54 protein-coding genes and 1 riboswitch (1 of these 55 cut by a window edge) are annotated in these 57,671 nt (G+C 34.5%); of the genes, 32 read left to right on the top strand and 22 right to left on the bottom strand.

Annotation, left to right across the window (positions count from 1 at the left end; genetic code table 11):
• The first annotated feature begins 149 nt into the window (after nucleotides 1–149).
• The 9 genes from QL232_RS20840 to QL232_RS20880 all read left to right on the top strand — a co-directional run bounded on the left by QL232_RS20840 (nucleotide 150) and on the right by QL232_RS20880 (nucleotide 8,334).
• Nucleotides 150–344: a hypothetical protein gene (locus QL232_RS20840; RefSeq protein WP_168884899.1), complete on the top strand. Its 195-nt coding sequence runs from the start codon at nucleotides 150–152 to the stop codon at nucleotides 342–344.
• A 154-nt stretch (nucleotides 345–498) separates the two neighbouring features.
• Nucleotides 499–858 carry a hypothetical protein gene (locus tag QL232_RS20845; RefSeq protein WP_281615624.1) on the top strand — a complete coding sequence of 120 codons (360 nt, stop codon included), beginning with the start codon at nucleotides 499–501 and terminating at the stop codon, nucleotides 856–858.
• 43 nt (nucleotides 859–901) lie between these two features.
• A complete protein-coding gene (bioB, locus tag QL232_RS20850) occupies nucleotides 902–1,891 on the top strand; it encodes a biotin synthase BioB (RefSeq protein WP_281615625.1) in 990 nt (329 codons plus the stop codon).
• Between the two features lie 65 nt (nucleotides 1,892–1,956).
• A complete protein-coding gene (locus tag QL232_RS20855) occupies nucleotides 1,957–3,147 on the top strand; it encodes an 8-amino-7-oxononanoate synthase (protein ID WP_281615626.1) in 1,191 nt (396 codons plus the stop codon).
• Complete coding sequence (locus QL232_RS20860) at nucleotides 3,125–3,802, top strand: pimeloyl-ACP methyl esterase BioG family protein (protein ID WP_281615627.1); 678 nt, start codon at nucleotides 3,125–3,127, stop codon at nucleotides 3,800–3,802. The genes QL232_RS20855 and QL232_RS20860 overlap by 23 nt, the downstream gene beginning before the upstream one ends.
• Complete coding sequence (gene bioC / locus QL232_RS20865) at nucleotides 3,792–4,544, top strand: malonyl-ACP O-methyltransferase BioC (RefSeq protein WP_281615628.1); 753 nt, start codon at nucleotides 3,792–3,794, stop codon at nucleotides 4,542–4,544. The genes QL232_RS20860 and bioC overlap by 11 nt, the downstream gene beginning before the upstream one ends.
• Nucleotide 4,545: 1 nt before the next feature.
• Nucleotides 4,546–5,181, top strand: a complete 636-nt coding sequence (gene bioD / locus QL232_RS20870; RefSeq protein ID WP_281615629.1) for a dethiobiotin synthase — start codon at nucleotides 4,546–4,548, stop codon at nucleotides 5,179–5,181.
• On the top strand, nucleotides 5,174–6,484 hold the full coding sequence (gene bioA, locus QL232_RS20875; RefSeq protein ID WP_281615630.1) for an adenosylmethionine--8-amino-7-oxononanoate transaminase: 1,311 nt from the start codon (nucleotides 5,174–5,176) through the stop codon (nucleotides 6,482–6,484). The genes bioD and bioA overlap by 8 nt, the downstream gene beginning before the upstream one ends.
• 641 nt (nucleotides 6,485–7,125) lie before the next feature.
• A complete protein-coding gene (locus QL232_RS20880) occupies nucleotides 7,126–8,334 on the top strand; it encodes a BamA/TamA family outer membrane protein (protein WP_168884907.1) in 1,209 nt (402 codons plus the stop codon).
• 69 nt (nucleotides 8,335–8,403) lie between these two features.
• On the opposite strand, the gene cysQ is transcribed toward QL232_RS20880, so the two are convergent.
• Nucleotides 8,404–9,162, bottom strand: a complete 759-nt coding sequence (gene cysQ / locus QL232_RS20885) for a 3'(2'),5'-bisphosphate nucleotidase CysQ (RefSeq protein WP_281615631.1) — start codon at nucleotides 9,160–9,162, stop codon at nucleotides 8,404–8,406.
• A 62-nt stretch (nucleotides 9,163–9,224) separates the two neighbouring features.
• Nucleotides 9,225–10,127, bottom strand: coding sequence for a bestrophin family ion channel (locus QL232_RS20890; protein WP_168884909.1), 903 nt, complete (start codon nucleotides 10,125–10,127; stop codon nucleotides 9,225–9,227).
• 726 nt (nucleotides 10,128–10,853) lie between these two features.
• Here QL232_RS20890 and QL232_RS20895 point away from each other — a divergent pair.
• The 3 genes from QL232_RS20895 to QL232_RS20905 are packed head-to-tail and all read left to right on the top strand — an operon-like array spanning nucleotide 10,854 to nucleotide 13,619.
• The gene (locus QL232_RS20895; RefSeq protein WP_281615632.1) at nucleotides 10,854–12,014 is read left to right on the top strand and encodes a PatB family C-S lyase; all 1,161 of its coding nucleotides are present in this window, start codon (nucleotides 10,854–10,856) and stop codon (nucleotides 12,012–12,014) included.
• A gap of 47 nt (nucleotides 12,015–12,061) precedes the next feature.
• Nucleotides 12,062–12,853, top strand: a complete 792-nt coding sequence (locus tag QL232_RS20900) for a PCMD domain-containing protein (RefSeq protein WP_281615633.1) — start codon at nucleotides 12,062–12,064, stop codon at nucleotides 12,851–12,853.
• 4 nt (nucleotides 12,854–12,857) lie between these two features.
• Nucleotides 12,858–13,619 (top strand): porin family protein, encoded by a 762-nt coding sequence (locus tag QL232_RS20905; protein WP_281615634.1) that lies wholly within the window; start codon nucleotides 12,858–12,860, stop codon nucleotides 13,617–13,619.
• A 55-nt stretch (nucleotides 13,620–13,674) separates the two neighbouring features.
• Here QL232_RS20905 and QL232_RS20910 read toward each other — a convergent pair whose 3' ends face one another.
• Nucleotides 13,675–15,087 carry a rhodanese-like domain-containing protein gene (locus QL232_RS20910; protein WP_281615635.1) on the bottom strand — a complete coding sequence of 471 codons (1,413 nt, stop codon included), beginning with the start codon at nucleotides 15,085–15,087 and terminating at the stop codon, nucleotides 13,675–13,677.
• A gap of 31 nt (nucleotides 15,088–15,118) precedes the next feature.
• Nucleotides 15,119–16,855 (bottom strand): sulfate permease, encoded by a 1,737-nt coding sequence (gene sulP, locus QL232_RS20915; RefSeq protein ID WP_281615636.1) that lies wholly within the window; start codon nucleotides 16,853–16,855, stop codon nucleotides 15,119–15,121.
• Between the two features lie 366 nt (nucleotides 16,856–17,221).
• On the opposite strand from sulP, the gene QL232_RS20920 reads away from it, so the two are divergent.
• Together QL232_RS20920 and groL are read left to right on the top strand one after the other, a co-directional pair.
• Nucleotides 17,222–17,500, top strand: coding sequence for a co-chaperone GroES (locus QL232_RS20920; protein ID WP_281615637.1), 279 nt, complete (start codon nucleotides 17,222–17,224; stop codon nucleotides 17,498–17,500).
• A 94-nt stretch (nucleotides 17,501–17,594) separates the two neighbouring features.
• Nucleotides 17,595–19,235, top strand: a complete 1,641-nt coding sequence (gene groL, locus QL232_RS20925) for a chaperonin GroEL (protein ID WP_281615638.1) — start codon at nucleotides 17,595–17,597, stop codon at nucleotides 19,233–19,235.
• Nucleotides 19,236–19,296: 61 nt separating this feature from the next.
• Here groL and QL232_RS20930 read toward each other — a convergent pair whose 3' ends face one another.
• The 3 genes from QL232_RS20930 to QL232_RS20940 form a co-directional block, all read right to left on the bottom strand.
• Nucleotides 19,297–19,950: a hypothetical protein gene (locus tag QL232_RS20930; protein WP_281615639.1), complete on the bottom strand. Its 654-nt coding sequence runs from the start codon at nucleotides 19,948–19,950 to the stop codon at nucleotides 19,297–19,299.
• A gap of 158 nt (nucleotides 19,951–20,108) precedes the next feature.
• Entirely contained in the window at nucleotides 20,109–21,095 is a 987-nt protein-coding gene (locus tag QL232_RS20935; RefSeq protein WP_281615640.1) for a YhdH/YhfP family quinone oxidoreductase, read from the bottom strand.
• 123 nt (nucleotides 21,096–21,218) lie between these two features.
• Complete coding sequence (locus QL232_RS20940) at nucleotides 21,219–21,686, bottom strand: histidine phosphatase family protein (protein ID WP_281615641.1); 468 nt, start codon at nucleotides 21,684–21,686, stop codon at nucleotides 21,219–21,221.
• Between the two features lie 190 nt (nucleotides 21,687–21,876).
• Between QL232_RS20940 and QL232_RS20945 the strand changes: the two genes are divergently transcribed.
• The 5 genes from QL232_RS20945 to lpxB all read left to right on the top strand — a co-directional run bounded on the left by QL232_RS20945 (nucleotide 21,877) and on the right by lpxB (nucleotide 27,512).
• Nucleotides 21,877–23,058, top strand: coding sequence for a PorV/PorQ family protein (locus tag QL232_RS20945; protein ID WP_281615642.1), 1,182 nt, complete (start codon nucleotides 21,877–21,879; stop codon nucleotides 23,056–23,058).
• A 139-nt stretch (nucleotides 23,059–23,197) separates the two neighbouring features.
• Nucleotides 23,198–24,241, top strand: coding sequence for a tetratricopeptide repeat protein (locus tag QL232_RS20950; protein ID WP_168884922.1), 1,044 nt, complete (start codon nucleotides 23,198–23,200; stop codon nucleotides 24,239–24,241).
• An 8-nt stretch (nucleotides 24,242–24,249) separates the two neighbouring features.
• Complete coding sequence (locus QL232_RS20955) at nucleotides 24,250–25,770, top strand: hypothetical protein (protein WP_281615643.1); 1,521 nt, start codon at nucleotides 24,250–24,252, stop codon at nucleotides 25,768–25,770.
• Nucleotides 25,771–25,842: 72 nt separating this feature from the next.
• The gene (locus QL232_RS20960) at nucleotides 25,843–26,262 is read left to right on the top strand and encodes a 6-carboxytetrahydropterin synthase (RefSeq protein WP_168884924.1); all 420 of its coding nucleotides are present in this window, start codon (nucleotides 25,843–25,845) and stop codon (nucleotides 26,260–26,262) included.
• A gap of 119 nt (nucleotides 26,263–26,381) precedes the next feature.
• The gene (lpxB, locus tag QL232_RS20965) at nucleotides 26,382–27,512 is read left to right on the top strand and encodes a lipid-A-disaccharide synthase (protein ID WP_281615644.1); all 1,131 of its coding nucleotides are present in this window, start codon (nucleotides 26,382–26,384) and stop codon (nucleotides 27,510–27,512) included.
• 41 nt (nucleotides 27,513–27,553) lie between these two features.
• Here the strand turns inward: lpxB and QL232_RS20970 are convergent, their stop codons facing one another.
• The 3 genes from QL232_RS20970 to QL232_RS20980 all read right to left on the bottom strand — a co-directional run bounded on the left by QL232_RS20970 (nucleotide 27,554) and on the right by QL232_RS20980 (nucleotide 32,296).
• Nucleotides 27,554–28,357 (bottom strand): DUF4292 domain-containing protein, encoded by an 804-nt coding sequence (locus QL232_RS20970; protein WP_281615645.1) that lies wholly within the window; start codon nucleotides 28,355–28,357, stop codon nucleotides 27,554–27,556.
• 129 nt (nucleotides 28,358–28,486) lie between these two features.
• Complete coding sequence (locus QL232_RS20975) at nucleotides 28,487–31,114, bottom strand: valine--tRNA ligase (protein ID WP_281615646.1); 2,628 nt, start codon at nucleotides 31,112–31,114, stop codon at nucleotides 28,487–28,489.
• Between the two features lie 234 nt (nucleotides 31,115–31,348).
• Nucleotides 31,349–32,296: a D-2-hydroxyacid dehydrogenase gene (locus tag QL232_RS20980; protein WP_281615647.1), complete on the bottom strand. Its 948-nt coding sequence runs from the start codon at nucleotides 32,294–32,296 to the stop codon at nucleotides 31,349–31,351.
• Between the two features lie 64 nt (nucleotides 32,297–32,360).
• Between QL232_RS20980 and QL232_RS20985 the strand changes: the two genes are divergently transcribed.
• From QL232_RS20985 to QL232_RS21010, 6 genes are all read left to right on the top strand, one after another.
• Entirely contained in the window at nucleotides 32,361–32,789 is a 429-nt protein-coding gene (locus tag QL232_RS20985) for an SRPBCC domain-containing protein (protein WP_281615648.1), read from the top strand.
• Nucleotides 32,790–32,855: 66 nt separating this feature from the next.
• The gene (locus QL232_RS20990) at nucleotides 32,856–33,356 is read left to right on the top strand and encodes a hypothetical protein (RefSeq protein ID WP_281615649.1); all 501 of its coding nucleotides are present in this window, start codon (nucleotides 32,856–32,858) and stop codon (nucleotides 33,354–33,356) included.
• Between the two features lie 4 nt (nucleotides 33,357–33,360).
• Complete coding sequence (locus QL232_RS20995) at nucleotides 33,361–33,780, top strand: DCC1-like thiol-disulfide oxidoreductase family protein (protein ID WP_281615650.1); 420 nt, start codon at nucleotides 33,361–33,363, stop codon at nucleotides 33,778–33,780.
• Nucleotides 33,781–33,831: 51 nt separating this feature from the next.
• On the top strand, nucleotides 33,832–34,938 hold the full coding sequence (locus QL232_RS21000) for a leucine-rich repeat domain-containing protein (RefSeq protein ID WP_281615651.1): 1,107 nt from the start codon (nucleotides 33,832–33,834) through the stop codon (nucleotides 34,936–34,938).
• Nucleotides 34,939–35,085: 147 nt separating this feature from the next.
• Entirely contained in the window at nucleotides 35,086–36,975 is a 1,890-nt protein-coding gene (locus tag QL232_RS21005) for an amidophosphoribosyltransferase (protein WP_168884988.1), read from the top strand.
• A 76-nt stretch (nucleotides 36,976–37,051) separates the two neighbouring features.
• The gene (locus QL232_RS21010; protein ID WP_281615652.1) at nucleotides 37,052–37,651 is read left to right on the top strand and encodes a hypothetical protein; all 600 of its coding nucleotides are present in this window, start codon (nucleotides 37,052–37,054) and stop codon (nucleotides 37,649–37,651) included.
• Between the two features lie 82 nt (nucleotides 37,652–37,733).
• Here the strand turns inward: QL232_RS21010 and gldC are convergent, their stop codons facing one another.
• Nucleotides 37,734–38,078: a gliding motility protein GldC gene (gene gldC, locus QL232_RS21015; protein WP_168884934.1), complete on the bottom strand. Its 345-nt coding sequence runs from the start codon at nucleotides 38,076–38,078 to the stop codon at nucleotides 37,734–37,736.
• Between the two features lie 97 nt (nucleotides 38,079–38,175).
• Between gldC and QL232_RS21020 the strand changes: the two genes are divergently transcribed.
• Nucleotides 38,176–38,463: an antibiotic biosynthesis monooxygenase family protein gene (locus QL232_RS21020; RefSeq protein ID WP_281615653.1), complete on the top strand. Its 288-nt coding sequence runs from the start codon at nucleotides 38,176–38,178 to the stop codon at nucleotides 38,461–38,463.
• A gap of 56 nt (nucleotides 38,464–38,519) precedes the next feature.
• On the opposite strand, the gene QL232_RS21025 is transcribed toward QL232_RS21020, so the two are convergent.
• The 7 genes from QL232_RS21025 to carB all read right to left on the bottom strand — a co-directional run bounded on the left by QL232_RS21025 (nucleotide 38,520) and on the right by carB (nucleotide 47,785).
• Nucleotides 38,520–38,876 (bottom strand): 6-carboxytetrahydropterin synthase, encoded by a 357-nt coding sequence (locus QL232_RS21025; protein WP_281615654.1) that lies wholly within the window; start codon nucleotides 38,874–38,876, stop codon nucleotides 38,520–38,522.
• Between the two features lie 54 nt (nucleotides 38,877–38,930).
• A complete protein-coding gene (gene holA / locus QL232_RS21030; RefSeq protein ID WP_281615655.1) occupies nucleotides 38,931–39,950 on the bottom strand; it encodes a DNA polymerase III subunit delta in 1,020 nt (339 codons plus the stop codon).
• Nucleotides 39,951–40,071: 121 nt separating this feature from the next.
• Nucleotides 40,072–41,133 (bottom strand): hypothetical protein, encoded by a 1,062-nt coding sequence (locus tag QL232_RS21035; RefSeq protein ID WP_168884938.1) that lies wholly within the window; start codon nucleotides 41,131–41,133, stop codon nucleotides 40,072–40,074.
• A 105-nt stretch (nucleotides 41,134–41,238) separates the two neighbouring features.
• Nucleotides 41,239–43,131, bottom strand: coding sequence for a cbb3-type cytochrome c oxidase subunit I (locus tag QL232_RS21040; protein ID WP_281615656.1), 1,893 nt, complete (start codon nucleotides 43,129–43,131; stop codon nucleotides 41,239–41,241).
• Between the two features lie 38 nt (nucleotides 43,132–43,169).
• Nucleotides 43,170–44,195 (bottom strand): cytochrome c oxidase subunit II, encoded by a 1,026-nt coding sequence (locus QL232_RS21045; protein WP_281615657.1) that lies wholly within the window; start codon nucleotides 44,193–44,195, stop codon nucleotides 43,170–43,172.
• A gap of 219 nt (nucleotides 44,196–44,414) precedes the next feature.
• A complete protein-coding gene (locus tag QL232_RS21050) occupies nucleotides 44,415–44,870 on the bottom strand; it encodes a dCMP deaminase family protein (protein WP_281615658.1) in 456 nt (151 codons plus the stop codon).
• Between the two features lie 98 nt (nucleotides 44,871–44,968).
• Nucleotides 44,969–47,785 (bottom strand): carbamoyl-phosphate synthase large subunit, encoded by a 2,817-nt coding sequence (gene carB / locus QL232_RS21055; protein WP_281615659.1) that lies wholly within the window; start codon nucleotides 47,783–47,785, stop codon nucleotides 44,969–44,971.
• Between the two features lie 172 nt (nucleotides 47,786–47,957).
• On the opposite strand from carB, the gene hisF reads away from it, so the two are divergent.
• The 4 genes from hisF to rfaE2 all read left to right on the top strand — a co-directional run bounded on the left by hisF (nucleotide 47,958) and on the right by rfaE2 (nucleotide 50,934).
• Nucleotides 47,958–48,713 (top strand): imidazole glycerol phosphate synthase subunit HisF, encoded by a 756-nt coding sequence (gene hisF, locus QL232_RS21060; RefSeq protein WP_168884943.1) that lies wholly within the window; start codon nucleotides 47,958–47,960, stop codon nucleotides 48,711–48,713.
• A gap of 248 nt (nucleotides 48,714–48,961) precedes the next feature.
• On the top strand, nucleotides 48,962–49,312 hold the full coding sequence (panD, locus tag QL232_RS21065) for an aspartate 1-decarboxylase (protein ID WP_168884944.1): 351 nt from the start codon (nucleotides 48,962–48,964) through the stop codon (nucleotides 49,310–49,312).
• 127 nt (nucleotides 49,313–49,439) lie between these two features.
• Nucleotides 49,440–50,459: a lysylphosphatidylglycerol synthase transmembrane domain-containing protein gene (locus QL232_RS21070; RefSeq protein ID WP_281615660.1), complete on the top strand. Its 1,020-nt coding sequence runs from the start codon at nucleotides 49,440–49,442 to the stop codon at nucleotides 50,457–50,459.
• Complete coding sequence (rfaE2, locus tag QL232_RS21075) at nucleotides 50,446–50,934, top strand: D-glycero-beta-D-manno-heptose 1-phosphate adenylyltransferase (RefSeq protein WP_168884946.1); 489 nt, start codon at nucleotides 50,446–50,448, stop codon at nucleotides 50,932–50,934. Before QL232_RS21070 ends, rfaE2 begins: the two co-directional genes overlap by 14 nt.
• Nucleotides 50,935–50,980: 46 nt before the next feature.
• On the opposite strand, the gene QL232_RS21080 is transcribed toward rfaE2, so the two are convergent.
• The 4 genes from QL232_RS21080 to QL232_RS21095 form a co-directional block, all read right to left on the bottom strand.
• Complete coding sequence (locus tag QL232_RS21080; RefSeq protein ID WP_168884947.1) at nucleotides 50,981–51,232, bottom strand: acyl-CoA-binding protein; 252 nt, start codon at nucleotides 51,230–51,232, stop codon at nucleotides 50,981–50,983.
• Between the two features lie 37 nt (nucleotides 51,233–51,269).
• The gene (locus QL232_RS21085; RefSeq protein ID WP_168884948.1) at nucleotides 51,270–51,659 is read right to left on the bottom strand and encodes a DUF2147 domain-containing protein; all 390 of its coding nucleotides are present in this window, start codon (nucleotides 51,657–51,659) and stop codon (nucleotides 51,270–51,272) included.
• A gap of 160 nt (nucleotides 51,660–51,819) precedes the next feature.
• Nucleotides 51,820–53,709, bottom strand: a complete 1,890-nt coding sequence (gene serA, locus QL232_RS21090; protein WP_281615661.1) for a phosphoglycerate dehydrogenase — start codon at nucleotides 53,707–53,709, stop codon at nucleotides 51,820–51,822.
• A 138-nt stretch (nucleotides 53,710–53,847) separates the two neighbouring features.
• A complete protein-coding gene (locus tag QL232_RS21095; protein WP_281615662.1) occupies nucleotides 53,848–54,198 on the bottom strand; it encodes an MmcQ/YjbR family DNA-binding protein in 351 nt (116 codons plus the stop codon).
• A 271-nt stretch (nucleotides 54,199–54,469) separates the two neighbouring features.
• Here QL232_RS21095 and QL232_RS21100 point away from each other — a divergent pair, with 271 nt between their 5' ends.
• The gene (locus QL232_RS21100) at nucleotides 54,470–56,872 is read left to right on the top strand and encodes a TonB-dependent receptor (RefSeq protein ID WP_281615663.1); all 2,403 of its coding nucleotides are present in this window, start codon (nucleotides 54,470–54,472) and stop codon (nucleotides 56,870–56,872) included.
• A gap of 123 nt (nucleotides 56,873–56,995) precedes the next feature.
• A riboswitch (SAM riboswitch) is annotated at nucleotides 56,996–57,101 on the top strand.
• Between the two features lie 127 nt (nucleotides 57,102–57,228).
• On the top strand, nucleotides 57,229–57,671 hold the beginning of the coding sequence (gene metX, locus QL232_RS21105; RefSeq protein WP_281615664.1) for a homoserine O-acetyltransferase. 604 nt of this gene lie beyond the right edge of the window; the window shows 443 of its 1,047 coding nt (coding positions 1–443); the start codon lies at nucleotides 57,229–57,231; its stop codon lies beyond the right edge, outside the window.

Genomic DNA, 57,671 nt, shown 5'->3' on the forward strand with positions numbered 1-57,671 from the left:
TAAATAGCTCGTTACCATTAACTTATATTAAAGTAATTATATATAGAGATACATAGTCATTAACATCAACTAAAGCTTAGTTACCTATTCTTTTTTTAATTTTGATAATACCTAATGACCTAAAATTATCATCAAAAACTACGAAAAAAATGAATATTTACAGATGGGCTTTAATAATAATCGCTGCGATTGTTGGTATTGGTAACATTATGCTAATTGACAAAAACAATCTTAGCTTTGAAAACAATGTTTTTGAATATCTTGGCAGTGTAAGCATGTTTGGTGTATCTATTTGGCTAGCCACTCAGAACCTTTTTCATAAAAATGAGAAAAAGTCATTTTAATCACAACTAAAGCCATTTTTCTTTACCCGAGACAATCATTGTCTCTTAATTTTATCCCAAAAGGTGACAAGTTTCACCATAAATTATTCAAGTTAATACTTGGACTATCTCCCCTCTTGATTAAATTGCAGGCAAAATAAATTATTTTACTGCAATGGCATTATTTAAAAGATGGTCACGTAAGGGTTATGCAATCTTTAACTCTCTGAAAAGAGAGATTAAAATTTGTGTGCTTAATGTAGCCATGCACAACAATGCACCTGCTTTAATAAGAGAAGTAAACCAATATCAAACTAGTATCACTAGAAAAAGTGAAGATGATGACTTTCCGGATATTGATGAAATACTTTTAAATCTTATACCGCAGGATATTCTTTCAATAGAAGTTGAGAGTGGATCTGGTTCTGTTTTATCTAAAATTTATAACTTAGGACACCCCAAAAGGCTACTCTCTACCCATCTATTTCCTTCCAATTTTAGCAATTATTTTCCCGGATTTTTTTCAACGATATAATCGTCATGGAACCGGTATGTCCTAACATATATAAATTAAAGAGATGCAAACAGAAATCAGAAACAACTGGACTAAGCAAGAAGTAGAAGAAATCTACAACATGCCTTTGATGGAACTCATGTATAAGGCATCAACAATCCACAAAGAATTTCAGAAAACAGGTGAAGTACAAGTATGTACTCTTCTTTCTGTAAAAACAGGTGGTTGTAAAGAAGACTGTAGCTATTGCTCACAATCTGCACGCTACAATACTCATGTTCAGCCTCACAAACTAATGCAGACTGAAGATGTAGTTCAAAAAGCAAAACAAGCGAAAGAAAATGGCTCAACAAGATTCTGTATGGGTGCCGCTTGGAGAGAAGCTAGAAGCAATCGTGACTTTGAAAAAGTCTTAGGTATGGTTTCCGAAATCAACGATATGGGTATGGAAGTTTGTGCAACATTAGGTATGCTAGATGTTGAGCAAGCTGAAAAGCTAAAAGAAGCTGGTCTTTACGCATATAACCACAACCTAGATACAAGTAGAGAATATTACGATAAAGTAATTACTACAAGAACTTTTGATGATCGTTTAGAAACTATCGCTAACGTTCAAAAGGCAAAAATCTCTGTTTGTTCAGGAGGTATTATTGGTCTTGGTGAAACAGACAAGGACAGAATCGGAATGTTGTATACTTTAGCAACTTTACCTCAACATCCTGAGTCGGTACCTGTTAACGCACTAGTTCCTGTAGAAGGCACACCTATGGAAAGTAACAAAATGGTCTCTACTTGGGAAATGATCCGTATGATTGCTACAGCAAGAATCTTAATGCCTAAAGCTATGGTACGTCTATCAGCAGGTAGAACTGAAATGACAACTGAAGCTCAAGCTTTATGTTTCATGGCTGGTGCTAACTCAATCTTTGCAGGAGATCAACTTCTAACGACTCCTAACCCTGAAGAAGATGCTGATAAAGTAATGTTCAATTTATTAGGTCTAACACCTAGAGCATCCTTTAAAGAAGTAAAAGAAGAATCAGTATCCGTATAGGTTACAAAAGAAATAGATTCAAGGTGTGGTATTCATTTACCACACCCTTCACTTATTAGGTAAATATGGACATTAGAGAGCAATTGATGCTCCTTCAGGATAATCACCAGCTTCGTTCTTTAAAAACGGTAGACCGACTTCAAAATGGTCATATCGATAAGAATGGTAAATCACTAGTGAGTTTTATATCCAATGATTATTTAGGAATAGCATCAGATCGGGAATTGCATGAAGATTTTATCCAAAATTATCTTCCTGCAAATTTCCATCATGGGTTTAGTAGTGCATCTTCTAGATTACTAGAAGGAAATGCTAGCATATTTGGTTTATTAGAGGATAAAGTAGCTGCTTCTTATCAAAAAGAGGCATGTATCTTTATGAACAGTGGATATCATGCCAATTTAGGAGTACTTAGTAGTTTACCTCAAAAGGGTGATCTGATTTTATCCGATAAGCTCAACCATGCTAGTATTGTTGATGGGCTAAAATTAAGTAAGGCCCATTTCGAAAGATACAAACACTTGGATTATCATCATTTAGAAAGGTTATTAGAGAAGAATGCTTCACTATTCAGAAATATATATATCGTTTCTGAAGCCCTTTTTAGTATGGATGGTGATTCAGCAGATATTCTTAAACTTGTTGAGTTAAAAAAGAAATACAATACCCAATTAATCATCGATGAAGCACATAGTATCGGTGTTTATGGTGAAAATGGTCTGGGCCTTTGCGAAGAAAATAATGTGATAAATGACATTGATGTCATCATTGCTCCTTGTGGAAAAGCATTGGGAGGTGTAGGTGCATTGGTTATTACTTCTTCATTAATCAAAGAATACCTGGTAAACCATTGTAGATCTTTTATTTTCACTACTGCCCTTCCTCCAATAAATGTTGCATGGTTATCCTTTATTTGGCAACAACTCCCTAATTATAAGACGACAAGAAATAAGGTTTTCAAATTGATAGACCATTTCAAATCGATTATGTCTGAAGGTAACTTCGAATTGGTCTCCGAATCCTATATACAACCCTTTATTGTGGGAGAAAATCACAAAGCAATAGACCTTTCTAATTTTTTGGAAGAAAAAGGGTTTTATGTTGCTCCTATACGATATCCAACGGTACCTAAAAATTCTGCTCGACTTCGAATTTCTATCACAGCTAATCATTCTATAAAAGAAATAGATCAGCTCGCTGAAATCTTATTGAACTATTTAAAAGCACATAATTATGAAAACGAGTTGGTTGATTAATGCAGGTAATAAAGAGCTTCTAATCTTCTTTGCAGGTTGGGGACAATCGCCAGACTACTTTAAGAAATTCAAGAGTGATCAATTTGATGTTCTAATGGTTTACCATTATCAAAATATTGAATTTGAACTCATCAACAACATAATAGAAGGCTATCAGACTACACATTGTCTAGGGTGGTCTTTTGGTGTAAAAGTCTGTGATCTTTTTATCGATCAAGCTGAAATTAGTGGTAGTAAAATTGCCTTAAATGGAAGTTTTCTTCCAGTTCATGAAGAGTATGGCATACCTAAAGCCATCTTCCAAGGGACATTAGATGGATTGTCTCAAAAAAATTGGGAGAAATTCATGTTCCGAATTTGTGGTAATAAAACACTCGCAGAAGAGTTGGTAAATTACAACCTTAGAAGTATTGATACTTTAAAAGAGGAACTACAATACCTTGGAGAGATCTCCAACCTTCCTTCTTCGAATAATTTCAACAGTGTGCAAATCAGTAATAAAGATCGAATTTTTCCAATAAGTAATCTTAAAACTGCTTGGGAAGAAAAAAATGCAAATCTTGTTACTACCAACTTACCACACTTCCCTTTTGAATCAATAACATCTTGGGAAGAGATTGTTTCACCTCAGCCTGAAGTATGCCATGGTAATTAATAAAGAGATCGTAGCACAAAGATTTGGCAAAAATGTTTCTACCTATAACACTGAAGCATTCATACAAAAGAGAATTTGTAAGGAACTGTACAGAAAGCTTATCTCTGTAAAAGATTCTTACAATAGTGTTTTTGAAATCGGATGTGGTACAGGCTTTTTGAGCAAACAAGCCATTCCTCATGTAAGTGATACTTATTTTGCTAATGACCTGGGTGTTTCTTGTACTCATCAGTTACTAAAGGACTACCCAAGCATTAACTTTATTGAAGGTGATGCAGAAAATGTTAAGTATCCAGAAAGGTTAGACTTAGTACTGTCAAGCTCAGCATTTCAATGGATGACAGATAGGGAAAGATTACTAAAAAGAATCAATCAAAGTCTAAATAAAGATGGTTTACTAGCATTCAGTACTTTTGGCCCTTCAAATTTTGAAGAGTTAAAAACTACTTTAAATGAAGGATTAGAATATGGCACACTTACACATTGGAGAAAGCTTACAGAGGAAGCAGGCTTCGAAGTGTTATCAGCTTGGGAATGGAAAACTCAACTGATTTTTTCTCAAGGAACAGATGTATTAAAACATATCAAAAAAACTGGTGTTGGAGGATGTGCAAATGCCAATAGCATCTGGACAAAATCAAAACTGATTGCCTTTAACGACAAATATCAATCACATTTTCCAAAAGAAAATGGAGTGCAATTAACTTATCATCCCATATTTATCATCGCAAAGAAAAAATAGTATGAATATCTTTTTAACAGCCATCGGAACGGATAGTGGAAAGAGTGTTGTGTCAGCCATTCTTACTGAAGCTTTACAAGCAGATTACTGGAAGCCGATTCAAGCAGGATTTCCAACAGATACTGAAACGGTTCATCAGTTATTACCTACAAAAAAAGAAAAGCTAGAGGAAGCTTATTTATTAAAATATCCTATGTCTCCTCATGCATCTGCAAATAAAGAGGGGGTTTATGTTGACCTAGAGACTATTAAGATACCCTCGCACAAAAATGAAAATATGATCATTGAAGGTGCTGGTGGAATTATGGTGCCATTAAATAATAAGGATATGGTCATTGATATTGCTGAGAAATTTAAACTTCCTGTAATTCTTGTAAGTAACATATATCTCGGAAATATCAATCATACGCTTCTTTCAATTAATGAATTAAAAAGACGCGGTTTAAAACTGGCAGGTATCGTATTTAATGGAGACAGAAATATTGACACCGAAAATGTCATTTTAGAACATGCAGAAGCTCCATGTTTATTTCACCTTCCTCAATTAGATGAAGTAACTCCCGATAGTATTAAAAGAGTAGCTGAAGAAGTAAGGCCTCAATTATATCAACTTTTAAATATTGAAAACTATGCATAAGGACTTACTTCAGAGGGACCAACAATATGTTTGGCATCCATTTACACCGCAAACTTTAGCTCCAAAACCACTTGGCGTAAAAGCGGCAAAAGATTGTAAAATTATCCTTGAAGATGGTAAAGAAGTCATTGATGCTATCTCCTCTTGGTGGGTGAACATACATGGACATGGTAATGAAGAACTTGCTGAAACTTTAAAACAACAAGCTTTAAACCTTGATCATATAATTTTTGCAGGTTTCACACATGAGCCTGCAGTAACATTAGCTGAGAAATTAATCCCATTATTACCGGGTAAATTCGATAAATGCTTTTTCTCTGATAACGGTAGTACTTCAACAGAAATAGCTTTAAAAATGGCTATCCAATACTTTTGGAATACCGGTGATAAAAAAAGAAAAAAAGTAATTGCTTTTGAAGGGGCGTATCATGGCGACACTTTTGGAGCAATGTCTATGGCTGGAAGAACTCCATTTTCGGCCCCATTTGAAGAGTTCCTTTTTGATGTCAATTACCTACCATTTCCAACAGTAGAAAATTGGGAAGAAGTAAAAAGCTTAATGGTAGAGTATACAAAAAATGAAGATGCCTGTTGCTTTATTTTTGAACCATTAGTGCAAGGAGCTAGTGGAATGAGAATGTACAAAGCAGAACAGTTGGATGAATTAATTGGAATTGCACAAAGTTATGGTACTTTGTGTATTGCAGATGAAGTGATGACAGGGTTCTATAGAACAGGAAAGTTATTTGCTACCAACCATCTGATAAACCATCAGCCTGATATAGTTTGTATGTCCAAAGCATTAACTGCAGGTATTTTACCTTTGAGTCTTACTTTTTGTACTCAGAAAATCTATGATGCTTTTCTAGTAGATGACATGATGAAAACTTTTTTCCATGGGCACTCCTTTACTGGAAATCCATTGGCATGTGCCGTTGCGATTAAAAGTCTTGAGATGCTTTTAAGTGAAAAAAGGCAAAATCAAATTGATCACATTATTAAGTCACATCAAAAGTTTGCTGAGATATTAACCACTCTACCATTTGCAAAAAATATTAGACAAACAGGTACCATCCTAGCTTTTGATTATGACACGGAAAAAGACACATCGTATTTCAACTCGATTCGTGATGAGCTTTATAATTTCTTTTTAAGTAAAGGTATCCTTCTTAGACCATTAGGAAATACCGTTTACTTCCACACTCCTTACACCATCACGCAAGAAGAGTTAGATCATATTTATAACATTGTACATCGTTTATTTAAAGAGGGATTATCAACAGTGAAAGCTGATAAATGTTAATTAGTTTAATATTTAACTTTAATCAAATTAACACTTCTTTTATTGCATGAGAAATGATACATTTAAATGTTTTCCAGATATTTTTATACTTTTTCTTGCATAATTGATAAAAAATCCCGTATTTAGTTTACGAAAACAGCAATAAGAAATAGTTTTTGGGTTATTAAAGGAATTGAAAAGGTCTTCACTTTGTGAAGGCCTTTTTTTGATTCACCTCACCAATGTTAAAAAATTAACAGAAAATCAACTTAATGTGAATCCAAATTGTATAAAATCAAGAATATCCAATTAAAAAACGTAATAATCACATTTTTTCTTGCAAAGTTTAAAATAATGTCATTAATTAGTAAACGAAAACAGCAATAAGAAATAGTTTTTGGGTTATTAAAGGAATTAAAAAGGTTCTCATTTTGTGAGGACCTTTTTTTATTTTTCACTAATAAGATTAAATGTTACAACTTTTCATGTCCTTTGCCGTGTTATTCTTGTTACGTGTTATTGATATGCGATAATCTCTTTATATTTTCGTATGATTTTTATTTATGCCAAACTGCAAGTAAAAATTTTTTATATTAGATAGACATAAAGAGAAGCTTATCTATCACTTAGTTTTTCGACATCATTTAACTACCTCAATTTAGATGAAATTTAATTTCATAAAACGTCTTGCTGTTATTTGCTTGATACTTATAAATGTTCAAGTCTTTGGACGAAGCTTTAGCCATTTAAATGACAGTACTAATACATTAAAAAAGGATACAACTAAAGTTGAAAAGAAAAGAAAAAACTTACGTTTTAGTATTCTTGGTGGACCTGGCTATACCCCCGATTATGGTTTCTTAATTGGTGCCAGTGCTTTATTTACGTTTTCAACAGATACAACAGATAAAAAGATGAACCGTTCGGTAGTGCCTATTGCCGGCGCATGGTTGTCATCTGGTGGATTTAACTTGCTAATAAAACCACAACTTTTCTTTAACCATGATCGGTTTAGGTATTTTGGTCAGATCCAATATTTGAACAATATCAACAACTATTATGGTGTAGGATTTGATAATAATCAGAATATCGAAAGAGGGCCTGAAACCACCGAGTATTTCATGAACTCATTTCTTACTTTTGGTTCCTTCCTTTTTAGAATAGGAGATTCTGATTTCTTCTTGGGACCCTCTTATGATGTAGGCTATAGAAGGTTAAGTGATATTGCCGCAGCAATGGCTGAAGACCCTGTATATATGAAACAGGCAGAAATGTTGGGAGGTGGTGATGAAGGAATGGAACTTTTCAATGTAGGTATAGGATTTGAATTATCTTATGACACAAGAGACATCCCTGCCAATGCATGGTCTGGTATTTACTTCGATCTTACAGCTAGATATTATGATAAATGGTTAGGATCAGACACTCAATGGGGCTTTCTAACTGCTGAATACCGCCAATATAAATTACTACCTTTCTTAGGAGAAAGAAGAGTATTAGCATGGACTGCTAAGGTAAGATCTTCATTCGGAGATGTTCCTTTTACAGAAATGTCGATGATTGGTTCTCCTTTTGATTTAAGAGGGTATTACCAAGGGCAATATAGAGATAAGTCAATGGGCTATGCAATGGCTGAATACCGTCATATGTTCAACTCTAAATCCAAATTACTCAACCGACTTGGTTTTGCATTCTGGGGAGGTGTAGGTATGGTTGGCCCTGAAGTTTACAACCCAGGTGGAGTGCTTCCAAACTTTGGTGGAGGCCTTAGAATTGAAGTACAACCAAGAATGAACTTCCGTATTGATGTAGGTAAAGACCCGATTGCGAATCAAACATTATTATACTTCAATATGACTGAAGCATTCTAATTAAAAAATTAATACACAAAAAAGGCCTTGAATAAACTCAAGGCCTTTTTTGTGTATTACCATCGACGACTATTTACCTAAAACTAGAAAACTGCCATTCAATAAATTCTCTTTATTATAACGGAATAGCTCGTCTTCAGTATTTCCTGTATATACATGACCTCCAGCAGCCTCAACAACTGCTTGACCTGCGGCTGTATCCCACTCCATTGTAGGGCCATGTCTGTAATATAAATCTGCTTTACCTTCTGCAACCATACAGAATTTTAAAGAACTACCTACTGAAATTGACTCCGTTGCACTGTATTTACCAATGATCTCTTCTTCAGCTGGGTTTGCATGTGACTTAGAACGAACAGCAACTCTATTGCCTTCTTTCCATTTCACTTCAATTGGATCTAATATTCCTGCTTCACCTTTCTTCGCTCCAATACCATCAATACCAATATAGATCACTCCTTTTACAGGAACATAAACTACACCTAATACTGGTTTTTTCTCGTGAATCAGAGCGATGTTTACAGTGAACTCTCCATTTCTATTAATAAACTCTTTAGTGCCATCAAGAGGATCTACACACCAATAGGTAGTCCAATCTTTACGCTCACCGTAAGACATTTCTTTGCCTTCCTCAGATAAGATTGGGTATTCTAACTTAGTAAGGCCTTCCATTATTACTTCATGTGAAGCCTTATCTGCTAGTGTTAAAGGAGAATTATCGTCTTTAATTTCAACGCCTAAATCTTCTTTTTGATAAATTTCCATGATTGCATGACCTGCATCAATTGCAATTTGCATACAATCCTCAGATAATTTTTCTAAGTTCATTCTTTATGGATTTTGTTAATTGAGATACAAATATAAAAAATAAGTCAAGAGTGTAAACCTTCCTACATTAATACATAAGGAGTTTCTGGCTTCCAAGGATCAGGTAAATCTCTTTCTTTCAACTCATCTTTAATATTGATCTCTATCGTTCTTGAAAGAGTTAACATCGGTGTATCTGAAGATTTATCTTCAAAAGGGTCTTGCAAGTAAGTGGCAATCCTTTCGATAATAAGAAAAGCCATAGCAAGTGTAACACTAGTTACTAATAACACAACACCATTAGTCTCTACCAAACCATAGGGAACAGAAAAAATGAAAAAATAAATCAGTATCTCAAGTAACAATGTATACATACTTGGGAAGACTGTATTTTTAATTCGCTCACATTTACCCATTGCATCTGTCAACTTACAAAGAGTGGTATCCAATTGTACTAGCTGGTAGGTATCTAAATACTTCTCTTTATAGAGTTTTCGTAGTAATTGACCTTGTGTAAATAACAATGCATTGGGAACATTCTTACTTGTTTTTAATTCTTCAATCTCCTCTTTAGGCAATAAATGATTGATATCCATTGTTGTATTCTGCTTCCTTAAATGCCTTGTCAAAGCAAAACACCAAGCTGCCTGACGGTATGACATTTCTGTAAGAAGTTCCTTTAACTCCGGATTATTAGGTAAGAAAGTCATGAGTTGTCTTACCCAACTTCTCGAATCATTTACTATGGCACCCCAAACTTGCCTTGCTTCCCACCATCTTTGATAAGATGAGTTAGTTCTAAAAGCCAATAGTAAAGAAATTGCTGTACCAGGGACTGTGATAATACCCAGAGGTAAACTTAAATTGCTCAGCATGTGTTCATCATCTAAAATTGATAAGAACAACATATAAATAACAATAAGTAAAACGGAGAACCATAAATCTTTGAAAAGTCTCTTCCAAGGAATGTAAAGTCTTGTAACCATAAATTGGAATTAGAAAAAAGTAAAAGTGTTTAAATTCGTATAACAAGTATATAAATTATGCTTTAATATTCTGATTTCAAAAAGTCAGCTTCATAAAATATTGTATTGCCTTTTTTTCGAAGTTTTAATCTAACCATTTTTAGGTATTTTATAATCTAATATTTAATCCATAACATTTTATAGACATTTTGTTTGTGTAATACATCGCTAGTTTTTACATTTGATTTGTGATTTTAGATACCCGAGTTTATAAAATTTAGATATTATTCTTTACCTAGTCAAACGAAAAGTATTCACTTCTTCTTATCAAAGAATAATCTGATAAAACAGATTAGGGTAAAAAAATTAATTTTTGAAATTTGAATTCATATTCTTATTTTGAAAAATAAATTGTAATACTAAATTCACAGTTGTTTCATAAATATGAAGCGACATTTAATTAGATATAATATTATTATTATTAAAAAATAGATTATTAGTAGTTAGTTTATCAAAAAGACGAAAGGTTACCTCATATTGAGATAACCTTTTTTAGTTTCATTCTTGCGTTAATAACCCAGTTTCTCTTAAATGATAACGTTTTCAAGAAATTAGAAAGGATACAAGAACATATCAAAACCGTTATTTTCAATACATTACGCATTTAAGTAATTAATATATATTCTATTTTATAAAATATGTTTATCCCTTGTATATTTATATATAGAATAAAATACGATAGATAATATGAAATACGATTTTGATCAAATAATCAACAGAGAAGGATATTCTACTGTAAAATATGATCTTCGAGAAGTAATTTTCAACGAAAAAGATATTATTCCTTTATGGGTAGCAGATATGGATTTTGCCACTGCTCCAGAAATTGTGGATGCTCTTCAAAAAAGAGTCTCACACCCTATATATGGTTACACTTTACAAAATGATGATTTTTGGAATGCAATAATAAATTGGACCTATAAGAGACATCAATGGAAAGTCATCAAAAATGAGTTGGTGTTTGTTCCTGGTATTGTTCCGGCTTTAGGTATGTTAGTACAAGCCTTGACAAATGTGAATGATAAAGTAGCGTTATTCTCTCCGGTATACCCTCCATTTTATGAAAATATCGAGAAAAACAAACGCGAGCTAGTCAATATCCCACTTATCAATAATGATAATTATTACTCTATAGATTTTGGCACATTTGAGGACGAATTAAAAAAGGGCTGCAAGCTTCTTATGTTTTGTAATCCTCATAACCCCTCGGGTAGAGTTTGGAAAAAGGAAGAATTGGAAAAACTATTAGACCTTTGTGATCAATACGATTGTAATATTATTTCTGATGAAATCCATGCCGACCTTACTCTATTTGGCAATAAACATGTTCCATTTGCATCATTATCTGCAATCGCTGAAAAAAGAGTGATCACATGTATGGCTCCGTCTAAAACATTTAATCTTGCTGGTTTAAACTGTGCTTATTTAATCTTTAAAAACCCAAAATTAAAAAGCTTATACCTTGATGAAGTAAAGCATATGCATCTAGACTTTGGAGGAACAATGGGAACCGAAGCATTAAAAGCTGCTTATAACCTTGGCGAAGATTGGTATCAGGAACTTTTAAAATATATCGAAGAAAATATCAAATATGTTCAAGAAGAATTAAAAGATACCCCCATCAAAATAATGCCTATTGAGGCGACCTATTTATTATGGTTAGATTGCCGAGGTATTAATGAAAGTGCTTCAATGATTGTCAACTTTTTTCACCAAAAGGCAAAAGTTGGCGTTCAGGATGGAAGACACTTTGGATACACTGGAGCAGGATTTATGCGATTAAATACGGCATGCCCCAGACCAGTACTAGAGGAAGCCATAAAAAGAATAAAAGGGAATTTAGAATAGTTTCCTATATTTACTTAAACAACAACTCTTCAATTTATTAAAATATCATGAAATTAACCTTCAAACTCTTAAGTCTAGGCCTATCATCTTTATTATTATTTAGCTGTAACAGTGATAGTGACGACACTCCACAAGCTGAACCTTATTTTGAAGATAATTTAAGCCTTGATACTTGGGAAGTAACAGAATTTGGAGCAGACAAAACTTACGAAACACCCATCGGTTGGGAAACTTCAAACCCCGGAACATCTTTTTTAAGCTTTGTAAATACCACTCAGGAAACAAGTGATGTTGTTAGTGGAAGTTCTGCTAGAATGGAAACTATTGCTATTCCTTTAACTGGTATTGCAGCAGCAACAGTATATACAGGGAAATTTCAATTGAATACTTCAGACCCCGCTCAAAGTGCTATCCTTGGCGTAGAGTATACAAAGAGACCTAAATCGATGTCTTTTAATTACAAATACACTCCTGGAGATGAATATTTACAATTTGATGGTGCGGTAAGCTCACCTGTAGAAGGTGCTGTTGACTCTTGCCTAGTCTATATGTACTTACAAAAAAGAGAAGGAGAGTCTATTCAAAGAATCGGTACAGCTGCTATGCAACATAGTGATACTGTAACAGAATGGACAAAAGAAAAATTAGAGGTGATTTATGGTGAGATTGAGAACCCTGTACCAGGTTTTCGTTTAAGACCTGAAGAAACGGGTTGGGCTGATGCAGACGCTACTCCTACTCATGTGATCATTACTTTTACATCAACTTCGGCTGGAGACTATTTCAGAGGCGCTATCGGTAGTGTACTAATGGTTGATGATATCTCTATTGAATATTAATTCTATGAAATTTATATATCTATGGGTCGCACTTTTTAGTGTGACCTTTTTCACATCTTCACTTCAGGCACAAACTAATGAAGAACAGAATAATGAAAAATCACTAGTTTGGGGAGGAAGGTTTAGCATTAACTTTGGTGCATCAGTACCACTCTATTTCCAGGATATTCCAAAAAGGTATTCTTGGTCTACAACATTCAACCCCTCAGTTGGAGCATATGTTGAAATTCCATTAAAAGAAGACCGAAAGTCTGTACATATTGAACTTATTTATACTAGAAAAGGAAATTCAACAGAGGCAACAGTAGAAAACCGTTACTTTAAGGTAAGCGATAATTATCAAGGTTATGTTACTGGTGATGTTCAAACAAATATCAGCCTAAACTATATTGAAATTCCTATTCAGTTTAAGACTAATCTTTCTAAAAAAGATAATGGTTGGTATGCTATCGCAGGTTTATATTTAGCTGCAATGGTCTCAGGTACATTTGATGGTATTTTATACGCTGGTGGAACATTAGAAGATATTGTAGGTAGTAGTACTGAAATAGGTAGAGACACTCCCTATGATTATAGTTCAGATTTAGTCAATTTTGATTGGGGTGCCCAATTTGGTATTCAAAAAGAAATTGGTAATCACTTCACTGTCGACACCCAAATTGCTTGGGGATTTAATGGTATATTCCCAAGAGGGTATGACACCGTAGATCCAAACCTCTTTAATTTATATGGTAAAATAGGTGTGCTTTATAAAATTGGAAAATAAAAAAAGGAGTAAGTTGATCACTTACTCCTTTTTTAATTAAATTTTCGTTTATCCCCTACAGTAAAGTTGATGGGCAAACATATTCTGTTGTTTCAATTCCTGCTTCTTTAATGGCCTTGAAACCTCCTTTCACATCTATGATATTATCAAATCCTCTTGATTTCATAATAGAAGAGGCAATCATTGAACGATACCCTCCTGCACAATGAATATAGTAAGTAGCCTCTTTATCTAGATCATTCCATTCAATATTAATATGATCCAATGGTTTGTTGACCACTTTTTCATCACTAATATGTTCAGAAATATACTCAGAGTTTTTTCTAGCATCAATTACATTAATATCATTTGCTAAACGAGATTTAAATTCATCTGCAGAGATTGATTCAATAGAATCTACTTCTTTTCCAGCAGCTTTCCATGAATTAATCCCACCTTCTAAGTACCCCAAAGTATTATCGTAACCTACTCTTGATAACCTAGTAATCACTTCTTCTTCAGATCCTTCGTCAGCAATAATTACAATTGGTTGCTGTAGGTCGACAATTAACGCACCCACCCAAGGAGCGAATCCACCTTTCACACCAATATTAATAGAATTAGGAATAAAGCCATCCTTAAAGGTTTGTGGTGCTCTAGTGTCTAACATCAATGCTCCTTCTGCATTTACTATCTCTTCAAATAACTGAGGACTTAAAGCAACATTTCCTCTATCTAGAATTTGATCAATATTCTCGTATCCCTCTTTATTTAACTTTACATTTTTAGGGAAATATTGAGGAGGAGTAGCTAAACCAGTGGTTACCTCTTTGATAAATTCAGCTTTTGTCATATCAGCTCTAAGAGCATAATTTGTCTTTTTCTGATTACCAAGAGTATCATGTGTCTCTTTACTCATATTTTTCCCACAAGCTGACCCTGCTCCATGTGCAGGATATACAACTACATCGTCAGCAAGCGGCATGATTTTATTTCTAAGAGAGTCAAATAGTAAACCAGCAAGATCCTCTTGTGTTAAATCTGACTTCACGGCTAAATCTGGTCTACCCACATCTCCGATAAATAATGTATCACCAGAGAACAAGGCCACATCTTTTCCACTCTCATCTTTTAACAAGAAAGAAGAAGACTCTTGAGTATGTCCCGGAGTATGTAAAACCGTAATTGTGATATCACCTACATTAAACACCTCTCCATCTTTTGCGATATGTGCATCATATGATGTTTTGGCTGTTGGTCCGAAAACTATTGCAGCCCCTGTTTCCTCTGCTAAAGAAACATGTCCAGATACAAAGTCAGCATGGAAGTGAGTTTCAAAAATGTATTTAATTTTAGCTCCTTCTTTCGTTGCTTTTTCTAAGTAAGGCTTTGTTTCTCTTAGTGGGTCGATGATAACAGCCTCACCTTTGGATTCAATATAATATGCACCTTGTGCTAAACATCCTGTGTAAATTTGTTCGATTTTCATAATGCTTAGAAGTTCTATGTTTATATATGTCTTAAATATTTCTCTCTTTAAATTCGTTACTCTGAATCGCGCGCTCAAAGTTACGTCTTATTTCCAATTGATTACCTTTTTTATCATAATAATCTATGGCTGATTGTACATCCAGGAAAAAGTGATCCTTACCTAATCTCTGTGTTAAACCTACCCGATTAAAGAAATCTCTCACTGGGCCAATCACCTCTGAAAAATAGGTGCGAATTCCCTCTTGTTTGAGATCATAAATCAAATCTTCTAAAGAGGATAAGGCCGTTGTATCAATATTGGATACTGATCCAAAATGCAAAACCAACAATTTTAAATTGCCTTTTTTCTGATCAATTTCACATCTTATTTTATCGTAAAAATGGCTACTATTTGCGAAATAAAGCTGTGCATCCTGACGAATAACAATCACATCTTCTCTCACTTCAGCATCTTTAAAGCGTTGTATATTTCTATAGTCTTCAGTACCTTTTAACCTACCTAATATCGCTATATGCGGTGTTGCTGTTCTTTTTACTAATAATAAAAGGCTTAACAACATCCCAGATAGAATTCCTTCCTGAATCCCCCATAAAAGGGTAATAAGAAAAGTAAAAAGAAGCATGTAAAAATCTTCTCGTTTCGTTTTCCAAAGAAACTTAGGGTATGAAGTATCTATGAGTCCATACACCGCTACTAAAATTATAGAGGCAATGATTGCTTTGGGAAGTGACTCAAAAAATGGTGTCAAAAACAGCAAAGTCACTAATAACAAAACTCCACTGATTATACTTGCCAAATTTGTTTTCGCTCCCGCTTGATCATTAACAGCGGATCTACTAAACCCTCCTGTACCATGAAAAGAGCCAAAGAAGGATCCAATAATATCCCCTATTCCAAGAGCAATAAATTCTTTATTATTATCAATTTCGTATTCTCCCTTATGTCTTTGTTGGAGTGCTTTACTCACTGAAATTGATTCCATGTATGCTATCAATGCTATGGCAAATGCTGACGGAAGCAACTTCAAAACCATGTTGTATGTAATGTTAGGAATACTAAATTCAGGGAATCCACTTGGAATTTTTCCCAACACATTTATTTCCAAATTAAAAGAATACATAATCACTAACCCAACAATAACTGCTACCAAAGACCCTGGTATTCCTTTTCCGAATTTCTTTGTTATTCGTATTAATAAAATACCACTAATACCTATAAAAACTGCATACCAATTAAATTGATCAAATTGCTTGAGCGTAGAGAACAATGTTATAAGGGTTGACGACTTATGATCTACAGATATCCCAAAGAAATTATTAAGCTGATCTATACCTATCACAAAGGCAGCTGCAGAAGTAAAACCGCTGATCACTGGCTTACTCAAGAAATTAACTAGAAAGCCAAATTTGATCACCCCGAAAAACAACTGGATCACCCCTATCATTAACGTTAATAATATAACTGCTGAAATATATTGATCCGTTCCTACAGCAGCTAATGAGGAAACTGCCGCTGCAATTAACATAGAATCGATCGCAACAGGCCCAACAGCAACTTGCCTTGAAGTCCCCAATAATGAATAAGTAAACTGAGGAATCATGGCTGCGTAGAGTCCATAAACCGGCGGTAACCCTGCCAAGCTAGCATATGCCATTCCTTGAGGAATAAGCATAATTCCTACTGTTAAACCTGCAGATATATCGCCAGATAAATATTCTTTTTTATAATTCTTAAGCCAAGGTGCTATAAAGCTTCTTCTTTGCATTCGATTAAAAGTTTATGTATGCAATTTGGAGAAAGAAAGGGAAACCCTATGTAACAATCATCACATAAATCGAACAATCCTCATTTTTTTACAAAGAATTATCAAATCCTATAAGAAGCAATCATTTGATATATCCAGGAAGAAAAACATGACATAACATAAATAGTATTCAATTTTCTGAAGATCAATACTATTAGTAATAAATAAAGTTATTACTAATATGTATACCCTGTCGCTTTGTCAGTAAAACTGACAAATCTTATCGATTTTTTACATTGGCACACTTCATGTAAAAAAGGCAATGAAGATTATTTTTTCTTCTATACTTTTTAGAATAACAAAAAATTATAAAACAGATAAATAAAAATGTCACAAGTAAACATTAAACCCTTAGCAGATAGAGTTTTAATTGAGCCTGCAGAAGCAGAAACTCAAACAGCATCAGGTCTATTTATCCCTGACAATGCAAAAGAAAAACCACAAAGAGGTACTGTAGTAGCGGTTGGTAATGGTACTAAAGATGAGCCTTTAACTGTTAAAGTGGGTGACACTGTCATTTATGGTAAGTACTCAGGAACTGAATTAAACTTAGACGGAAACGATTACTTAATGATGCGTGAGGCTGACATTTTAGCTATCGTATAATTATTAATTAAAGAGTGAGGATAATCTCACCACTATTAAAACAAAATTTCAACAGAGAACGTGTAAGAACTTCTCTAAAAAATATAAAAATATTATGGCAAAAAATCTTCATTTCGATACTGAAGCAATCGAAGGATTAAAAAAAGGTGTTGATGCATTAGCAAACGCTGTAAAAGTTACTTTAGGACCAAAAGGACGTAACGTAATCTTAGAAAAATCATTTGGATCACCACATGTAACAAAAGATGGTGTTTCAGTGGCTAAAGAAATCGAATTAGCAGAGCCAATCGAAAATATGGGTGCTCAATTAGTAAAAGAAGTAGCTTCTAAAACTGCTGACGAAGCAGGTGACGGTACTACTACTGCTACTGTATTGACACAAGCGATCTTCACTACAGGTATCAAAAACGTTGTAGCTGGAGCAAACCCAATGGATTTGAAGCGTGGTATCGATAAAGCTGTTAAAGCTATCGTTGCTGAATTAAAAAACACTTCAAAAACTGTTGAAACAAACAAAGAAGTTGAGCAAGTAGCAACTATTTCTGCTAACAACGATGCTGAGATCGGTAAAATGATCGCTGAAGCAATGGAAAAAGTAGGTAAAGATGGTGTTATCACTGTTGAAGAAGCAAAAGGTACTGAAACAGAAGTAAAAACTGTTGAAGGTATGCAATTTGACCGTGGTTACCTTTCTCCATACTTTGTGACGAACACAGAGAAAATGGAAGCAGATATGGAAACTCCATACATCTTAATCTACGACAAGAAGGTTTCTACAATGAAAGAATTACTTCCTGTTTTAGAACAAGTTGCTCAAACTGGTAAGCCATTAGTAATTATCGCTGAAGATGTTGATTCTGAAGCTTTAGCTACTTTAGTAGTAAACAAAATCCGTGGTGCATTAAAAGTTGCAGCTGTTAAAGCTCCAGGTTTTGGTGACCGTCGTAAAGCAATGTTGCAAGATATCGCTGTGCTTACTGGTGGTACTGTTATCTCTGATGAGACAGGTATGAAACTAGAAGATGCGACTATCGATATGTTAGGTACAGCTGAAAAAGTTATCATCGACAAAGACAATACTGTAGTTGTAAATGGTGCTGGTTCTGCTGACGCTGTTGCTGCAAGAGTTGCTGAAATTCGTGTTCAAATCGAAAACACTACTTCAGACTATGATAAAGAGAAATTACAAGAGCGCTTAGCTAAATTAGCTGGCGGTGTTGCAATTATCTATATCGGTGCTGCTACTGAAACTGAAATGAAAGAGAAGAAAGACCGTGTTGATGATGCTTTAGCAGCAACAAGAGCAGCGGTTGAAGAAGGTATCGTAGTTGGTGGTGGTACTGCCCTATTGAGAGCTTCTGCAGTTCTTGATTCAGTAGAAACAGCTCACCCTGATGAGGAAATTGGTGTTCAGATTGTAAAAACTGCAATCCAAGCTCCTTTAAGAACTATCTTGGGTAACGCTGGTTTAGAAGCATCTGTAATTGTCAATAAAATTTTAGAAAGCGAAGGCAACTTCGGTTTCAATGCTCGTACTGAAGAGTACCAAGACTTAGTTGAGGCCGGTGTTATTGACCCAACTAAAGTAACTCGTTTAGCTTTAGAGCATGCTGCATCTGTTGCTTCATTATTATTAACTACAGATTGTGTAGTTTCTAATGAGAAGGAAGAAGGTGGTGCTGCTGCCGCTCCTGCTATGCCTCCAATGGGTGGTGGTATGCCAGGTATGATGTAATAGACATTATCAGTAGTTAAATATATAAGAAAGGCACTCATTCGTGAGTGCCTTTTCTATTTTAAACTTTTATATCTTTAAAGTCTTGAGTTTCGGAACTATATTTTTTAAGAAGCTTTTCATCGTGTTTCACCTCTTTGTATAAAACATCTACCAAATGATGAATTTTACTATCTATATTTTCTAAGTTCTTCTTGACGACATCCATTAGAAAATTCTTTTCTTCTGGGGAAACTTCTGTGGCTCGAAATAACTCCAAAATACCCAAGGATGTAGATAAGTTTCCTCTTAAATGATGGGAGATAAAATCTAATGCATTATTCAAGTTCTTATTGTCTTTCTCTATTTGTCGGATATAGGAGAATGTATCAGACTCATCTGAATACACACTAACAACATATTCATCTTTTAATTTTTGAACTCTATTCGTTCTATACAGGATATCAGATTTACTCATTTTGTATCCTTTTAATGGAACAACTTGAGAAACCCCAGTCTGATAAACCTCTTCTAATGCGTCTACTAATCCCATTTCATTAACATTCGGGTAGAGTTCATCTATCATCTTACCCTTGTATGCGACATCCATTGCCCCATCCATTTTTCTTCCCGCCTTATTATAATAATAAAACTCAAACTGTCGCTCTGACTTACGCCTATATATGGCAACGCCTAACGGAGAATTATCATAATAGTTAAGTAGTTCTTGAGTCATGTAAATAAGTATAAATCAGTTTTTGTGTTAATCTAAAATAATCCTTTTTTAGGAACTATTATAAAGTACGTAATGTTCTTAGCTAGTTTCTAAAATAAAATATGGAAAAAAAGGTCATTCTCAGTAAAAACATTCGAATGACCTTCTATTAGGGTAAGTTATAGTTTAACCACTACTCTACCACTTATTTGCCCATTAAAGATGGCATTAACTTTATCTTCTAACCCTTCAAGGTTTACTTCTTCTGTAATTTCATCAAGAGTTTCAGGCATCCATGATGCACCAATGTTATTCCATACTTTTACTCTTTCAGCATAAGGGAAATTTTGAGAATCAATACCAATTAATGAAACCCCTCTTAAAATAAATGGAAATACATTAATAGGTAAATCAAAAGATGCTGCATTACCACAACAAGTTACTACTCCCAAAGGATTGGTTGCTTTAATACCTGTAGCAAGATATTCACCTCCAACAGTATCTATAACACCTGCATACAACGGTTTCAATAAAGGACGTTGATTTCCTTCAAGGAATTCTTCTCTTTTAATAACATGTGAAGCACCTATTTTCTTTAGATAATCTGCTTTTTCTGCTTTTCCAGTTACAGCAACTACAGAATACCCTAATTTATTAAGAATAGTAACTGCAATAGAACCCACTCCACCTGTGGAACCTGTAACTAAGATATTTCCATCTTCAGGACTAACATGAGGAATTAATTTATAAACAGACATTGCTGCTGTTAGGCCTGCAGTCCCCAATTCCATACTAGATTTTAATGTTACACCTTTAGGCATTGGAACAACCCAATTTGATGGCACTTGGATATATTCGGAGAATCCTCCCCAAGTGTTCATCCCTAAATCATAACTTGTTACAATAACTTCATCTCCTTCTTTGAAATTATCCGATTTACTAGAAATAACTACACCAGATGCATCAATACCAGGTGTATGAGGATAATTTTTTGTGACTCCAGGTTTTCCTAATGCAGATAAAGCATCCTTATAATTTAAAGATGAATACGCTACTTTAACTAAAACCTCTCCTTCTGGTAAATCCGATAATTCTTTATTTTGAATGGAAGATTTGAATTCTTTCTCTCCTACTTTTTCAGTAACAAAAGCTTTGAAAGTTGTCATTTTAATAATGGGGTTTAATTGTAAAGTCACAATGTACAGCTAAGGTGTACACTAAATAATGACTTTAGACACAATTTACACCCATTATCATCATATTAATTAAACGATCATCAGATTATTTAATCATGAAAAATATTTCTTAGGATATTCATAAAAGAGTTCCTCTCCTTTAGTTAACTCTTTCCAAGAATCAGCTTCTTTAAATTCAATAGCTACAACACCAGCAGTTGGAATATTTTCTATATAGTCACTTAAAAAATGATTTCTTAAATCTGTAATCGCAGGATTATGAAAAACCAACATTACGGTTTCAAGATTTTCGTCTAGATACTTGATAACATCTAAAATTTCATCATGCAAAGCATTGTAAAAATCTTTTTCAAAGTGCAATTGTTTACTTAAAGTTTCTGCTACTTTTTCTGCAGTTAACTTAGTTCGCTTTGCGGGAGATGAAATGATCAAATCAGGCATAAGTTTATGTTCAAATAAAACATCTGCCATCTTTACGAGATCTTTCTCTCCTCGTTTGTTTAAAGGCCTGTCAAAATCAGTCAAAAGTGGATTTTTCCAGCTTGACTTGGCATGCCTCATTAGTATTAACCTTTTCAAAATTTATACTTTCTCAATTTTTGACTAAAAATAAGCACCAAAATGATATAATAAAAAACGTTAAAGCTTATATTTAATATATTAAGTATTATTTTAATTTTTGCCTTTGGCATTATCATTTCTTTAAGGCTTAATTAAATCAGCGTGATTTTTTCACAACCCATTTTTAAGAATGACAAGATCATCTAACTCTAAGAATAAATCATTAATACTACAACTGTTCATTATTGTAGGGCTTATCCTTATTTCAAAGCCTTCATTTGCTCAACTTGAAGCTCCTAAATATGTCAATGAATATTTGGCTATTGGTGTTGGTGCAAGAGGATTGGCAATGGGTAATTCTTTAACGGAAACTGTTGATGATGCCACTGCAGGATATTGGAATCCTGCAGGTTTATTGAATATAGAGGACCGTTATACCGCTTCATTAATGCATGCAGAGTATTTTGCTGGTATTGCAAAGTATGATTTCGGTGGCTTTGCCACCAAAATTGATGATCAATCAGCTTTAGGAATATCTTTTATCCGCTTTGGTGTAGATGACATTCCAGATACTCGTTTCTTATTTGATCCTGATGGAAACATTAATTGGGATAATGTACAAAGTTTCTCGTCTGCAGATTATGCCTTCCTTTTTTCATATGCAAGACAATTCCCGCAACTTCCTCACTTAAAATTCGGTGCAAACGCAAAAGTGATTTATAGAAATGCAGGACAATTTGCCAATGCTTGGGGCTTTGGTTTAGATGTTGGATTACAATGGCAAAAAGAAAGATGGTTTGCCGGTGTAACTGCAAAAGATATTACAGGTACATATAATGTATGGACCTACAATCCAGCAACTTTCTATGAAATCTTCAAAGCCACTGGCAATACAATTCCTGACAATTCTGTAGAAGTAGCAACTCCTCGCCTTATTGTTGGAGGTGCAAGAAGCTTTGCAATATGGAAACAAAGTCAGCTAGAAAATGCAGAAGAACTCATTGGAGCCTTGGTCTCTGTTGGTTTTGATATGACTTTTGATGGGAAAAGAAATACTGTGATTAAAACTGACTTAATCTCTGTTGATCCACACATGGGTGTTGAATTCCATTACAAAAAAATGATTTTCTTAAGAGGTGGAATCTCCCAGCTTCAATACATTAAAGACTTTGACGGATCTGAATCACTAGAATTCTTACCAAGCTTTGGTGCTGGATTTGCGTTTAAAGGCTTCACTGTAGATTACGCTCTTACCAACATTGGCGACGTCTCTTCAGCATCTCTATATTCTCATATCTTTAGTTTAAAGGTTGATTTTGGTAGATCCATCAAAAGAAACGAATCCACTCCGAAAAGTGATAAGTATTATTAATATTAGTTCAAAATACGTTTAAAACAGACATTCTTCTTACACAATCCATTACTATTCAGTGAATTAATTGACTTTTTTGCATATTACCCTTATAATTGAGGAACTATCTACTTATTTACTGTACTATTACTTCGCTTTAATGGACTCGAATTTCACTTTTAAAAACTTATTTTTTGTCTGTTATTTCATTTTTCTACTTTCAACTGATGTACTAGCACAACATGAAAATGTATATGCGATCCATCAAGAAGAGCTAGCAATCAACAACAGTGACTTTCATAAAATTCTCTTTGAATGCAATGAAACTCTGAAACACGACGCTAATAACAAAGAAGCTCTATACAAGAGAGGTGTGATAAAAACAGAACTTGGATCATTCAAGAGTGCTCAGAATGACTTTACAAAAGCGCTTCATCTAGCACATGGAAACAAAGTCGATATATATTATCGAAGAGGAATCTCCTACTTTCTTGAAAATGACTTCTTAAATGCAATTTCTGATTTTGATAGTGCCATTCACATTCAACCTAATCATGTAAAGGCATTATGGAAGAAAGCCCAATCCTATTATCAAATTGGCGCCCAGTCGTTAACATTAAAAACACTTGATCAAATCAGTATAGTTAACCCTGAAGATGCTGTTACATGGCATGACATGGGAACATTATACCATAAAAATCATCAACCACATAAAGCAAAAGATTGCTTTACTACAGCATTAATACTTGATCCAAAAATGTCATCCTCATACAATCATAGAGGTATGATCTACGAATCACTGGATGAAATTGCAAAAGCTTTTGATGATTATAACAGAGCAATCTTTTATGACTCTGCGTTTGTGGATGCCTACAACAATAGAGGCCTTATCTACCTCAAATTTGAAGATTTTGTAGAGGCTGAAAATGATTTTTCATCAGCGATAACACATGGTATTCATTTACATAAAGAAGCACTTAATAATAGAGCAATAACGAGATATCTTACTGGTAGATTCTCTGAAAGCCTTACAGATATCAATACACTTATTAATAATTACCCGTATTATGCGAATGCTTACATTACTAGAGGTAATATAAAAGAGCGTTTACATGATGATGCAGGAGCTTGCTCAGATTGGCATAAAGCAGCCGAACTAGGTATGCTTGTGGGACTCAAATATGCACAGGGCACTTGTCATTAACTACTTATATGAAGAAAATACTAATTTTATTTACCTTACTCATTAGTTCTTTCCTACTACAAGCTCAAAATATAGTAGACTCAACGAACCATGTCGTAGACCTCGGTCAAAAAGACATGAGTCTTGTCAGAGCTTTAGTGAGACTTGGGGATAGTCTATTCTATCAATTACATCAACCTGATGAAGCTTTTAAATATTATTTCGGTGCTTATGATTATATCAGTGAAGAACCTGGAATCAATAAGAAAATTGGGGAATGCTATTTAGCTTCGATTACTGAAGAAAAATCAGATGGAATTACCTATCTCAAAAAAGCCTTAGCCATCGAAGGAGATACTGCATCTTCTGATCTATACTTTAATATTGCTACTACTCTACACTATAACGCTTTATTTGATGAAGCGACTGAATATTATGAAAAGAGTATAAAGGGAAGTGATAAAGTAGAAGTAATTGAAAAGAGAATCAAGGAATGCATCTTTGGCAAAGAATTTTATTCTTCACCCAAACAGCATGTTATTATCAAGAACTTAGGCCCTTTAGTTAACTCAAAATATGCAGATTTCTGCCCATTAGTTGATGCTGTAGAGGATGATCTTTACTTCACAACAAGAAGACATGAGTTTAGAACTGATAATCCGGATATTCAAACCCATTTATGGGAAAATATATATCACAGTCACCGCAAAGATTACTCTCACTGGAGTAGCCCTGTACCACTCCCTAATCCTGTAAATCATGATCATCATACAGCAACAGTATCAATCAGTATGGATGGATCTGAAATGATCTTATTTAGAAGTGGAGATCTGTATATTTCTTACTCACAACAAGACACCATTTGGTCAAAACCTAAGAAACTTCCCAATCAAATCAATAGTATTTTTGTTGAAACATCCGCTTGTCTCAACTACCAAATGGATACCCTGTACTTTGTTAGCAACGATGAGTTTTCTACAATTGGTGGGCTTGATATCTACATGTCAATAAAAGACAGGAATGGCAAATGGGGTACTGCAAGAAATTTAGGAGCTATGATTAACACTCCTTACGATGAAGAAGGTGTTGCCTTATCTAGAGATGGAAATACACTTTATTTTAGCTCAAGAGGACATGATACCATGGGTGGGTACGATGTTTTTAAATCTACAAAAGATTTTCAAGGAAATTGGTCCACTCCAGAAAACCTAGGTTACCCGATTAATTCTCCATATGATGATGTCTACTTTATGATACGCAGTAATGGAAGACATGCTTATTACTCTTCTTCAAGACAAGGTGGTTATGGGGAAAAAGACATTTATCGCATCTCTATCTTAGATGAAGACAAACCTCTATCACTTGATAGAAAAGAAATCGATTTTCTACTCTTAAACAAAGATTCGCTTCAACATAAAAAACATCCAACTCATGTTGATCATTTAAAAGAGGTAAAACAACAAACTTTAGATGCTACAACTGATTTATTAAAAACTCTTATGCTACATGCGCAGTTATCTTCAAAAGATTCTGTTAATCAAATAGAATAACGTCAATAATTTCAACTGAAAAGTAGTACGTAACAGGTAAGTTGTTATTTTTGCATCTCAAATTGAAAAATTATGATTTACATTAATAGAAGAGAGTTTTTCAACGCAGCTCACAAACTTTACAATCCTAACTGGACGAAAGAACAAAACGAGGAGTTTTTTGGGCCGTGTGCAAATGAAAACTGGCATGGGCATAACTTTGAAATGGTGATCACTGTAAAAGGTGAGCCTGATCCAAATACAGGATATGTGATGAATATGAAAGACTTGGGAAAAATTGCCAAAGAACATATCATCGATAAAGTGGATCATAAAAACTTAAACATGGATGTTGATTTTCTGAAAGGAAAAATGACAAGCTGTGAAACTTTGGCTACTGAATTTTGGAAGATCTTAGCACCAAAAGTAAAAGAATTTGCACCTAACGCTCAACTTCATTGTATCGAGTTGCATGAAACTAGAAAGAACTTTGTTCGCTATTATGGTGAATAATTATTCTTAAAGAAATATCCAAAGGATGCTTTTTACAGGCATCCTTTTTTTATTTCCTTTACCTTTATAGCTTTGTTATATATCTTGGTAAAACAATTCCACACACACTAAACTCATTTATGAAGTATTATCTAATAGCAGGAGAAAAATCTGGAGATTTACATGCCTCCAACCTAATGAAAGAGCTTCTTTCAAAAGATCCAGAAGCTGAATTCCGTTTTTGGGGAGGAGAAGAAATGCAGAAGGTGGGTGGAACAATGATACATCACTACTCTGAAATCTCTTTTATGGGTTTTTTAGAAGTAGCGAAAAACCTCTTGACAATTAGACGATACATGAACGAGTGTAAGAAAGATATCTTATGCTGGAAACCTGATGTAGTTATATTAGTAGACTTTTCAGGCTTTAATCTGAAAATTGCCAAGTATATAAAACCAAGAGGCACAAAAGTATTTTATTACATTTCACCAAAAGTTTGGGCTTGGAACCAAAGCAGAGCGAAAAGAATAAGAAATGTTGTCGATCGTATGTTTGTGATTATGCATTTTGAAAAAGCATTTTACAAAAAATACAATTACGATGTAGATTATGTTGGAAATCCACTATTCGATGCTATAAAACAATTTACACCTTCTCCTACCTTCTTTGAGGACAATCAACTAGATCCAAATAAAAAGATTATTGCTATTCTTCCAGGAAGTAGGTATCAAGAAGTAAGTATGATATTAAAGACCATGCTTACTATTATCCCAAAATACAATAAAGAAGAGTACCAATTTATTGTAGCTGGGGTTGAACACCTACCAGCAGAATTATATAAAGAAGTACAAGGCCTTGGTGTAAAATTATTATTCAATCAAACATATGATATATTGGATAAAGCTACTTCTGCGGTAGTTACTTCAGGTACAGCAACTCTTGAAACAGCATTGTTTGAAGTTCCTCAAGTGGTTTGCTACCGAACTAGCCCTGTGACTTACAATATTATTAAAGCATTAATCAAGGTTCGTTTTATCTCACTTGTCAATCTAATTGCGGACAAAGAAGTGGTTAGAGAATTGATTCAAAACGACTTTACTACTGAAAATCTAGATAAAGAACTTCAATATACAATCACTTCAAAAAGAGAGAAGATCTTATCAGATTACAGAGAAATGAAAGATAAAATTGATACTGAAGGCACTTCTAAAAAAGCGGCATCGCTCATGTATCAATATTTAACAGAAGGAATACCAGAACAGAAGTTCTAAATAAAAAAGCCGATTGATATTTAAGTCAATCGGCTTTTTTATTATCTCATCGTTCTTCTCTCTAATTCCGAACGATCAATAATTTTATACTTTGAAGGTATCTTAAAAGGCATTTTCTGTTGTTCTTGCTTTATTTCAATCTTTGAAAAATCAATCGCAACAGTTATTTCTTTTTTTAATTCTTCTTTTGACTCACCAGATCCAATAAAAACATTGGTTTTATGTGGTGCAATTTGATCAGATTCTTCTGAGAGAACTTTAAAATCAGTATAGTCAACAACAGCAAGCTTATCATCTTTCTTAAAATTGACAATAATCTCTTCTAACTTCTGATTACTTCTACCGACCAAAGCCAACAAAGTTAGCATCTTGTTCTTCTGAGTTAGTGAAAACATATCTTCCTCAACTCTCACCTTTGCATTATCTGCTATTCTTGAAGGCATATCACCCGTAAAAATAGACTGTAGTAGATCATAATCTATCTTTGAACCCAACAGGATCGCAACATCATCATAACTTAAGGTGTAGGCTTCTTTCCCCAACTTATCCAATGCAAATACACTATCCTTGGTAGCAAGAACTCTCAGTCCTTCAATTTTTGCTACTCGCATAGACATCCACATACGTTTATCCTTTTCAATTCTAGTATCAATGGCTACTTTAAGATCCTTTTGGGGTGAATCAAATTCTAACTTCCCTTTGGTTGATAAATAAGTGTAGTCTAGATTTCTTACATCTAAAGTAGACGCTTTACCATCACTAGAAACTCCTGTATTTTTTTTAGCACAAGATGAAATCAGAATGATAATAGAAAAGGATAAATATAATGTGTTTTTAAAATTCACTGTTTTTATTTCTTTAGAGAGGAAATAGCTAATACATATCGTTGTAATAACTACTTTCCTTATTTATAAAGTTCAAAAAAAGGCAATTGAGTTATTACCCAATTGCCTTCTAATATAATCAATTTATGATTAGAGCTTTGCTAAAGCTTCTTCTAATGCTTTGATTTTGTCTTCAGCATCTTGTTGCTTCTGACGTTCTTTTGCTACTACAGCATCTGGTGCATTGGCAACAAATCTCTCATTAGAAAGTTTCTTTTGTACAGATTTAATAAAACCTTTAGTGTACTCAAGCTCTTTTGCTAACTTCTCTTTCTCTGCCTCTACATCAATTTGATCTGCTAAGTCGATGAAACATTTATCAGATTTGTAAACAAACTGAGTTGCTCCTTCTACTTCAGAATCTACCATTGTTAGAGACTCAAGATTTGCCAACTTCGTAATGATACCACCGAAACGATCGTAAACAGTAGAATCAGAAGCTAAAACTGACATTGGAAGAGGTACTTTAGGTCCAATTTGGTTCTTGTTACGAACGTTTCTCACTTGTGAGATAATTTCGAAAGCAGCAGTAGCTTGTTCCAATAATGTTTTGTCGAAAGACTCAACAGTTGGGTAATCCGCAACTACTAAAGCATCTTCTGTTTCTCTTTCACGCACTGCATGCCAGATTTCTTCTGTTAAGAATGGCATGAATGGATGTAAAAGTCTAACGATCTTCTCAAAGAAGTTGATTGTCGCTTCTAATGTCGCCTTATCGATTGGAGAACCGTACTCTGGTTTCACCATCTCTAAATACCACGAACAGAAGTCGTCCCATACCAATTTGTACACTGACATTAATGAGTCAGACAATCTATATTTCTCGTAGTTCGCTTCTACATCTTCCAATACTTGATTGAAACGAGATTCGAACCAATCGATCGCAATTTTATTTGATTCAGGCTGTGCTTCTTCACTCACTTCTAGACCCTTTACTAAACGTAAAGCATTCCAGATTTTATTTGCGAAGTTACGACCTTGCTCACATAATTTCTCATCGAAAAGTAAGTCGTTACCTGCAGCTGCAGACAATAACAAACCAACACGAACACCGTCAGCACCATACACTTTCATTAAGTCCAAAGGATCAGGTGAGTTACCTAATGACTTCGACATTTTACGGCCTTGGTTGTCACGAACCAAACCAGTTAAGTATACGTTTTTGAATGGCAATTCGCCTTTCCACTCATATCCTGCGATGATCATACGAGCAACCCAGAAGAATAAGATATCTGGACCTGTAACTAAATCATCTGTTGGATAGTAATAGTTAATTTCCTCGTTTTCAGGTTTTGTAATACCATCAAACACAGAGATTGGCCATAACCAAGAAGAGAACCAAGTATCCAATACATCCTCGTCTTGAGAAAGTTGGTCGATTGTGATATCGGCATCAATTTTCTGAGCCTCTACCAATGCCTCTTCTGCAGTTTCTGCTACCACAAACTCACCGTTAGGAAGATAGAAAGCAGGAATTCTTTGTCCCCACCATAACTGACGTGAAATACACCAGTCTTTTACATTTTCCATCCAGTGACGGTACGTATTCTTGAACTTTGCAGGATGTAATTGAATATTATCATTCATTACATTCTCCAATGCAGGCTTAGAAATTTCTTTCATTGATACGAACCATTGTGTTGAGATTCTTGGTTCGATCACTGCACCTGTTCTTTCAGATGTACCAACTTTATTTTGAAGCTCTTCTACTTTAACTAAGTTTCCTGAAGCTTCTAGATCTTTAACGATCTCCTTACGAACAACAAAACGATCTTTACCAGCGTATTGAGCACCCGCTTTAGCGTTAATCGATCCGTCTTCTTCGATAATATCAATTACTTCCAAGTTATGTTTTAAACCTAACTCGTAGTCATTGATATCGTGAGCAGGAGTTACTTTTAAACAACCTGTACCGAATTCAATATCTACATAATCATCACCAAATACAGGAATTTCTCTGTTAGTAGTTGGTACGATTACTTTTTCACCAATTAAATGCTTGAAGCGCTCATCGTTAGGATTCACACAAACACCAGCATCTGCAGGAATAGTTTCAGGACGAGTAGTTGCAATAGTTACAAACTCACCTTCTTTTCCTACGATTGGATATTGTACATAATATAATTTAGAGTTTACCTCTTTGTGGATTACTTCCTCATCTGATAAAGCTGTTTTCCCTGCCGGATCCCAGTTTACCATCCTTGCTCCACGGTATACCCATCCTTTTTTGTAAAGGTCTACGAATACTTTGATAACTGCTTTCGAAAGCTCATCTTCCATTGTGAAACGAGTACGGTCCCAATCACAAGAAGCGCCCAATTTCTGCAATTGGTTCAAGATGATTCCACCATATTTCTCTTTCCACTCGAAAGCATACTTCATAAACTCGTCACGAGAAATATCAGATTTACTGATACCGTGCTCGTCCTTTAACATCTTTACTACTTTTGCTTCTGTAGCAATCGATGCATGGTCAGTACCTGGTACCCAACAAGCTTCGTAACCTCTCATTCTTGCACGACGGACCAAGACATCTTGAATTGTGTTATTCAACATGTGACCCATATGCAACACCCCTGTCACGTTTGGTGGCGGGATGACGACGGTGAATGGCTTCTTATCAGGGTTTGGCTCAGAATGAAAAAATTTGTTCTCTAACCAGAACTGATACCATTTGTCCTCTACATCATGAGGATTGTACTTAGTCGCAAGCTCCATTGCTTTGATTTAAAGTTTCAGAAACAAAAAATAATAAATGCACAAAATTGAGGACACTATGCCTCAAATTGCGAAGTGCAAATTTAATACTATAATTAAGAATAAGGAATTCTGATTTGATAAATGAAGATCCTTCTTGAAAAGATTATTCAAAAGATACTCATTATCAATACTTTTGATATCCAACTTAGAATTTTAATATTATCAAATAGGCTATTATTCAGCGTAATATCACTATTCAGTGTCTATTACAAACTCTTCTACATTCTGGTAAGTAATTTCAAGAAGCTTTTTCCTTGCCTCTTTACTTGCCCATGCAATATGAGGTGAAAACAGTACTTTTTTCTTATTATTAATTGAATAAAATACACTGTCTTTACTCATCGGTTCTTTCTCAAAAACATCAACACAGGCGCCTGATATTTCATTATTATTTAATGCATTAACCAACGCCTTTTCATTAACGATCCCTCCTCGTCCAGTATTCAATAAAACAGCAGAAGGTTTCATTTGTGATAATTCATTTTCATCAACAAAATTCTTAGTCTTGTCATTTAAAGGTGAATGAATCGAAATAATATCACAAGTTTTGAAGAGAGTATCTTTATCTACTAATTGATAACGCTTATCTCTAGCAATTCCTGAAGTTGAATAATAAACTACTTCTGCTCCAAAAGCAGTTGCAATTTCTGCCACACGAGTACCGATATTACCTAAACCAATAATACCAAAACGTTTGTTATTCAGTTCAGAAAAACTATTTCCAATCCAAGTAAACGACTGTCCATCACTATAGCTACCTGACTTCACAAAGTCGTCATATTCTTGGATATTATTAAGTAAAGAAAGTAACATTGCAAATGTCTGTTGGGCTACACTTTCAGAGGAATAGTTGACTGCATTTTTTACTTGAATACCTATATTGTTTGCTGCTTCCAAGTCAACATTATTAGTGCCTGTCGCAGTAATCGCGATTAATTTCAGTTGTGATGATGCCTTCATCACCTCTTCTGTAATCAATACTTTATTGGTTACGATGACATGAGCATTCTCTACCCTATCTTGTAATTGTGCAGCTAAAGTACTATCATAAAATGTCACATCACCTAATTTACTAAAGGTGTCTAATTGTGGTTTAACATCACTGCCTAATGTTTCTGTATCTAAAAAAACGATCTTCATACTCTTGATTAAATTTTTGTCAAAAATACAAGATTTTTAAAGAGTGAACGAGTAATTTAAAAGAATGAAAATAATCGTTGAAGAAAATATTCCACTTGGACAAGTAAAGTTATGGGAAGTAATAACCCATATCGACCATTTGCATCAATGGTTCTTTAAAGAAATCCCATCGTTCCAATTAGATATAGGTTTTACAACTGTATTTGATGTGCAATCAAATACTAGAACATTTCCTCATAGATGGGAAGTTATTGATATTAACAGAGACACTTCATATACATTAAAATGGGAATACGATGGTTATATAGGAACGTCTACGCTTCAATTTTCAATTAAAGCTGTTTCAAACCAAGAAAGTATAATTACTGTAATAGCTGATGGTATTGACTCTTTTCCTCAAGATATTGAAGAATTCAAACCAGAAAACTGCAAGGCAGGATGGAATTATTTCATTAAAGAGCGGCTTAAACCGTACACCAATACATTAAAATAAAAGATATAAATAGGACGATAAGATGATCAATTTCATAACTTGCATATCAATCAAAAAATATCAAAGATGAAAGTTACAAGTTGGAGAAAATTAGACAATATCTGGAAAGAGATCATTTTATTGAGCATCAAGGTTCAAGAAGAAAATATAGAACATTCTAAAGTCATTAGTCTACTCCAAAACACGCAATCTGCTTCAGAAACTTATACAAAATTATTTGAAGAAAATTTAGTAATTAATGATTGGCCTGACTTTACATTCTTTAATCGATTATTACCTCTTGAGAAGATCTTTGCTTGTTACTTACCTATTGAAGGAATTGACCCAATCATCTATTTCCCATTAACAAAAATAGCTCATTTTGAAGGTACAGAAGTATTCGATCTAGACCCCCTTATACTCACATCTTCCCTTCAAGAATTATATCTAGACAATACTTATGTAGATGATTTAGTGCAAGTAATGAATTTGCCCCTTAAAAAATTAAGCCTAAAGGGTTTAAATATCGAACAATCTCAATTGGAGACCGTTTTATTAAGACAACCAAATTGTGAAATTATAGCATAATAAGATGAGTAAAAAAGTAATTCTATTTGACGGAATTTGTAATCTATGCGATAAGAGTGTTCAATTTATTATAAAACATGAAAAAGAGAACACTTTCCAATTTGCGTCCTTACAGTCACCTGAAGGTAAAGAATTATTGAAATGCTACAATTTACCTATTGATTATACAGGAAGCATCGTATTAGTTACTCATAACAATGCCTATTTAAAGTCTGAAGCTGCTTTAAAAATCGCTAAAGATTTACGTACACCATGGAATATATTTCGCTTTGGTACAATATTTCCTATGTGGTTCACAGATTCATTTTACGATCTGATTGCTAAAAACAGGTATAAAATCTTTGGCAAGAAGAGCGACAGTTGTGACTTACTTCAACAAAATAAGAAATATAAAGGGAGTTCTGCTTCCTCTAACACAATATGAAGTGATTTCAGACGTAATTAAATTAGTCACTAACATATTTAGTTAAAAAAGATGATCCCAACATATATTAAAAAAAATATTCTGCTTCTAACACTATTGTGTGCAGCAACCGTTTCTAATGCTCAATCTACATTGAATATGGAATGGTGGAATGGTTTAGACAAATACTGGAAGGGAATATTCACTTCACAGATCATGTGGGACCAAGACGACATGACTGATGAAGGATTACAAAAAATTGAAGCACTTACTGCTATTAACGCTTCAGGTTATGATGACTTTGGTGATGAAAGAATTGTAACCAGCCTTGAACCTATTGCCCTGTTAACCGCTTTAGAAGATGTTGATATTTCTTACACTCGAGTAAAAGATCTATCTCCTCTAAAAAATATGCACCATCTTAAGCGTCTAAATCTAGCATTTACCAGAGTGAATGACCTTACAGCTTTAGACCATTCGATGACTATTCATGAATTGTTTTTATCTGGAACTAGAGTAAAAACTTTAGCACCAATAGCAAACATTCCTCTTGAAAGCTTAGACCTCTTCCAAAATAAGTCATTTGAAGATTGGGCCTCTATCTCCGCTTTCAGAAAAACATTAAAGATGTTGGCTTTAGATGAAACTAAAGTAGAAGACCTTTCTTTCCTTAAGAAAATGAAGAAGCTTGAGGAATTAAAGTTGTCGTATACTAATGTCAGCGATATCAGTAGTCTTAAAAAATTAAAGTCACTTACTTATCTTCAATTGCAAAAGACTAAGGTTACAGACCTAAGTTCACTTAATAAATTGAAGAATATAGAACATTTAAATATTTCGAATACTGAAATAATAGATATTGCTTCAGTAGGTGCATTAAAAAATCTTCATACATTTTATTTCTCAGATAGCAAGGTTAAAGATATTACTCCTTTAGCTCAGACGTTATCGATGAATGAACTTACTTTCTCAAATACTCCTGTTAGTGATCTTACACCACTTTCAGATCTACAAAAATTAAGTATTCTGATTATCACAGGGTCACAAGTAAGTAATTTAGCTCCATTAGATGGGGTAACTTCCCTTTCAATTATTTATTTTAGAGATGCACAGGTGTCTCCTGATGATGTAAATAAATTTAAAGAGAAGCATCCGAATATAGAAACAGATTATTTTTAGCACCTGTTCTTTACATAAAAGGCCTTAAATGTCTTATTTCTTCTTATATAATTCACCCAGACTTAATATTTTATGGACTGTTATTTGGGTAAGAGAAGAAATAAGACTTTTTTTGCACTTGGATTTAAATTTAACCTTCCTAGTCCAGTGAGTGAAGTAATTAAACACGAGTGTGGCATTGCAATGCTACGCCTGCGAAAACCGCTCTCATACTTTATTGAGAAATACGGTACGCCTACTTACGCAATCAGTAAGATGTATTTATTGATGGAAAAGCAGCGTAACCGTGGTCAAGACGGTGCTGGTATCGCCAGTATTAAATTAGGTATGAAGCCTGGCAAACCTTTCATTGATAGAGCTCGTTCTGTTGAAGCTGATCCCATCAACGACGTCTTCAAGAAGGTAGGCAAAAAACTAAACAAACTAAGCAAAGACTCAGAGAAATATCTCGACGCAGATTATCTAAGAGCGAACACTCCATTTGTCGGTGATGTTTACATGGGTCACCTTCGTTACGGTACTCACGGTAACAACACTATCAATCACTGTCACCCTTTCATGAGAAATAACAACTGGCGCTCTCGTCAATTGATCATGGCTGGCAACTTTAATATGACTAACGTTGATGAATTGTTTGACAGGTTAGTTGAATTAGGGCAGCATCCCAAAGAAAATGTGGATACTGTGACAGTAATGGAGAAAATTGGTCACTTCTTGGATTTAGAAGTTCAAGATCTTTTCGTAAAGTACAATCAGACAAACTTAACTAACATTGAGATTTCTGAGAAAATCGAAGAAGAACTTGATCTTGGACGCGTATTATCTCGCTCTTGCAAAGATTTTGATGGTGGTTATGCCTTAATGGGCTTAACTGGTTTTGGTGGCGGATTCGTTGCCAGAGATGCAAACGGTATTCGTCCTGCATACTATTATGCAGATGATGAAATCGTTGTGGTTGCATCAGAAAAAACAGCGATCAAAACTGCCTTCAATGCTGATTACAGCAAGATTCAGGAGATCAACCCTGGACATGCTTTAATCATTGACAAGTTTGCCAACTACAAAGAAGTAAAATACATAGAACCTTCTGAAAAGAAATCTTGTAGCTTCGAAAGAATTTATTTCTCAAGAGGAACAGATCCTAGTATCTACTCTGAAAGAAAAATGTTAGGAAAACTATTAGTTCCTAAGGTTCTTGAGGCTATAGATTACGATCTTAAAAACACTGTCTTCTCATACATACCAAATACAGCTGAGACTGCATTCCTTGGTATGATGTCAGGTATTGATCAATATCTTGTTCAGAAGCGTTTAGAAGCTATCGAAAGTGGTGTAAGTGGAGAAGAATTAGAACGTCTAATGTCGTTCAGACCTCGCCATGAAAAACTCGTTATCAAAGATGTAAAAGCTAGAACTTTTATTGCTGATGATACAATGAGAGATGACATGGTTGCCCATGTTTATGACACAACTTTCGAAGTGATCAAAAAGCAAGTTGATACTTTAGTTGTCATCGATGATTCAATTGTTCGTGGTACTACTCTAGAAAAATCTATCATTCAGATGTTAGATCGTTTAGAGCCAAAACGTATCATCGTTGTGTCATCAGCTCCTCAGATTAGATATCCTGACTGCTACGGCATCAATATGTCTAAAATGAAAGAGTTTGTGGCATTTAGAGCAATGATCAACCTAATCAAAAGAAATGGTCAGGAAGATCTTATGGATGAGATTTACTATCGTTGTAAATCTGCTCTTCGCAAATCTGAAAAGATGGATACGAACTTTGTTCAACAGCTTTATGATCAGTTCACTAATGAGCAAATTTCAGATGAGATTGCTAACATTATTAAGCAACATCATATTAAAGCTGAAGTTAAAGTGATTTTCCAAACAGTAGATAACCTACATGAAGCTTGTCCTCAACATCTTGGAGACTGGTACTTTACAGGAGATTTCCCTACTCAGGGAGGTATGAAAGTAGCAAATAGAGCTTTCGTAAACTACATGGAAGGAAAAGACGGTAGAGCATACTAATTGATTTAATCATCAATTTTTAAAATATTAAAAGGCTTTTGGAAAACATTTTCCTTAAGCCTTTTATTTTTACACTATGAAAGAAAGAATTTTACTCCCTAATATTCGATATATACATGGCTTTCGAAATAAAGAAGATCGTTTGATTCATCGAGCCTATAACGATTTCTTTTTCAAAGTTTATGATTTACAGAGTGTACAGGATCAAACCAAATTCAAAATGGGCTTTAGTGCTGCTCTCACCCATGTAATCATGAATGCAGAACAGCTTAATGATGAGGATGATATCCTTAACATCATCAATAGTCACTTTCCTGAGAATGAAGCTGATTTCTTTATTGAAGAAGTAGAACTGAAGTTCTCTGATGAAGATTTATTGATGTTAACGCTTCATTACAATCAGAAATTAGACACTAAAGCTATTGCTATCCGAATTGGTAAAAGCGAAAGTGATACGAAAGAAAGAATCGAGAAGATTTCAAGAATGTGGGCTCAAGATATGCCTCTAGAAGAATATTTAACTCAAATTGAAAAGAGAAACATATTCAAAAGAATCAGTGAATTCATGATTCCAATTGCTCCTTCTCACCGTAAGAAAATTAAGAAGCCTACAGTTGGTGAAATCAAAAAAGTGGAAGAGACATTCTGGCAAAAAGTATTGCGATTTATCAGCTAATTCTCTATCCCAATATATCTTGCAAAAGAATAAAGCTCCCTATATTAAAACGTAGGGAGCTTTATTTATTATAAAAAAGGAATTACTTTCCTTCTTTGTTTCTTAGTTCTACAACATGGTCAGACATGCGTTTACATAACTGATGTATTTCAGCTGCCATTTTTTCATCACCTGTTGCGTTCATGATGTTTTGAGCAATACCACCCATAGCGTCAATATAGAAAAACTTCAGTTCTTCTACAGTCATCTCCTTACCCCACAAACCAATACGTAAAGTTTCTTTACGCTCGTGGTCCCAGATGTTTAAATCAAAAGCTCGTGTTTCTTGTAAGCCTTGCTCACCAGAATCATCTGCCTTCCAGAAAATCTTTTCCGGAATATTCTGATCATCCAATTCTACCTTAACACGAATCTGTGACTCTTTCATATGATTAATTTTGTTTGGCTATACCTTCTTTGATAATTCATGCAAAGTTGCATAATTTCAAGGAATAAACACAACTTTCCACAAAACAGATTTATACATGCTACAAAGATTTGTTAGAATGTCATTTCAAGAGGAACACATAAAGACCTTCAAAGAGCTATTCAGCGAAGTACAACCTAAAATCAAAGAATTTGAAGGGTGTCATTCAGTTCAACTACTACAAGATAGTACTGATAAAAATGTCTTTATGACATTCTCTGTCTGGGATTCAGAAGATGCTTTAAATAATTACAGGGAATCAGACTTTTTTAAAGCTACTTGGAGAAAAACTAAGGTACTATTCAACCAAAAGCCTGAAGCCTTTTCTATGAATATCATTCAATAAAAAAAGAAGTCATAAGTATATGACTTCTTTATAATATATCTTTTTAAGTAAAAAACTTAATCTCCGAAATATTCTGTCCCAGCCTCTGGTGTTTCAAAAATTACTACTTTGTATAAGGCAGGTAATGAAGGCTTAATTTTGTTCCAAACCCACATTGAAATTACTTCTGATGTCGGGTTTTCTAAACCTTCCACCTCGTTAAGGAAATTATGATCTAGAATTTTCCAAATTGGCATAGCCACCTCATCTATCTCATTGAAATCAATTACCCATTCATAAGGCATTACTAATTCGCCGTCAAAATGTAATTCCATTTTCCAAGAGTGTCCATGTATTCTTCTACAAGGATGTCCCTCAGGCATATTTGGTAAAAAGTGTGCAGCTTCGAAAGTATAGGATTTAAATATCTTCATGGTGTTTTTGCATCAAATGTAAAATTCATGCAAAAGTAGAAGATTGATTTTTCTCTAATGAAGGATTTTAAACACCAATTCTTTAAGATTTTCGTCATCAGATAATGATGCTCTAATCCCTTTTGCCTTTAAATCGGCATCTTGAAGGTGTTCTATTATCGTAAGTACTTTTAGTTTGGGGTAATTTGTAGCGGCTGTTTTATAATCTTTAACGAAATAAGGGTTAACACCCAAAAGCTTAGATAGTGATTGATCATTTTGAGAATAGTTCTCATGTACTACCAGTATTTTTGAGAAATAGGTAAATAAGGTCCCTACTACAAGAATAAAAGGATTGCTTTTAGCATTTTCATTGAAATACATCACAATTCTATTGGCTTTCAAAACATCCTTAACACCTAATGCATTTTGTAATTCAAATACATTATATTCTCTGCTAATTCCTATATGCTTTGAAATTAACGTTTCTGTGATTTCTGTTTCCTCATTATAATTTAACATCAATTTCTCCAATTCATTAGAGATTCTCGTTAAATCATTGCCTATATATTCAGCAATCATATTGACTGCACGGTCTTTAATCTTGTAATTTTTCTCTTTACAAAAAGTCTTTATCCAACCAGGAATCTTATTATCGTAAAGCTTTTTAGTATCTAATAGAACAGCATTTTTATCGACTGCTTTTTTTGCAGCACCTCTTCCGTCTAATTTCTTATTTTTAAGACAAATCACCAACACTGTAGTTGGAACTGGAGTTGCTGCATATTGTGCGAACATTTCCTGACTTGACTTTCTATTTAAATCCGGAAGATCTTGACCTTCTTTTACAATAATAACCTGACGCATAGCCATCATTGGAAAGCGTCTTGCACTTTCTAATACTTGTACTAACGTTGTATCTTTACCGTAAAGAATAGTCTGATTGAAACTTTTCTCAGCATCAGTTAAGGCATTCTTTTCTACGTATGAGGCAATTTGATCAATAAAAAAAGGCTCATCACCTTGCAATACATACAAAGGAGAAAAGTTACCTTCTTTCATCTTATTCAAGATAGAATCTGCCGTAAATGCCATAAAAAAGTTTGTTCTTAATTGTGAAAAATTTCGTGGTGCAATTTAGATGTTGAAAAAGGAAAAGAAAAGTAATACTTAGTGTTTATCATCAATAAAAACAAAGAAGAATAAAAAATAAGAATTATTCACCAGGTTGCACTAGAATTCCATATTCAATTACCTTTTCTTCAATAACAGTCCCTATTTCATTAAAACCATTATAATAGGTCGGGTCCAATATAAACACAACATATACTTTAGTATCTCCAGTTTGACTTGTCTGTGTTTCCCAATCAATCACAGATGGGTTTGACCCACTTTCATTACTAGCTATCCAAGCTTCAATATTTGCTTGTTTTTCTTCATCAGTATCCCCTTCTATAGTCTCGTAATATATTGGGTTTGCTTCACAAGGATCATTACCAAAAAATGGGTTTCTCACTCTTTGTCCATTTCCCAAAGTAATCACCTCTTTATTTATATTCTCCGCCTGACAATATGGATTACCTAAGAGTTCTGCATCATCACTACGCAATTCATAGTACTTCCTCTTGACATCTCTATATTCAGAATAGACTTTACCAATATCTTTCGCGTAAACAACATTCTTCTTCTCCTCAGATTTAGTGACTTCATTTTCAATATCAATCTCTGTAATCTGAGCTGTATTTGTAAAATTCTTATCATCAAAAGCGAAGAACCTACCAATAGATTTAGCGGTATATCTTAAATCAAAACCTGAAGGACTTGTCGAACCTTGGTTATTGAATGCATTTTGATCCCATTGAAGCCTATCGTAAATAGGGTTAACTAACTTAATATAGGGAATACCATTCTCGTACCTGATTATGTTATTGTCTCTATAAGTAACTGCCCAAACGGAATCCAAAACCCACTCTTGATTTTCATCACTCCTTTTATAGCGTTGTAATCGATGGTTGGTATGACCAAACCCGTCTTCATAAGGCTTATCTATTCTTTCCATCAGTTGGATTGAATTTTCATAGATAATGCCATCATCTCGATCTGAACTATCTTGATCAATCAGAATACTATCTATCTCATACGTAATGTACCACCCTTCTTCTATTGGATAATATTGGCTTCCATCAGAAAAATTTGGCCCTTGAAAATCATTTTGAGAACAAGATAAAAGAACCACAAGAAAAAATATGAATAAGGATAATTGGCGAATAACAGTCATTTCTTTGATTGATTATTTAAGTAAATATATAAAAAAAACCCTACCAAATGGTAGGGTTTAAGATACTTCTGATAAAAGTATTTATATAAATAAACTTAAAGTCTATTAAATGAAAGGGTTCTTTTCTCTGTGATCTGCAAGATCTTGGAATTCACCTTCTAACTCAGCTAAACGACCTTCTTCAGGTGTATTTGAAGCTTTTGTTTTAGAGAAAGGAACAGTTTGTGGAATAAAGTCACCATAACCATCATCCTCAGCACCTGGCTTAGAATAATCGTATGGCCAACGATATACAATTGGAAGTGGACCAGGCCAATTACCGTGACCAGGAACTCTTGGAGTTGTCCACTCTAATGTATTAGACTTCCATGGGTTCAATGGAGCAATTCTACCTCTAAACATACTCCAGAAGAAGTTGAATACGAAGATAAATTGACCTGTTACTGTAACAATCGCTGCAATTGAAATAAAAGTATTTAAATCAGCAAAAGTTGAGAACGCATCGAAGTTTGTGAATGAGTAGTATCTTCTTGGGAAACCTGCGATACCAATGTAGTGCATTGGGAAGAATACCATATAAGCACCTAGGAATGTTAACCAGAAGTGAACATAACCTAAAGCTGTATTCATCATTCTACCAAACATTTTTGGGAACCAGTGGTAAACACCAGCCATCATACCAAAGAATGCTGCAGAACCCATTACTAAGTGGAAGTGAGCTACTACAAAGTAAGTATCGTGAAGTTGGATATCTAAAGCAGAGTTACCAAGGATAATACCTGTTACACCACCTGAGATAAATAATGATACTAAACCAATCGAGAACAACATTGCAGGAGTAAATACGATATTACCTCTAAATAATGTTGTGATATAGTTGAATGCCTTTACCGCAGATGGAACTGCAATAATCAGCGTCAAGAACATGAAGATAGTTCCTAAGAATGGGTTCATACCAGATACGAACATGTGGTGTGCCCATACAATAAATGAAAGGAACGCAATACCTAACATTGAACCAATCATCGCTCTGTAACCAAAGATAGGCTTTCTTGAGTTTGTTGATATAACTTCTGAAGTTAAACCTAAAGCTGGTAATAATACGATATATACCTCAGGGTGACCTAAGAACCAGAATAAATGCTGGAATAAGATTGGGCTACCACCTGAATGAGATAATAACTCACCTTGGATATAAATGTCAGATAAATAGAAAGAAGTACCAAAACTACGATCAAACACTAATAAAAGTGCTGCTGCAAAAAGTACAGGGAACGATAACACACCGATAATCGCTGTAATAAAGAACGACCAAATAGTAAGAGGAAGCTTTGCAAATGACATACCTGCAGCTCTTAAGTTAATAGTCGTTGCGATATAGTTGATAGATCCTAATAATGACGATGCAATAAAGAATACCATTGACACTAACCATAATGTCATACCTGTACCAGAACCTGATACTGCTTGAGGTAATGCTGATAATGGAGGATAAATTACCCAACCACCAGAAGCAGGACCTGTAGAAATGAACAATGATGCTAACATGATTACTGATGCTAATGCAAATAACCAGTATGATAACATGTTCATAAATCCTGATGCCATATCACGAGCACCAATTTGTAAAGGAATCAAGAAGTTGGAGAAAGTACCACTTAATCCAGCTGTTAACACAAAGAATACCATAATGGTACCATGCATCGTTACTGCAGCTAAATAAAAAGTTGTATCCATTTTACCAGACTCAGTGATCCAATCACCTAAAAGAGGTCTTAACCACTCTAAGTTAGCTTCCGGAAAACCTAACTGAATACGGAATAATAATGATAAACCACCACCAATGATGGCCCAAAGAATACCTGAAATAAGGTATTGTTTAGCAATTACTTTATGGTCGTAAGAGAACACATAGTTTGTCCAGAAATTGCCATGGTGATCATGGTGATCATCATGACCCACTGCGTTATGTTCTACGTCTAATACTACGCTTGCCATGTCTATGATTCTTTATAGTTATTTCGTTGTATCTAAATTTAGTTTGCTTGAGCTACGCTATCTTTCGACTTCTTAGCTTCCCACTCAGCCATATAGTCAGGGTTCTTCTCTAACCAAGGCTTTTGCTTTTGTAACCAAGCATCATACTCCTTTTGCGTTACAATCTTAACAATCTTACGCATACCAAAGTGACCGTATCCACAAACTTCTGTACAAGCTAATTCATAATTAAATTTAGCGTTGTTAGTTTTCTTACGCATCTCCTCAGTAGTAATTGTTGGAGTAAACTTAAAGCGAGTTGGCATACCTGGAACGGCATCCATCTTCACTCTAAAGTGAGGTAAGAATACAGAGTGAATTACATCAATTGCTCTAATCTTCAATTCCACCTCTTTACCTACTGGTAAAACGATTTCACGAGCCATAAAGTCATCTGTAGCATTCACATCATCAAAGTCCACACCCATTGAGTTAGTATTATCGATATTTGCCACATCGTACTTACCCAATTTTAAATCTTTACCTGGGTAGCGAATCTCCCATGCAAATTGTTTACCCATTAATTCAACTTGGATTGCTTCGTCAGTTGCAGGTGCTGTAATGTCAGACCATGCTCTCCAACCGAAGATTACAAGTACTGCCATTACAATTGCAGGAACTGCTGTCCAAGCAATCTCCAACATATCGTTATGTGGATAATAGTGAGCTTTTCTTTTCTCCGAATGTTGAAAGAAAAATGGGAAAGTGAACAGAAGAATGTGTGTTAATGCAAATGCAGCAAACACAATTCCTAACGTAATGTTAAATAGTGAGTCTGTTTCTTTACCATGGATTGATGCAGCTTCAGGAAGGAAATACTGTGAGGCGTCGTTATACGACCAGTAAATCAAGCCAAACCCTACTACCAATAAAATTGGAAAAATAGCAGCGTTTATCTTATTACTTGATGAAACTTTTTTTTCATCTCCTTTAGCAATCCCTACTAAAGTGATAATTCGATAAACCAAAGCCAATACAGCTATGATTAATATCGCACCCGTGGCAAAAAGTAAAGCCGTTGTCATACCTTCTTAATAGTGTGTAGTTTGTGATATACTTTTTTATAGTGACAATTTGATCGTCGAAATTGTTTTATGTGAAGTTCAGTTCGCATAAAAATTCTCTCAAATATATTAAAGAAAATTGGTATTGATGATAAATATCATGCTTTTTTGATGACTAAATTCGATATTTTATAAAAAGGGCATGAATATCAAGAAGATAAAAACAAAAAAGTCACTTTTTTAGTAAGTGACTTTGATTACTTCAATACCTGCTTTTCTTAATAAATCCAACCCTGAAGTATCCCTATATTCTCTTTTATAATAGAACTTAACTATACCTGCTTGTATGATAAGTTTTGCACATCCAAAACAACAACTATCCGTACAATAAATGCTTGCTCCATCTGTAGAATAAGTGGACTTCGCTGCCTTAGTAATCGCATTGGCTTCGGCATGTAATACTTCCTCTTTTGTTTTAAGCACAACTGTCTTCTCGCCTGTCTCTTCGTTAGAAGACTCTAATTCAAACTCACAAGCATTATCAAATCCTTTTGGTGTACCGTTATACCCCATAGATATAATGTTGCCATTCTTAACAATTATAGCTCCTACTTTCAAGCGTACACATCTACTTAACTCTGCAATAGATTCTGCACATCGCATAAAAGCAATATCAAATTCTTGACTTCGACTCATGACAAAAAGTTTTACGTCTGACGTTAAAAAATTACGATTGTAAAAAAAGCTCACGACTAAATAGCCGTGAGCTTCAAATATATTCTTTTCAGAAAAAATTATCTACTTAAGTAAAGATTTCTTCTAGAGTAAATATCTCTAAAGTACTCATCTTTTAAGTTGTCGATGAAGTAAATTGCCTCACCTGTAGACTTCATTTCTGGTCCTAACTGCTTATCAACATTAGGGAATTTATTGAATGAGAAGACAGGTACTTTGATTGCGTAACCTTTCTTCACTGGCTTGAAATCAAAGTCAGTCACTTTGTTCTTACCTAACATCACTTTAGTTGCATAATTTACGTATGGCTCTTGGTAAGCCTTACAGATAAATGGAACTGTACGAGATGCTCTTGGGTTCGCTTCAATGATGTATACTTTATCATTTTTGATCGCAAACTGAATATTCAATAAACCTTTCGTTTTCAAGGCAATTGCAATCTTCTTAGTATACTCTTTGATTTGCTCAATCACTAAGTCTCCTAAGTTATATGGAGGCAATACTGCATAAGAGTCACCTGAGTGAATACCAGCAGGCTCAATATGCTCCATAATACCGATGATGTAAACATTTTCACCATCACAGATCGCATCTGCTTCTGCTTCAATTGCACCGTCTAAGTAATGGTCTAGAAGTACTTTGTTACCTGGGATATCTCTTAAAGTTTCAACAACATGTTGCTCTAATTCTTCCTCGTTGATAACGATCTTCATTTTCTGACCACCTAATACGTAAGAAGGTCTTACTAATAGAGGGAATCCTAAATCTTCAGCTTTATCTAAAGCCTCATCAGCAGTTTCGATTACATCGAATTTAGGGTAAGGGATATTATTCTCTTTCAATAATGTAGAGAAGCTACCTCTATCCTCTGCTAAATCAAGTGCTTCATAACTAGTACCTAAGATTTTGATACCATACTTAGTTAACTTCTCAGCAATTTTAAGTGCAGTCTGACCACCTAACTGAACGATTACACCTTCTGGTTTCTCGTGTAAGATGATTTCGTAGATATGCTCCCAGAATACTGGCTCGAAGTATAATTTATCTGCAACATCAGGATCAGTCGATACCGTTTCAGGGTTACAGTTGATCATGATTGTCTCATAGCCCGCCTCTTTAGAAGCTAATACACCATGCACACAGCAGTAATCAAACTCAATACCTTGACCAATACGGTTAGGACCTGCACCTAATACTACAATCTTTTTCTTCTTAGTAGTGTTTGATTCATTTTCAGAATCAAACGTTGAGTAGAAATAAGGAGTTTTCGCCTCAAATTCAGCAGCACATGTATCTACTAACTTGAATTGACGTTTGATGCCCATTTCCTCATAACGCTTATTGAATACTTCAGATTCTAAACAACCTAAAGTATGAGCGATTTGACGGTCACCAAATCCTTTTTCTTTTGCTTCACGCATTAGTTCAAAAGGAATTGTATCTACAGTAAACTCAGATATTTTCTTTTCAACTAATACTAGATCTAAGATCTGACGTAAGAACCACTTATCAATTTTAGTAATCTTACGAACAGTTCTCATTGCGATACCAAGCTTCATTGCATCCCAAATTGCAAACAATCTATCCCATGATGGATGCTCCAATTTGTAAAGAATTTCTTCTTGGTTCGTATTTTCTTTCCCATCAGCACCAATACCATTACGTTTAATCTCTAAAGATTGGCAACCTTTCTGTAATGCTTCTTGGAAAGTACGGCCGATACCCATTACTTCACCTACAGCTTTCATTTGTAGACCAAGTTCAGTATCTGCACCTTTAAATTTATCAAAGTTCCAACGAGGGATCTTAACAATTACATAATCTAATGCAGGCTCAAAGAACGCTGAAGTAGTACCTGTAATTGGATTTTTCAATTCATCTAAGTTGTAACCAATAGCTAATTTTGCTGCAATCTTAGCGATCGGATAACCTGTTGCTTTAGAGGCTAAAGCTGAAGAACGAGAAACACGAGGGTTAATCTCGATACCAATGATTTCGTCGTCGTTTGGTGACACTGAGAACTGGACATTACATCCACCCGCAAAGTTACCAATTCCGTTCATCATTTTGATTGCCAAATCTCTCATCTTCTGATACACTGTATCAGGTAAAGTTTGAGCAGGGGCTACTGTAATTGAATCACCTGTATGAACACCCATTGGGTCAAAGTTCTCAATAGAACAGATGATAATTACGTTACCAATGTTATCACGAAGTAATTCTAACTCGTATTCTTTCCATCCTAAAATAGATTGTTCAACAAGTACTTCATGAACAGGTGACATTTCTAAACCTCTTTTTAGAGCTTTCTCGAAATCTTCTTGAGAGTGAACGAATCCACCACCTGTACCACCCATTGTGAATGATGGACGGATTACTAGTGGGAAACCAATCTCTTGAGCAATTTCCTTACCTTCTAAGAATGACTTAGCTGTACGACCTGTACATACACCAACATTAAGTTCAAGCATTTTCTGTCTGAAAAGCTCTCTATCTTCTGTTAGATTGATCGCGTCTACATCAACACCGATCATTTCTACTCCAAAATCTTCCCAGATTCCGGCTTCTTGGCAATCAATCGCAAGATTAAGTGCTGTTTGACCACCCATTGTTGGCAATACAGCATCAATTTCATGCTTTTCAAGAATTTCTCTGATGTATTTTTTCTCCAGAGGTCGGAGATAGACATTATCGGCGGTCACCGAATCTGTCATAATAGTTGCAGGATTAGAATTAATCAAGGTTACTTCGATACCTTCTTCTCGCAATGATCTCGCTGCTTGAGATCCTGAGTAATCAAACTCACAAGCTTGACCAATAATGATTGGTCCACTCCCGATGATAAGTACCGATTTGATGTGATTCTTCTTTGGCATTTTGCTATTCTTTAAAAAACATGACTTAACACTCGGGATGCAAAACTAAGCTTATTTTTAGTAAATGCATCAAAAAATTATAAATAAAATAGCAGAATGCAATTAAAATTGAATTATCTATAAAATATAAAAAAGTTCATTTATCTTTGTACTTTTTCTAAAATCTCCCTGTATGCTAACAAAACGAATAATTCCCTGCCTAGATATAAAGGATGGAAAAACAGTCAAAGGCGTTAATTTTGTGGAACTTAGAGACGCTGGAGACCCTGTCGAACTGGCCCAAATCTACTCTGATCAGGGGGCTGACGAACTTGTTTTCCTAGATATCACTGCAACTGTTGAAAAAAGGAAGACTTTGATCGAATTAGTTCAAAAAGTCGCTTCAAAAATCAATATTCCATTTACTGTAGGTGGTGGTATCTCTAGTGTTGAAGACGTATCTGCTTTATTAAACGCTGGAGCTGACAAGGTGTCTATCAATTCATCTGCAGTAAAAAGACCTGAATTGATCAACGAATTAGCCAATGAATTTGGAAGCCAATGTATCGTAGTTGCTGTTGACACACGCTTTGTTAATGGTGAACATATTGTACATGTAAGAGGAGGAAGAACTCCAACAGAGCTTAGAACAATTCCTTGGGTACATGAATGTCAGGAAAGAGGTGCTGGTGAAATATTACTCACCTCAATGGATCATGACGGAACTAAAGCAGGATTTGCTATCGAACTAACTAAAGAAATTTCTACTTCTTTGAACATTCCGGTTATTGCTTCTGGGGGTGCTGGATTAGAAGAGCATTTCATTGACCTGTTTCAACAAAACGGAGCAGATGCAGCATTAGCAGCTAGTATTTTCCACTTTAAAGAAATCTCAATCCCTCATTTAAAAGGGCATTTAAAAGAAAGTAATATTGAAGTAAGAGTATAAAAAATACTTAATTACTACTTCATAAAATGAACATACATTCATTAGTTGATCTATAAGGATTCCTAATACAATTGTTCATTTAACAAATATATCTTATTATTGCAGGCACGATTATCTAGCAAACAATACAAAATTAAGTTACTAATTGTAAATCAATTACTTACAATAAAAACTTATACATTTAAGTTTCGTATTTTTGTTATGAAAAGATATCAAATGCTTTATTAAGAAGATTTAAGACACAAACCATGTATATTGAAGTTTTAAAATCAAAAATCCACCGTGTGAAGGTCACACAAGCAGAATTAAACTACGTAGGTAGTATCACTGTTGATCAGGATTTAATGGATGCTGCCAACATCATTGAAGGCGAAAAAGTACAAATCGTTAACAATAATAATGGTGAGCGTTTTGAAACTTATGTAATTACAGGAGAACGCGGTAGCGGTACAATTTGTCTAAATGGTGCAGCAGCAAGAAAAGTACAAGTAGGTGATATTCTTATTATTATTTCTTATGCTTTAATGAAACAAAAGAAGGCAAAAGAATACTCTCCTAAATTAGTTTTCCCTAATGACGATAATAAATTAGAAGATTAATTTATACAGTATTAAAAATACATTTGGCCAACTTGATTCAATGAATTAAGTTGGCTAATTTGTTTCTATAAGCAGTTTAGCTTTATCGAAACGTTACTACACAATTCTCTATTTGGAGATACTAACGATGAAAATACAAGACATTTTAAAATATATTTTTTCGATTTTTTTAGCTGGGATTCTTTTGTGGTATGTCTTAAAAGAGCAAAATATTAAAGAAGTAGCCGAATCTATCAAAGATCTTCATTGGGGTTGGCTCATCCTTTCATCATTGACAGCTATCCTCAGTCACTACTTTAGAGGATTAAGATGGGGACTTATGCTAAAACCATTAAACTTAAAGACAAGCAATTCTAATCTTTTTATGGCAACAATGTCAGGATATGCAGGAAATGTAATCATACCTAGATTTGGAGAATTTTTCAGATGCGGTATCCTCCAAAAGCTATCTGGAATTCCTGCAAAAACATCATTTGGTGCCGTAGTCATTGAAAGAGCTATTGATTTAGTAGTGTTTATTATTCTTTTTTCAATTGCCTTTTTCAGTCAATTCGATATTTTGTATCAAATGGTACTTCCATTTCTCGAAGGAAATGAAGCCCAAATGAATCAGAAGTTCATTTTATTAGGAGCTATCCTACTTTTCTTCATTGCAGGGATTTTTATCCTTTATAAAGTAAGAGACCGTTTATCAAAAACAAAGATATATAGAACAATACACTCATTAATCCTTGGAGTTATCGAAGGAATGCAAGCTGTATTTAAACTAAAGAGAAAAGAGTTTATCATTTATATTGCCTATACAATTGCAATATGGCTTTGTTACTTTTATATGAGCTATGTCGTATTCAAAGTTTTAGATGAAACAGCACATTTATCTTTATTCGTAGGCTTTGTAATGATGATGATGAGTGGACTAGGTATGGTAATCCCTACTCCTGGAGGCACAGGTTCCGTTCATTTCTTTGCCTCACAAACATTAATGGCCTACGGTATTTCAGCAACTACTTCTATTGCTTATGCCTTAGTAATGCATACCTCTCAAACTGTTATGATCTTAACCGTTGGAGGCATTAGTATTATCATAGCTAATTTCAAAAAAGGACATCAACAAACCACATTAGAAATTCAAAATGAAGCACAGTAAAGAGAAAATTGTTGACTTAAATAAAGCTCTTCAAATAAGAAAAGAGTGGAAAAATAACAATGAGAAAGTCGTTTTCACTAATGGCTGTTTCGACATCGTTCACCTAGGCCATGTAGACTACCTTGAACAAGCTCGATTAAAAGGTTCTAAAATGATATTGGGCTTAAATACTGATGCTTCTGTAAAACGTCTAAAAGGCGATGAGCGACCTATCAATAATGAATATGCAAGAGCTAGATTACTTGCTGCTTTTGAATTTATTGATATGGTAATATTATTTGGAGATGACACTCCCTTAGATTTAATCTCAACACTATTACCAGATGTATTGGTAAAAGGGGCAGATTATACAATCGACAACATTGTAGGAGCGAAAGAAGTCTTAGAAAATGGCGGAAGTGTAGAAACCATTGAACTTGTAGAGGGTTTTTCTACATCTTCAATAATAGATAAAATAAGAAAATACGGTTTATAAAAAGAAAGGGTAGTGATTAATTCAAAATCACTACCCTTTCTTTTTGTTATCCTTCTAATTGATTCACAAGAACAACATATTGCGACTCTGCTTCCTCAGCAGAAGTTCCTTCAATTTTTTTCCAGGCATCCCATTTAGCATTACCTTTAAAATCAAACCCTCCGGGTCTTTCTGTATTTACATCCCCTTCTGTCGCTTGCTTAAAAAGGGCATATAATTTTAATAGATCGTCATTCGATGGTCGCTCAGACAATTGGTTTACTCTTACCTGAGCATCTTTAAAAGCTTCTGAAGCCATAATAAATGTGTGTTTTGTTTAAGGTGTATTTAAAAAATTATTGAATTACTCGTTTCCAGACTTCTGTTCTTCCAAACAGTTTAATTCCAACATAGCCTCTCATTTTTAAAACATTTGGACCTGCACTTGTAATACTACCACTGTAAGTCTTTCCAGAATCAGGATCATAAACTTCACCATCTTCCCAAGTACCTTTCCCTTTATATTTAAAACCTGTCAGGATATTCATATTTTCAAGTAGAACCTCCCTCTTTGAGGCATCAGGATTCAACTTATCAATTCTAGGACCTCCATCTTCTTCTTTATCTCGAAGCATCCAAACGATCTTTCCTACTGCAACATCACCCTCGATTGAAATCTCAACATGTGCATCTTCAAGACCTGTAAGCCAAATACCTTCAATATTTTTTTGCTGCAAATCAGACATAGTTTTTAAATGATTATCGTTTATCAGTTATAATATTTCAGAATCTATCAATAGATAAGCTCTATTGTAAAAATGATCATTCACTTTTAAAAATGCAAATAAAAAAATAGGATACACTTTCATGTACCCTATTCCTTATATTTAACCTAAAATGGTTCTATTAATATAATGTTCTAAACTTAATTGTATTATCGATTGCTTTCATATCTTCTAACAATTCAGGATTGTAAGACTGATCGATATCAGTGATCACATAACCAATCTCTTCGTTAGTCTTAAGATATTGGCCTAAGATATTACATCCGTGTTTAGCAAAAACGTTGTTCATCTGAGCTAAGATACCAGATACGTTTTTGTGAATATGAAGTAATCTATGTCCGTTTTCTAAACGAGGTAACTGAACATTAGGGAAGTTCACACTATTGAATGAGCTACCTGTATTTACATATTCAATCATTTTACCAGGAACAAAATCGGCAATATTTTCTTGTGCTTCCAAAGTACTACCTCCAATGTGTGGAGTTAAGATAAGGTTATCACCTTTAACTGGAGCATCAAAAGTATCATTATTATTCTTTGGTTCAACAGGGAATACATCAATTGCAGCACCTGCTAAATGTTTCGAATCTAATGCTGCTTGTAACGCATCTAATTCAACAACTGGACCACGAGCTAAGTTGACAAGGATTGCACCTTTTTTCATCTTATTGATATGCTCACCAGTAAAGAATCTCTTATTTTCTGGTCTACCATCAACATGCAATGATACTACATCAGAAATAGCTAAAAGCTCATCTAATGACGAAAGTTTTGTAGCATTACCTAAAGCAAGCTTCTCCACTACATCATAGTAATAAACATCCATACCTAACATCTCTGCAAGAATAGATAATTGAGAACCAATATTACCGTATCCGATAATACCTAGCTTCTTACCTCTTACTTCAAAGCTACCAGACGCAGACTTACTCCACTCACCTCTATCCATTTGACGTAAACGTCTTGGAATTTGACGCATTAGTAAAATAATCTCACCAATTGCCATTTCCACAACAGAACGAGTATTACTAAAAGGAGCGTTGAATACACATACACCATGCTCTGTACATGCATCTAAATCTATTTGGTTTGTACCAATACAGAATGCACCTACAATCATCAATCTATCTGCAGCCTCTACTACTTTTCTTGTTAGCATTGTTTTAGAACGAATACCCAAGATGTGAACACCTTTAATCTTTTCACATAATTCATCTTCGTCTAAAGCTCCACCAAGAAGCTCAACTTGATATCCTTCGTCTTCTAATTTTTGTTTAGCATCTTGATGCACATTTTCTAAAAGAAGAACTTTTATTTTACTCTTTGGGAATGATGTTGCCATAGGATGTTTAATCGAGTATAATATTTCATCAAAACTACTAGCCTCCACATCTGCTTTAGCTAATACTTTTTCTCTTTTCACATTTTCAGTAAACGCAAAAAACGTTTTTGCTAATCCTGCCTCTCTAATTTCATAATCAGTATAACCGTCTCCGATAACATAAACGTCTCCGTCTAATGCTAATTCTTTCATCAACTTCACTTTACCTTTATGCTCAGAAAGTGGATTTGAAGCATCAAAACCAGTTACTTCATCTTTATCATTGTAAGTAAAAGTATTTGCATAGATATTCTCTTCTTTAATACCATACTCTTTTACTACAGGTGTAATGAAGTCTTTAAAACCACTGGAGACAATCAATACATTATCTTTCTCTTTTGTGAAAAACTCTCTATTTCTTTTTACTGATTCAGAAACTAGTTTTTTCAACTCGTCAGACAATTGAGATACATCTTTTTTCGTCGCCTCCAACAACGCTAAACGTTGCTCCAATGCTTCTCTAAAAGACAGTTCTCCAGCCATTGCCTGATCAGTAAGATCTTTAATTCTCTCCCCTACTTCAATTTTTTTGTCCGTACCTTCATAAAGGATATCACTTAAAATATCCAATGCTTCTACTTTGGTAAACGTACTATCGAAGTCAATTACAAAAAATTTCTTGTCAGCCATGATTACTAATTCTGTCTTTTGTTACAATCGCAAACTCAAAAATATTATTTAATCATCAATTATTTATAATTTTCATCCATTTATTACCAAATTATCAACAAAAAGATAGAATTTATTGATTTTTCACACTTTTACAGATTAATCTACAAGTACGTCCTTTATTTTCTTAGGAAGTTTATCGAAGACCAATTGATAGGAATGATCCACCCACTTTTTCACTTCACTGTCGTCCATATCACTATTTACTACTATAGTATTCCAATGCTTTTTATTCATGTGATATCCCGGTAATACAGAAGTGTATCTCTCACGTAATTCTATTGCCAACTCTGGATCACACTTCACATTTATACTCTCGAACATTTCTATGTTAGTGATCGTAAACACTTTTTCTCCAACCTTAAAAACTAATGTCGTTTCATCGAATGGAAAGCCTTCTGTCACTCCTTTTTTACTAAGACAGTAATTCCTAAAATCTTCAATATTCATAATAGATTATTTTAATTTTCATTTAATTCTTATGAGATGAACTAAGATAAAAAAATTAGATTAAACCTTTATTTCCATACAATGAATTAAAAACAAAGCACACACATGAGGAAATCTCCATTTTTGTACTTTTTTTAGAATTTTACTGTTAAAATGTTTTAAAAATAAAAAGTCAATTTTAACTTGCATCAACTTATTATCAATCTCCTTATTTTTTTAAAACAATTCTTAAAGTTCTGTGTTAACGAATGGAACTTAAGAAACAATTATTATGAAAAACTTTCTAGTACTTTTTAATATCTTCATATTAGCTTCTACTGCTTTTGCACAGAAAGGTATTATCAGAGGAACTGTAACGGAACTTCCAAGAAACGAACCTGTACCGTACGCTACTGTTGTTATTCAAGGCACATCTACTGGTGCTACTACCGACGATAACGGTAAATATCAAATTGAAAATCTAGAACCCGGTCTATATAACATTGTTGTTAATTACGTTGGTTATGGCCCTGCTTCACAAGAGGTAGAAGTTTCAAATGCTCGTCCCGCAGTTATTAATTTCTCCTTAACTCCTTCTACCCAAGAGCTTAACGAAGTAGAAGTGATTGCCAATGGCTTTTATAAGTCAGATGAAAGCCCTGTTTCAGTACAAAGAATTGGTGTTACAGAAGTTAAAAGAGCGCCGGGTGCAAATAGGGATATTTCAAGAGTGTTACAATCACTTCCAGGCGTTGCATCGACAGCATCATTTAGAAATGATATTTTAATTAGAGGTGGTGCCCCAAATGAGAACAGGTTTTATTTAGACGGCATTGAAATTCCTAACATTAATCACTTCGCTACACAAGGTGCATCAGGTGGACCAGTAGGGATGATTAATGTAGATTTTATCGAAAACGTTGAATTCTTTTCAGGAGCCTATCCTGCAGGTCGCGGCAATGCACTTTCATCAGTGATGGAATTCACACAAAAAGATGGACGAACTGATCAACACACAACAAACATTATCCTAGGAACATCTGACATAGGTGTAACTTTTGAAGGTCCAGTCACAGAAAAGTCTTCAATCATTGTTTCAGCAAGACAATCATATCTACAAGCATTATTCAGTGTGTTAGGCTTACCTTTTCTACCAACTTACAATGACTTCCAATTAAAATATAAATATGAAATTGACCAACGCAATAAAATATCAATTATTGGTCTTGGAGCAATTGATCAATTCAAATTAGCTGATTCACCAGGTGAACCAACTGATGAGGATTATGAAGAAAACCTTTACATCTTGAATAATACTCCTGAGCAAAATCAATGGAATTATACTATTGGAGCTAAATATGAGCACTTTAGAGACAATTCAACATTTACATTTGTAGCATCAAGAAACATGCTTACAAATAATCAGTTCAAATATCCGAACAACGATAGATCACAAAGTAAGATTTACGATTACAATTCAACAGAAGCGGAGAATAAATTTAGACTTGAAGGGTTAACTTTCACAAATACTGGATTTACTTTTTCATATGGTGTTAGTTACGAGTATGCTAATTATACCAACCAAACTTACCAAACATTATATGATTACTCCACTGGGGAATTAGAAACAATCAACTTTAATAGTGTACTACCTCTAAACAAATGGGGTGGATTTACTACTGTTTCAAAAAAATTAGCCCAAGATAAAGTAACTCTATCATTAGGAGCGAGAGTAGATGCCAATGATTATTCTGATTCTATGAATAATTTATTAGATCAGTTTTCACCAAGATTTTCAGCATCGTATCAATTTACTCCTAGATGGAGTTTAAACTTCAACACAGGCATTTATTACCAATTACCTACTTACACTACGTTAGGATACAAAGAGGGTGAAGACTTTGTAAACAAGGACAATGGTTTATTATACATTAGAAACAAACAACTAGTTGGTGGTTTTGAATACAAGATTCCTGAAAAGAACTTAAAGTTTACAGTTGAAGGGTTCCAAAAGTTATACGATCAATACCCATACTCTATCAACAATGAAATCTCATTAGCCAACTTGGGTGCCGATTTTGGAGTAATTGGATCTGAAGCTGTAACAAGTACATCAAAAGGTAGATCTAGAGGTATAGAGTTTATGGCTCAACAAAAATTCTTCAAGGGTTTTTATGGTATTCTAGCCTACACTTACGTTCAGTCTGAATTTACAAATGCCGACCCTAACGTTTATGCTCCTTCTTCTTGGGACAGTAGAAATATTGTTAGTTTAACTGGTGGTAAGAAACTTAAGAGAAATTGGGAAATTGGTGCTAGATGGCTTTATTCAGGTGGCACACCCTATACCCCATATGATGTAGATGCTTCTATGGATAAACAAGTATGGGATGCAGAAAGAAGAGGCGTAAAAGATTATTCTCAAGTAAATACATTACGTTTATCAGCCAATCACCAATTAGATGTTAGAGTGGATAAATATTATTACTTCGACAAGTGGAGTTTAAATGTTTATTTTGATATTCAGAACATGTACGGATATCAGTCTAAAGGACAACCAATACTTACTACAGAAGTAGATCAAAATGGAAACCCAGTCACTGATCCAAACGACCCAAGTAAGTATTCTCCGAAATATATCGAGACAACCAACGGAATTGTTCAACCTTCTATTGGAATCATAGTTGAGTTATAATATTTCTAAAAATACAGCTAAAAACCCTCGTTTTATTCAAATAAAAAAGCGAGGGTTTGTTTTTTATTAAATTCTCACTTTACTTTGAAGCATCATACCATTTACATCTAAGTAAGACGTAAGTGTTTATAAAGAAGAGGCCAGAGACTAGGCTCTAAGACCCTCTAGCAACCATCACAAAAGTGAAAAGGTGCTACATCCTAGCCTAAATTTTTAGGAGCTATAAGCAAATATCGGAACGTCTGAAAGGATCCTCCTTCTACTACACACACCAATATTTTGCATCCTAGATTAGGCTGATGTACATCTTCTCATCATTGCTTTTAATAGAACATCAATACCAATCTGAAAATACAATGCAAGAGCATTCTTTTACATATAATAATCAGTATGACCTTGAACTTGGGGAGAGCTTACCTGAATTCACACTGAATTACTTTACTGCTGGAAAAATGAAGAAAGATTTTTCCAATGTAGTTTGGGTTTGTCATGCATTAACCGGTAATGCGGAAGTGTTTGATTGGTGGAATGGTTTATTTGGCAATGACTGCATTTTTAATGAAAAAGATCATTTCATTATCTGCGTTAATGTTTTAGGATCATGCTATGGCTCAACAGGACCAACATCTGTCAACCCTGCCACCAATAAACCTTATTACAAAGATTTCCCTAATATTACTATTAGAGACATTGTCGGTTCATTGGAGATTCTAAGAAATCATTTGGGCATTGATAAAATCAATACTCTTATTGGAGGTTCTTTAGGGGGACAGCAAGCACTAGAATGGGCTGTTCAACA

Origin of the sequence: Flammeovirga sp. SubArs3, from assembly GCF_947387565.1 — a bacterium.
Lineage (GTDB): Bacteria > Bacteroidota > Bacteroidia > Cytophagales > Flammeovirgaceae > Flammeovirga > Flammeovirga agarivorans.

Bases quoted from the DNA above. Each gene is read 5' to 3' on its own strand.
- QL232_RS21010 (WP_281615652.1), top strand. From the start codon at position 37,052: ATGAAAGAAAGAATTTTACTCCCTAATATTCGATATATACATGGCTTT.
- QL232_RS21035 (WP_168884938.1), bottom strand. From the start codon at position 41,133: ATGACTGTTATTCGCCAATTATCCTTATTCATATTTTTTCTTGTGGTT.
- QL232_RS20910 (WP_281615635.1), bottom strand. From the start codon at position 15,087: ATGAAAATCGAACAAATTTACACAGGATGTTTAGCACAAGGTGCATAT.
- QL232_RS20990 (WP_281615649.1), top strand. From the start codon at position 32,856: ATGAAAGTTACAAGTTGGAGAAAATTAGACAATATCTGGAAAGAGATC.
- hisF (WP_168884943.1), top strand. From the start codon at position 47,958: ATGCTAACAAAACGAATAATTCCCTGCCTAGATATAAAGGATGGAAAA.
- QL232_RS21080 (WP_168884947.1), bottom strand. From the start codon at position 51,232: ATGGCTTCAGAAGCTTTTAAAGATGCTCAGGTAAGAGTAAACCAATTG.
- bioB (WP_281615625.1), top strand. From the start codon at position 902: ATGCAAACAGAAATCAGAAACAACTGGACTAAGCAAGAAGTAGAAGAA.
- QL232_RS20985 (WP_281615648.1), top strand. From the start codon at position 32,361: ATGAAAATAATCGTTGAAGAAAATATTCCACTTGGACAAGTAAAGTTA.
- QL232_RS20960 (WP_168884924.1), top strand. From the start codon at position 25,843: ATGATTTACATTAATAGAAGAGAGTTTTTCAACGCAGCTCACAAACTT.
- QL232_RS20920 (WP_281615637.1), top strand. From the start codon at position 17,222: ATGTCACAAGTAAACATTAAACCCTTAGCAGATAGAGTTTTAATTGAG.
- QL232_RS20860 (WP_281615627.1), top strand. From the start codon at position 3,125: ATGAAAACGAGTTGGTTGATTAATGCAGGTAATAAAGAGCTTCTAATC.
- bioD (WP_281615629.1), top strand. From the start codon at position 4,546: ATGAATATCTTTTTAACAGCCATCGGAACGGATAGTGGAAAGAGTGTT.
- bioC (WP_281615628.1), top strand. From the start codon at position 3,792: ATGGTAATTAATAAAGAGATCGTAGCACAAAGATTTGGCAAAAATGTT.
- bioA (WP_281615630.1), top strand. From the start codon at position 5,174: ATGCATAAGGACTTACTTCAGAGGGACCAACAATATGTTTGGCATCCA.
- QL232_RS20895 (WP_281615632.1), top strand. From the start codon at position 10,854: ATGAAATACGATTTTGATCAAATAATCAACAGAGAAGGATATTCTACT.
- serA (WP_281615661.1), bottom strand. From the start codon at position 53,709: ATGGCTGACAAGAAATTTTTTGTAATTGACTTCGATAGTACGTTTACC.
- rfaE2 (WP_168884946.1), top strand. From the start codon at position 50,446: ATGAAGCACAGTAAAGAGAAAATTGTTGACTTAAATAAAGCTCTTCAA.
- holA (WP_281615655.1), bottom strand. From the start codon at position 39,950: ATGGCATTTACGGCAGATTCTATCTTGAATAAGATGAAAGAAGGTAAC.
- QL232_RS20900 (WP_281615633.1), top strand. From the start codon at position 12,062: ATGAAATTAACCTTCAAACTCTTAAGTCTAGGCCTATCATCTTTATTA.
- QL232_RS20855 (WP_281615626.1), top strand. From the start codon at position 1,957: ATGGACATTAGAGAGCAATTGATGCTCCTTCAGGATAATCACCAGCTT.
- QL232_RS21070 (WP_281615660.1), top strand. From the start codon at position 49,440: ATGAAAATACAAGACATTTTAAAATATATTTTTTCGATTTTTTTAGCT.
- QL232_RS21085 (WP_168884948.1), bottom strand. From the start codon at position 51,659: ATGTCTGATTTGCAGCAAAAAAATATTGAAGGTATTTGGCTTACAGGT.
- QL232_RS20940 (WP_281615641.1), bottom strand. From the start codon at position 21,686: ATGAGGCATGCCAAGTCAAGCTGGAAAAATCCACTTTTGACTGATTTT.
- QL232_RS21095 (WP_281615662.1), bottom strand. From the start codon at position 54,198: ATGAATATTGAAGATTTTAGGAATTACTGTCTTAGTAAAAAAGGAGTG.
- QL232_RS20950 (WP_168884922.1), top strand. From the start codon at position 23,198: ATGGACTCGAATTTCACTTTTAAAAACTTATTTTTTGTCTGTTATTTC.
- carB (WP_281615659.1), bottom strand. From the start codon at position 47,785: ATGCCAAAGAAGAATCACATCAAATCGGTACTTATCATCGGGAGTGGA.
- QL232_RS21050 (WP_281615658.1), bottom strand. From the start codon at position 44,870: ATGAGTCGAAGTCAAGAATTTGATATTGCTTTTATGCGATGTGCAGAA.
- gldC (WP_168884934.1), bottom strand. From the start codon at position 38,078: ATGAAAGAGTCACAGATTCGTGTTAAGGTAGAATTGGATGATCAGAAT.
- QL232_RS20995 (WP_281615650.1), top strand. From the start codon at position 33,361: ATGAGTAAAAAAGTAATTCTATTTGACGGAATTTGTAATCTATGCGAT.
- QL232_RS21100 (WP_281615663.1), top strand. From the start codon at position 54,470: ATGAAAAACTTTCTAGTACTTTTTAATATCTTCATATTAGCTTCTACT.
- sulP (WP_281615636.1), bottom strand. From the start codon at position 16,855: ATGCAAAGAAGAAGCTTTATAGCACCTTGGCTTAAGAATTATAAAAAA.
- panD (WP_168884944.1), top strand. From the start codon at position 48,962: ATGTATATTGAAGTTTTAAAATCAAAAATCCACCGTGTGAAGGTCACA.
- QL232_RS20880 (WP_168884907.1), top strand. From the start codon at position 7,126: ATGAAATTTAATTTCATAAAACGTCTTGCTGTTATTTGCTTGATACTT.
- QL232_RS21020 (WP_281615653.1), top strand. From the start codon at position 38,176: ATGCTACAAAGATTTGTTAGAATGTCATTTCAAGAGGAACACATAAAG.
- QL232_RS20930 (WP_281615639.1), bottom strand. From the start codon at position 19,950: ATGACTCAAGAACTACTTAACTATTATGATAATTCTCCGTTAGGCGTT.
- QL232_RS20840 (WP_168884899.1), top strand. From the start codon at position 150: ATGAATATTTACAGATGGGCTTTAATAATAATCGCTGCGATTGTTGGT.
- QL232_RS20845 (WP_281615624.1), top strand. From the start codon at position 499: ATGGCATTATTTAAAAGATGGTCACGTAAGGGTTATGCAATCTTTAAC.
- QL232_RS21000 (WP_281615651.1), top strand. From the start codon at position 33,832: ATGATCCCAACATATATTAAAAAAAATATTCTGCTTCTAACACTATTG.
- QL232_RS20980 (WP_281615647.1), bottom strand. From the start codon at position 32,296: ATGAAGATCGTTTTTTTAGATACAGAAACATTAGGCAGTGATGTTAAA.
- lpxB (WP_281615644.1), top strand. From the start codon at position 26,382: ATGAAGTATTATCTAATAGCAGGAGAAAAATCTGGAGATTTACATGCC.
- QL232_RS20945 (WP_281615642.1), top strand. From the start codon at position 21,877: ATGACAAGATCATCTAACTCTAAGAATAAATCATTAATACTACAACTG.
- QL232_RS20890 (WP_168884909.1), bottom strand. From the start codon at position 10,127: ATGGTTACAAGACTTTACATTCCTTGGAAGAGACTTTTCAAAGATTTA.
- QL232_RS21025 (WP_281615654.1), bottom strand. From the start codon at position 38,876: ATGAAGATATTTAAATCCTATACTTTCGAAGCTGCACACTTTTTACCA.
- groL (WP_281615638.1), top strand. From the start codon at position 17,595: ATGGCAAAAAATCTTCATTTCGATACTGAAGCAATCGAAGGATTAAAA.
- QL232_RS20955 (WP_281615643.1), top strand. From the start codon at position 24,250: ATGAAGAAAATACTAATTTTATTTACCTTACTCATTAGTTCTTTCCTA.
- cysQ (WP_281615631.1), bottom strand. From the start codon at position 9,162: ATGAACTTAGAAAAATTATCTGAGGATTGTATGCAAATTGCAATTGAT.
- QL232_RS20905 (WP_281615634.1), top strand. From the start codon at position 12,858: ATGAAATTTATATATCTATGGGTCGCACTTTTTAGTGTGACCTTTTTC.
- QL232_RS21045 (WP_281615657.1), bottom strand. From the start codon at position 44,195: ATGACAACGGCTTTACTTTTTGCCACGGGTGCGATATTAATCATAGCT.
- QL232_RS20975 (WP_281615646.1), bottom strand. From the start codon at position 31,114: ATGGAGCTTGCGACTAAGTACAATCCTCATGATGTAGAGGACAAATGG.
- QL232_RS20935 (WP_281615640.1), bottom strand. From the start codon at position 21,095: ATGACAACTTTCAAAGCTTTTGTTACTGAAAAAGTAGGAGAGAAAGAA.
- QL232_RS21040 (WP_281615656.1), bottom strand. From the start codon at position 43,131: ATGGCAAGCGTAGTATTAGACGTAGAACATAACGCAGTGGGTCATGAT.